At 72.9% G+C, this 55,037-nt stretch carries 54 protein-coding genes (1 of these 54 cut by a window edge); 29 read left to right on the top strand and 25 right to left on the bottom strand.

What is annotated here, in order from left to right; translation table 11 throughout:
* Positions 1-219: 219 nt before the first annotated feature.
* The gene (locus KUM39_RS00505; RefSeq protein WP_217783281.1) at positions 220-825 is read left to right on the top strand and encodes an Rv1733c family protein; all 606 of its coding nucleotides are present in this window, start codon (positions 220-222) and stop codon (positions 823-825) included.
* A 127-nt stretch (positions 826-952) separates the two neighbouring features.
* Here KUM39_RS00505 and KUM39_RS00510 read toward each other — a convergent pair whose 3' ends face one another.
* Positions 953-2,617: a DNA alkylation response protein gene (locus KUM39_RS00510; protein ID WP_217783282.1), complete on the bottom strand. Its 1,665-nt coding sequence runs from the start codon at positions 2,615-2,617 to the stop codon at positions 953-955.
* 71 nt (positions 2,618-2,688) lie between these two features.
* Here KUM39_RS00510 and KUM39_RS00515 point away from each other — a divergent pair, with 71 nt between their 5' ends.
* Positions 2,689-3,447, top strand: coding sequence for a PaaX family transcriptional regulator C-terminal domain-containing protein (locus KUM39_RS00515; protein ID WP_217783283.1), 759 nt, complete (start codon positions 2,689-2,691; stop codon positions 3,445-3,447).
* A gap of 49 nt (positions 3,448-3,496) precedes the next feature.
* On the opposite strand, the gene KUM39_RS00520 is transcribed toward KUM39_RS00515, so the two are convergent.
* From KUM39_RS00520 to KUM39_RS00540, 5 genes are all read right to left on the bottom strand, one after another.
* On the bottom strand, positions 3,497-4,180 hold the full coding sequence (locus KUM39_RS00520) for a TetR/AcrR family transcriptional regulator (RefSeq protein ID WP_217783284.1): 684 nt from the start codon (positions 4,178-4,180) through the stop codon (positions 3,497-3,499).
* A 183-nt stretch (positions 4,181-4,363) separates the two neighbouring features.
* On the bottom strand, positions 4,364-5,053 hold the full coding sequence (locus tag KUM39_RS00525) for an HAD family hydrolase (RefSeq protein WP_217783285.1): 690 nt from the start codon (positions 5,051-5,053) through the stop codon (positions 4,364-4,366).
* Positions 5,054-5,111: 58 nt separating this feature from the next.
* Positions 5,112-5,813, bottom strand: coding sequence for a phosphatase PAP2 family protein (locus KUM39_RS00530; protein WP_217783286.1), 702 nt, complete (start codon positions 5,811-5,813; stop codon positions 5,112-5,114).
* Positions 5,814-5,896: 83 nt separating this feature from the next.
* Positions 5,897-6,832, bottom strand: coding sequence for a M56 family metallopeptidase (locus tag KUM39_RS00535; RefSeq protein ID WP_217783287.1), 936 nt, complete (start codon positions 6,830-6,832; stop codon positions 5,897-5,899).
* Positions 6,833-7,020: 188 nt separating this feature from the next.
* Entirely contained in the window at positions 7,021-7,587 is a 567-nt protein-coding gene (locus KUM39_RS00540; RefSeq protein ID WP_217783288.1) for a DUF5134 domain-containing protein, read from the bottom strand.
* A gap of 265 nt (positions 7,588-7,852) precedes the next feature.
* Here KUM39_RS00540 and KUM39_RS00545 point away from each other — a divergent pair, with 265 nt between their 5' ends.
* Together KUM39_RS00545 and KUM39_RS28505 are read left to right on the top strand one after the other, a co-directional pair.
* Positions 7,853-8,425: a GNAT family N-acetyltransferase gene (locus KUM39_RS00545; protein ID WP_217783289.1), complete on the top strand. Its 573-nt coding sequence runs from the start codon at positions 7,853-7,855 to the stop codon at positions 8,423-8,425.
* Positions 8,426-8,484: 59 nt separating this feature from the next.
* Positions 8,485-8,610, top strand: a complete 126-nt coding sequence (locus KUM39_RS28505) for a hypothetical protein (RefSeq protein WP_281425597.1) — start codon at positions 8,485-8,487, stop codon at positions 8,608-8,610.
* Here the strand turns inward: KUM39_RS28505 and KUM39_RS00550 are convergent.
* The gene (locus tag KUM39_RS00550) at positions 8,600-9,283 is read right to left on the bottom strand and encodes a glycerophosphodiester phosphodiesterase (protein ID WP_217783290.1); all 684 of its coding nucleotides are present in this window, start codon (positions 9,281-9,283) and stop codon (positions 8,600-8,602) included. The two genes, KUM39_RS28505 and KUM39_RS00550, sit on opposite strands and share 11 nt — an antisense overlap.
* Before the next feature lie 430 nt (positions 9,284-9,713).
* Here KUM39_RS00550 and KUM39_RS00555 point away from each other — a divergent pair, with 430 nt between their 5' ends.
* From KUM39_RS00555 to KUM39_RS00565, 3 genes are read left to right on the top strand one after another with little or no spacing between them, the layout of a single operon-like run.
* Positions 9,714-11,111, top strand: a complete 1,398-nt coding sequence (locus KUM39_RS00555) for a DUF6421 family protein (RefSeq protein WP_217783291.1) — start codon at positions 9,714-9,716, stop codon at positions 11,109-11,111.
* A 38-nt stretch (positions 11,112-11,149) separates the two neighbouring features.
* The gene (locus tag KUM39_RS00560; protein WP_217783292.1) at positions 11,150-11,896 is read left to right on the top strand and encodes an SDR family NAD(P)-dependent oxidoreductase; all 747 of its coding nucleotides are present in this window, start codon (positions 11,150-11,152) and stop codon (positions 11,894-11,896) included.
* The gene (locus KUM39_RS00565) at positions 11,893-12,963 is read left to right on the top strand and encodes a threonine aldolase family protein (RefSeq protein WP_217783293.1); all 1,071 of its coding nucleotides are present in this window, start codon (positions 11,893-11,895) and stop codon (positions 12,961-12,963) included. Before KUM39_RS00560 ends, KUM39_RS00565 begins: the two co-directional genes overlap by 4 nt.
* Before the next feature lie 68 nt (positions 12,964-13,031).
* On the opposite strand, the gene KUM39_RS00570 is transcribed toward KUM39_RS00565, so the two are convergent.
* Complete coding sequence (locus tag KUM39_RS00570; RefSeq protein ID WP_217783294.1) at positions 13,032-13,751, bottom strand: lysophospholipid acyltransferase family protein; 720 nt, start codon at positions 13,749-13,751, stop codon at positions 13,032-13,034.
* A 319-nt stretch (positions 13,752-14,070) separates the two neighbouring features.
* Between KUM39_RS00570 and KUM39_RS00575 the strand changes: the two genes are divergently transcribed.
* The 5 genes from KUM39_RS00575 (at position 14,071) to KUM39_RS00595 (ending at position 18,789) form a co-directional block, all read left to right on the top strand.
* Positions 14,071-14,376 (top strand): TlpA family protein disulfide reductase, encoded by a 306-nt coding sequence (locus KUM39_RS00575; RefSeq protein WP_217783476.1) that lies wholly within the window; start codon positions 14,071-14,073, stop codon positions 14,374-14,376.
* Positions 14,377-14,655: 279 nt separating this feature from the next.
* A complete protein-coding gene (locus KUM39_RS00580; protein ID WP_217783295.1) occupies positions 14,656-15,165 on the top strand; it encodes a flavin reductase family protein in 510 nt (169 codons plus the stop codon).
* A 220-nt stretch (positions 15,166-15,385) separates the two neighbouring features.
* Positions 15,386-16,171: an electron transfer flavoprotein subunit beta/FixA family protein gene (locus KUM39_RS00585; protein ID WP_217783296.1), complete on the top strand. Its 786-nt coding sequence runs from the start codon at positions 15,386-15,388 to the stop codon at positions 16,169-16,171.
* A 99-nt stretch (positions 16,172-16,270) separates the two neighbouring features.
* Entirely contained in the window at positions 16,271-17,233 is a 963-nt protein-coding gene (locus KUM39_RS00590; RefSeq protein WP_217783297.1) for an electron transfer flavoprotein subunit alpha/FixB family protein, read from the top strand.
* A 257-nt stretch (positions 17,234-17,490) separates the two neighbouring features.
* Positions 17,491-18,789 carry a DUF6986 family protein gene (locus KUM39_RS00595; RefSeq protein ID WP_217783298.1) on the top strand — a complete coding sequence of 433 codons (1,299 nt, stop codon included), beginning with the start codon at positions 17,491-17,493 and terminating at the stop codon, positions 18,787-18,789.
* Positions 18,790-18,801: 12 nt separating this feature from the next.
* On the opposite strand, the gene KUM39_RS00600 is transcribed toward KUM39_RS00595, so the two are convergent.
* Both KUM39_RS00600 and KUM39_RS00605 read right to left on the bottom strand, forming a co-directional pair.
* Positions 18,802-19,596, bottom strand: a complete 795-nt coding sequence (locus tag KUM39_RS00600) for a hypothetical protein (RefSeq protein ID WP_217783299.1) — start codon at positions 19,594-19,596, stop codon at positions 18,802-18,804.
* Positions 19,597-19,600: 4 nt separating this feature from the next.
* On the bottom strand, positions 19,601-20,650 hold the full coding sequence (locus tag KUM39_RS00605) for a LacI family DNA-binding transcriptional regulator (RefSeq protein WP_217783300.1): 1,050 nt from the start codon (positions 20,648-20,650) through the stop codon (positions 19,601-19,603).
* Between the two features lie 223 nt (positions 20,651-20,873).
* Between KUM39_RS00605 and KUM39_RS00610 the strand changes: the two genes are divergently transcribed.
* Both KUM39_RS00610 and KUM39_RS00615 read left to right on the top strand, forming a co-directional pair.
* The gene (locus KUM39_RS00610; protein WP_217783301.1) at positions 20,874-21,833 is read left to right on the top strand and encodes an ROK family protein; all 960 of its coding nucleotides are present in this window, start codon (positions 20,874-20,876) and stop codon (positions 21,831-21,833) included.
* Positions 21,834-22,344: 511 nt separating this feature from the next.
* Entirely contained in the window at positions 22,345-23,031 is a 687-nt protein-coding gene (locus tag KUM39_RS00615) for a DUF4097 family beta strand repeat-containing protein (protein ID WP_217783302.1), read from the top strand.
* A gap of 43 nt (positions 23,032-23,074) precedes the next feature.
* Here KUM39_RS00615 and KUM39_RS00620 read toward each other — a convergent pair whose 3' ends face one another.
* Positions 23,075-23,440 (bottom strand): hypothetical protein, encoded by a 366-nt coding sequence (locus KUM39_RS00620; RefSeq protein ID WP_217783303.1) that lies wholly within the window; start codon positions 23,438-23,440, stop codon positions 23,075-23,077.
* A gap of 307 nt (positions 23,441-23,747) precedes the next feature.
* Here KUM39_RS00620 and KUM39_RS00625 point away from each other — a divergent pair, with 307 nt between their 5' ends.
* Positions 23,748-23,939, top strand: a complete 192-nt coding sequence (locus KUM39_RS00625; RefSeq protein WP_217783304.1) for a hypothetical protein — start codon at positions 23,748-23,750, stop codon at positions 23,937-23,939.
* A gap of 340 nt (positions 23,940-24,279) precedes the next feature.
* The gene (locus KUM39_RS00630) at positions 24,280-25,335 is read left to right on the top strand and encodes an NUDIX hydrolase (RefSeq protein WP_217783305.1); all 1,056 of its coding nucleotides are present in this window, start codon (positions 24,280-24,282) and stop codon (positions 25,333-25,335) included.
* Positions 25,336-25,658: 323 nt separating this feature from the next.
* Here KUM39_RS00630 and KUM39_RS00635 read toward each other — a convergent pair whose 3' ends face one another.
* Complete coding sequence (locus KUM39_RS00635) at positions 25,659-27,014, bottom strand: dipeptidase (protein WP_217783306.1); 1,356 nt, start codon at positions 27,012-27,014, stop codon at positions 25,659-25,661.
* Between the two features lie 168 nt (positions 27,015-27,182).
* Here KUM39_RS00635 and KUM39_RS00640 point away from each other — a divergent pair, with 168 nt between their 5' ends.
* Positions 27,183-28,535, top strand: a complete 1,353-nt coding sequence (locus KUM39_RS00640) for a geranylgeranyl reductase family protein (RefSeq protein WP_217783307.1) — start codon at positions 27,183-27,185, stop codon at positions 28,533-28,535.
* Between the two features lie 57 nt (positions 28,536-28,592).
* On the opposite strand, the gene KUM39_RS00645 is transcribed toward KUM39_RS00640, so the two are convergent.
* Positions 28,593-29,066, bottom strand: a complete 474-nt coding sequence (locus KUM39_RS00645; protein WP_217783308.1) for a nitroreductase family deazaflavin-dependent oxidoreductase — start codon at positions 29,064-29,066, stop codon at positions 28,593-28,595.
* Positions 29,067-29,303: 237 nt separating this feature from the next.
* Between KUM39_RS00645 and KUM39_RS00650 the strand changes: the two genes are divergently transcribed.
* From KUM39_RS00650 to KUM39_RS00660, 3 genes are all read left to right on the top strand, one after another.
* Complete coding sequence (locus KUM39_RS00650) at positions 29,304-30,035, top strand: TetR/AcrR family transcriptional regulator (protein WP_217783309.1); 732 nt, start codon at positions 29,304-29,306, stop codon at positions 30,033-30,035.
* A gap of 384 nt (positions 30,036-30,419) precedes the next feature.
* Entirely contained in the window at positions 30,420-31,565 is a 1,146-nt protein-coding gene (locus KUM39_RS00655) for a sensor histidine kinase (RefSeq protein ID WP_246619394.1), read from the top strand.
* Complete coding sequence (locus KUM39_RS00660) at positions 31,562-32,227, top strand: response regulator transcription factor (RefSeq protein WP_217783311.1); 666 nt, start codon at positions 31,562-31,564, stop codon at positions 32,225-32,227. Before KUM39_RS00655 ends, KUM39_RS00660 begins: the two co-directional genes overlap by 4 nt.
* On the opposite strand, the gene KUM39_RS00665 is transcribed toward KUM39_RS00660, so the two are convergent.
* Entirely contained in the window at positions 32,188-32,472 is a 285-nt protein-coding gene (locus tag KUM39_RS00665) for a DUF6332 family protein (RefSeq protein ID WP_217783312.1), read from the bottom strand. The genes KUM39_RS00660 and KUM39_RS00665 overlap by 40 nt on opposite strands.
* A gap of 112 nt (positions 32,473-32,584) precedes the next feature.
* On the opposite strand from KUM39_RS00665, the gene KUM39_RS00670 reads away from it, so the two are divergent.
* Positions 32,585-32,980, top strand: coding sequence for a MarR family winged helix-turn-helix transcriptional regulator (locus KUM39_RS00670; protein WP_217783313.1), 396 nt, complete (start codon positions 32,585-32,587; stop codon positions 32,978-32,980).
* Positions 32,981-33,196: 216 nt separating this feature from the next.
* Here the strand turns inward: KUM39_RS00670 and KUM39_RS00675 are convergent, their stop codons facing one another.
* Positions 33,197-34,018: a class I SAM-dependent methyltransferase gene (locus KUM39_RS00675; protein ID WP_217783314.1), complete on the bottom strand. Its 822-nt coding sequence runs from the start codon at positions 34,016-34,018 to the stop codon at positions 33,197-33,199.
* Positions 34,019-34,168: 150 nt separating this feature from the next.
* Positions 34,169-35,350 carry an MFS transporter gene (locus tag KUM39_RS00680; protein WP_217783315.1) on the bottom strand — a complete coding sequence of 394 codons (1,182 nt, stop codon included), beginning with the start codon at positions 35,348-35,350 and terminating at the stop codon, positions 34,169-34,171.
* Positions 35,351-35,681: 331 nt separating this feature from the next.
* Between KUM39_RS00680 and KUM39_RS00685 the strand changes: the two genes are divergently transcribed.
* Positions 35,682-36,077, top strand: coding sequence for a luciferase domain-containing protein (locus KUM39_RS00685; protein WP_217783316.1), 396 nt, complete (start codon positions 35,682-35,684; stop codon positions 36,075-36,077).
* Positions 36,078-36,175: 98 nt separating this feature from the next.
* Here the strand turns inward: KUM39_RS00685 and KUM39_RS00690 are convergent, their stop codons facing one another.
* Positions 36,176-37,309 carry a methyltransferase gene (locus KUM39_RS00690; protein ID WP_217783477.1) on the bottom strand — a complete coding sequence of 378 codons (1,134 nt, stop codon included), beginning with the start codon at positions 37,307-37,309 and terminating at the stop codon, positions 36,176-36,178.
* A gap of 353 nt (positions 37,310-37,662) precedes the next feature.
* On the opposite strand from KUM39_RS00690, the gene KUM39_RS00695 reads away from it, so the two are divergent.
* The 3 genes from KUM39_RS00695 (at position 37,663) to KUM39_RS00705 (ending at position 40,359) form a co-directional block, all read left to right on the top strand.
* Positions 37,663-38,406 (top strand): alpha-ketoglutarate-dependent dioxygenase AlkB family protein, encoded by a 744-nt coding sequence (locus KUM39_RS00695; protein ID WP_217783317.1) that lies wholly within the window; start codon positions 37,663-37,665, stop codon positions 38,404-38,406.
* 129 nt (positions 38,407-38,535) lie between these two features.
* The gene (locus tag KUM39_RS00700) at positions 38,536-39,783 is read left to right on the top strand and encodes an ROK family protein (RefSeq protein ID WP_217783318.1); all 1,248 of its coding nucleotides are present in this window, start codon (positions 38,536-38,538) and stop codon (positions 39,781-39,783) included.
* Between the two features lie 282 nt (positions 39,784-40,065).
* Entirely contained in the window at positions 40,066-40,359 is a 294-nt protein-coding gene (locus KUM39_RS00705; RefSeq protein WP_217783319.1) for an SHOCT domain-containing protein, read from the top strand.
* A 117-nt stretch (positions 40,360-40,476) separates the two neighbouring features.
* Here the strand turns inward: KUM39_RS00705 and KUM39_RS00710 are convergent, their stop codons facing one another.
* On the bottom strand, positions 40,477-41,151 hold the full coding sequence (locus tag KUM39_RS00710; RefSeq protein ID WP_217783320.1) for an ATP-binding protein: 675 nt from the start codon (positions 41,149-41,151) through the stop codon (positions 40,477-40,479).
* A 402-nt stretch (positions 41,152-41,553) separates the two neighbouring features.
* Positions 41,554-41,877, bottom strand: coding sequence for a hypothetical protein (locus KUM39_RS00715; protein ID WP_217783321.1), 324 nt, complete (start codon positions 41,875-41,877; stop codon positions 41,554-41,556).
* Positions 41,878-42,257: 380 nt separating this feature from the next.
* Here KUM39_RS00715 and KUM39_RS00720 point away from each other — a divergent pair, with 380 nt between their 5' ends.
* Positions 42,258-43,382: a PLP-dependent cysteine synthase family protein gene (locus tag KUM39_RS00720; RefSeq protein ID WP_217783322.1), complete on the top strand. Its 1,125-nt coding sequence runs from the start codon at positions 42,258-42,260 to the stop codon at positions 43,380-43,382.
* Positions 43,383-43,415: 33 nt separating this feature from the next.
* Here KUM39_RS00720 and KUM39_RS00725 read toward each other — a convergent pair whose 3' ends face one another.
* Positions 43,416-44,243, bottom strand: a complete 828-nt coding sequence (locus KUM39_RS00725) for a DeoR/GlpR family DNA-binding transcription regulator (RefSeq protein ID WP_217783323.1) — start codon at positions 44,241-44,243, stop codon at positions 43,416-43,418.
* A 372-nt stretch (positions 44,244-44,615) separates the two neighbouring features.
* Between KUM39_RS00725 and KUM39_RS00730 the strand changes: the two genes are divergently transcribed.
* Positions 44,616-47,003 (top strand): hypothetical protein, encoded by a 2,388-nt coding sequence (locus KUM39_RS00730; RefSeq protein ID WP_217783324.1) that lies wholly within the window; start codon positions 44,616-44,618, stop codon positions 47,001-47,003.
* Between the two features lie 44 nt (positions 47,004-47,047).
* Here the strand turns inward: KUM39_RS00730 and KUM39_RS00735 are convergent, their stop codons facing one another.
* The 4 genes from KUM39_RS00735 to KUM39_RS00750 all read right to left on the bottom strand — a co-directional run bounded on the left by KUM39_RS00735 (position 47,048) and on the right by KUM39_RS00750 (position 51,722).
* On the bottom strand, positions 47,048-49,483 hold the full coding sequence (locus KUM39_RS00735; RefSeq protein WP_217783325.1) for a right-handed parallel beta-helix repeat-containing protein: 2,436 nt from the start codon (positions 49,481-49,483) through the stop codon (positions 47,048-47,050).
* A gap of 113 nt (positions 49,484-49,596) precedes the next feature.
* On the bottom strand, positions 49,597-50,202 hold the full coding sequence (locus tag KUM39_RS00740; RefSeq protein WP_217783326.1) for an Rv1733c family protein: 606 nt from the start codon (positions 50,200-50,202) through the stop codon (positions 49,597-49,599).
* 192 nt (positions 50,203-50,394) lie between these two features.
* A complete protein-coding gene (locus tag KUM39_RS00745) occupies positions 50,395-51,240 on the bottom strand; it encodes an MOSC domain-containing protein (protein WP_217783327.1) in 846 nt (281 codons plus the stop codon).
* Between the two features lie 41 nt (positions 51,241-51,281).
* Positions 51,282-51,722 (bottom strand): DUF6643 family protein, encoded by a 441-nt coding sequence (locus KUM39_RS00750; RefSeq protein ID WP_217783328.1) that lies wholly within the window; start codon positions 51,720-51,722, stop codon positions 51,282-51,284.
* 352 nt (positions 51,723-52,074) lie between these two features.
* On the opposite strand from KUM39_RS00750, the gene KUM39_RS00755 reads away from it, so the two are divergent.
* Positions 52,075-53,403, top strand: a complete 1,329-nt coding sequence (locus KUM39_RS00755; protein WP_217783329.1) for a TerD family protein — start codon at positions 52,075-52,077, stop codon at positions 53,401-53,403.
* Between the two features lie 72 nt (positions 53,404-53,475).
* Here KUM39_RS00755 and KUM39_RS00760 read toward each other — a convergent pair whose 3' ends face one another.
* Entirely contained in the window at positions 53,476-54,663 is a 1,188-nt protein-coding gene (locus KUM39_RS00760; protein ID WP_217783330.1) for a glycosyltransferase, read from the bottom strand.
* Between the two features lie 57 nt (positions 54,664-54,720).
* Between KUM39_RS00760 and KUM39_RS00765 the strand changes: the two genes are divergently transcribed.
* Positions 54,721-55,037: the 5' end (the start) of a glutamate racemase gene (locus KUM39_RS00765; RefSeq protein WP_217783331.1), read on the top strand. 478 nt of this gene lie beyond the right edge of the window; 317 of the gene's 795 nt are visible here — the first part of the coding sequence; its start codon is at positions 54,721-54,723; its stop codon lies off the right edge, out of view.

Raw genomic sequence — 55,037 nt, forward strand, 5'->3', positions numbered from 1 at the left:
CACCCCACCACTGACAGCCGCCCCCGCGTGCCGTGTCGCCCCAGGTCACCGGGGGTGTCGTCGGCCGGGTGACGAGATAGGCGCGGTGCGTTGCGGAATGTGCCTGCGCGGAGGGCGCGTCCCGTGCGACCGTCGGAGACGACGGCTCGTCGTGAGCAACGGGCCGGTTCCCCACGTAAGGGAGACCGGTCCGGCCTGTCGGTGCGCTCGGTGAGGAGGATGCCTTTGAAGGCGTTCCGTGGTCCCAAGGTGTGGCTGTGGCGTTGGCGGCGCAACCCGCTCAGACGCCGGGCGGACCTGCTGGAGGGCTGGGTGGTGGTCGCCGTCTGGCTGCTGACCGCGCTGACCGGCGTACTCGCCGGGCTCGGTTCGGCCGGGTCCGTCGAGCGGGGTCTCGCCCGTGAACGCGCCGACTGGCAGCCCGCCGCCGCCCAACTCCTCGCCCGCGCGCCGGGCCGCTCCGCCGACACCGGCGACGACGGGAACGGCGACGCCGACGGCGGCCGGGTCTGGGCGCGGGTCCGCTGGACCGTGCCCGACGGCTCCGCGCACACCGGCCGCACCCGCGTGGAGCCCGGCAGCGCGGCCGGTACGACGGTCACCGTCTGGACCGACTCGTGGGGACACCTCGTGTCCCGGCCGACCACACCCGCCGAAGCCACCTTCCGCGCCACCCTCGTGGGCGGCCTGGTCGGCCTCAGCGCCGCCGCCGTCCCGCTCGTCGCCGGTGAGGTCCTGCGCGGGCGGATGGAACGCCGCCGCCTGGACCGCTGGCAGTCGGAATGGGCACGCCTGGGACCGCAGTGGCGGCGGATGCCGTGGTGAGACCGGGGACGCGGATGGAGGTGCGGGTGCGGGTGCGGCCGGGTGCGGTGGCCGGTGCCCGTCGGGCTGTGGCCCCGGCACCCCGGCCGGAACGCGTTCCCTCCGCCCGGCAGCGCGGCGCCCCGCCTCACATCCCCGGCAGCGCCCGCTCCAGGATGGCGTCCAGGCCGCTGCCCGCCGGAAGCGTGCCGAACGCGTGCCCCCAGTCGCCGTCCAGCCGGGACGCGCAGAACGCGTCCGCGACGGCGTGCGGGGCGTGCCGGACCAGCAGGGACGCCTGGAGGACCAGCGCCATCCGCTCGACCAGGCGGCGCGCGCTCACCTGATCCGCCTCCGCCAACCGCGTGCGCAGCCCGGCCACGGCGGCGTCCAGGCGGGCGTCCGCGCCGTGCGCGAGGCCCAGTTCACCGAACAGCGCCTCCGCCGTCTCCGGGTCCCGGCCCAGCGCGCGGAGCACGTCGAGGGCGTTGACGTTGCCCGAGCCCTCCCAGATGGAGAGCAGCGGGGCCTCACGGTAGTGGCGCGGCATCCCGGAGTCCTCGACGTACCCGTTGCCGCCCAGGCACTCCAGTGCCTCGGCGGTGAACGCCGGACCGCGCTTGGTGACCCAGTACTTGCCGACGGCGGTGGCGATCCGCCGGAACGCACGCTCGCCCTCGTCACCGCGCACCGCCCGGTCTGCCGCGCCCGCGAGCCGCAGCGTCAGCGTCGTCGCCGCCTCCGACTCCAGCGCCAGATCGGCCAGGACGTTGCGCATCAGCGGCTGGTCGATCAGCCGCGCCCCGAACGCGCTGCGGTGCCGGGCGTGATGGCCCGCCTCCACGAGCGACTTGCGCATCAGGGTCGCGGACGACATCACACAGTCCAGCCGGGTGTAGTTGACCATCTCGATGATCGTCTTCACCCCCCGCCCCTCCGGCCCCACCAGCCACGCCACGGTGCGGTCGAACTCCGGCTCCGACGACGCGTTGGACCGGTTGCCGAGCTTGTCCTTCAGCCGCTGGATACGGAAGGTGTTGCGGGTGCCGTCCGGCAGCACACGCGGCACCAGGAAGCAGGACAGCCCGCCCGGCGCCTGCGCCAGCACCAGGAACACGTCGCACATCGGCGCCGACGTGAACCATTTGTGCCCACGCAGCGTGTAAACCCCCTCCTCGGCAGTGGGCGTCGCCACCGTGGTGTTGGTGCGCACGTCGGAGCCGCCCTGCTTCTCCGTCATGCCCATCCCGGCGAGCAGGCCGGGCTTCTGGGACGGAACGCGCAGCTCCGGGTCGTACACCCGGCTGGTCAGCAGCGGCTCGTACACCTTGGCCAGCTCCGGCTGGGCGCGCAGCGCGGGGACGGCGGCGTACGTCATCGACGCGGGGCAGCCGTGCCCGGCGTCCGTGTGGTGCCACACCAGCCCGCCCGCCGTACGGGCCACATGCGCGCCGGGGCGGTCGTCGGCCCAGGGGGCGCCCGCCAGCCCCTCGGCGACGGCGGTGCGCATCAGGTGGTGCCAGCTCGGGTGGAACTCCACCTCGTCGATCCGATTTCCGTATCGGTCGTGGGTGCGCAGCTCCGGCTCGTGCCGGTTCGCCAGCTCACCCCACTCCTGCGCCTCCGCGCCGCCCGCCGCCCGGCCGACGCGCCGCACGTCCTCCTCGGCCCACCCCGCGCCCTCCCGGCGCAGCCCCTCCAGCAGTGCCGCGTCCGTCGAGGCGTCGTACGGCGCGAGGGGCGGGGGCTGGTTGACGACGTCGTGGGTGGCTGCGGACGGGGACGGCGACTGCGGCGCGGAGTGCGGGTCCATGACGCCATGTTGCACTCTTCCTGCGACTGTAGCAATGCTGCAACATCGGGGCGGACGTACAGTACGTGTCCATGCGTGCGAACGAGCAGGTGGAGGCCGGTACCGCCGGGCTCCGGCCGCTGTCGGCCCGGTCGGTCGTGCTGAGTCTGCTGCTCGGCACGCACCCGCCCGAGCTGCCGGTGAGGGATCTCGTCGGCCTGGTGGAGTCCTTCGGGGTCGGCGGCTCCACGCTCCGTGCCGCCCTCAGCCGCATGGTGGCCGCCGGTGACCTGCGCCGCTCCGACGCCGTCTACCGGCTCAGCGACCGTCTGCTCGACCGGCAGCGCCGCCAGGACGAGGCCCTGCGTCCCCGCACCCGCGCGTGGCATGGCGACTGGGAGATGCTCGCCGTCACCGCGACCGGCCGGGGCCCCGCCGAACGCGCCGACCTCCGCGCCCGCCTCGCCGCCCTCCGCCTGGCCGAACTCCGCGAGGGCGTCTGGCTGCGCCCCGCCAACCTGGCCCGCCCGCTCCCCGCCGACCTCGCCGGTTCCGCCCTCACCGCCAGCGCCCGCCCCGACGGCTCCCCGCACGAACTGGCCGCCCGCCTCTGGCCCCTCGGTCCCTGGGCCACGACCGCCCGCACCCTCCTGGCCCGCGCCGCCCACGCCCACACCCCGCCCGCCCGCCTCACCGCCTACGCCGCGGCCCTCCGCCACCTGCTCACCGACCCGGTACTGCCCCCGGAACTCCTCCCGCCGGACTGGCCGGGCGAGGAACTCCGCACGGCGTACGCGACCTACCAGCGGGACCTGTCCGCAGCACTGGAGCGGGGCTCGGGCGGGGCCTGAGGGCGCGGGTCCAGGAGACGGGTTCGAGGCGCGGGTCCGGGGTGCCGTGTCAGGACGCGGTGTCGGACTCCGGTCGGTCGTCCCGGTTCTCCGTGGCGAAGAAGCGGGAGAGGTCCCGGCCGCCGGGGGACTCGGGGGTGCTGCCCGGAGGGACGCCGAGGTCCCAGTCGAGGGCGTAGCGGCCGAAGAGTTCGCGGCGGAGTGCGGGGACGGGCATGGGCACCCCGGGGACGAGGGCGGCGAAGACGGCGCCCATCAGGGCCGCGCGGAGCATGGGGTAGTCGGCGGTGACGTTCTGGGAGCCGTAGCGGGCGACCGTGTCGCCGAGGAGTTCGGAGAGGCGGCGCTGTTCCGGGCACTGGACGAATCCCTCGGCCTGGAGGAGCCCGGCCATGTGCTGGCGCATCAGGGCCGGGTGGTCTTGGGTGAGGCCGAGGATCGCGTCGATGGCGCGGGCCAGCCGCTCCCGGCCGTCCTCCGTGCGCGGCTCGCGCTCCAGCGCCTCCTCCAGCGTGCGGTGCATCAGCCGGTGCACGGCCGACTGCACGAGCTGGCGCTTGCCGGGGAAGTAGTACGAGACCAGACCGCGCGCCGAACCCGCCCGGTCCGCGATTCCGGCCAGCGTCGTGGCCTCGAAACCGCGTTCATCGACCAGTTCCACCGCCGCCTGCAACAGCCGCTCGCGCGAACGGCGGCGCAACTCTTCATTGACCGACGCGCTGCGCGGGGACATCCTGTAACTCCTGCGTTGACTGGCTGGCAGCCAACTATACTCAGGGCGCGGGCTCCCCTCGGGCGGAGTCGGCATCATGCTGCCGTTCGTTCCGGGGCGACGCGGGGGATCGCCTCGGAACGAACGGCTTTCGCATGCCGGTTGGAACGTCGTCTCGGCAAGTCGGTTTCGCGCGAAGGGCGTTCAGCGCGCCTGGTCCAGCGCCGGAAGCAGTCCGTCGGGGCGCTCGTCCACCGGCAGGTGCTCCACGAAGTGCACCCGGCAGCCGAGTTCGGCGGCGCCGCCGTCGGCCTCCTTGCTGTCGCCCACCATCAGCGTCTCCTCCGGCGCGACCCCCAGCCGCTCGCACGCCGCCGCGAACAGCCGTACGTCCGGCTTCTGCACGCCGTACTCGTACGACAGGACGTACGCGTCCACGTACGCGTCGAGGCCGTGCGCGCGGAAGACCGGGCGCAGGTCCCAGCCGATGTTGCTCACCACCGCGATCCCCGCGCCCCGCTCGCGCAGGGTGCGCAGCACCGGCGCCGCGTCCGGGTACGGCGCCCACGCCTCCGGCTCCATGTGCCGTGCGTACAGGGCGTCATGAAGACCCGGCACGGTCATCGGGACCTGCCGGGACAGCCCGGTGAAGGCGGCGCGGTGGGCCTCGGCGCTCTCGTCGCGCACCGCCCACATCTCCGCGAGATCCTCCGGCACCTCCACCGGTGAGAGCCCGCCGGGCTGTGCGCCGACAGCCTCCAACTCGGCCGCCATCCGGACGACTTCGGCGTCGGGAAGGGTGTGACCGGTCGCCGTCAGCGCGGCGCGCAGCCACGAGACGGCGGGCTCGATACGGAACAGGGTCCCGGAGAAGTCGAAGAGGACGGCAGCCATGCGCGCACTCTAGTGCCGCGACCGGAAAGGTTGGCCGGTGAACCTTCCGGTCGCGGCACTAGCGGCGCGGTGAGCGCGCGCCCGTGCGGGTCCGTCCTTCGAGAACCGCCACGGCGACGGCCACCAGGAGCGCCCCCAGCAACCAGCCGCCGACCACGTCGGACAGCCAGTGCACCCCCAGCCACACCCGGGTCAGCCCCACACCCAGCACCGACACCACGGCCACGGCGAGCGCCGTACGCCGTACCGGGCGCGCGGCGCCGTACCGGTGCAGCAGCCACAGCAGCAGCCCGCAGACCACGGTCGCCGTCATCGCGTGCCCGGAGGGGAACGCGGCGTACCGCGCGACCGCGACCGGGTCGGACCAGTGCGGACGCGGGCGCCCCACGGCCGCCTTCAGCGCCTGCTGGACCACGGCCGAAACCGCCACAGTGGTCGCCAGCCACATGGCGGTCCACCACATGGATCTCCGCCACACCAGCCAGACCACGGCCACCACGCACAGCAGTCGCATGGTCAGCGGGTCCCACACCCAGTCCGACAGGACACGGAGCGCGTGGGTCAGCGCGTGGTCGCGGACCGCCGGGCCGTGCGCGCCGCGCGCCACCGCGCCGTCCAGATCCATGAGGGGCCGCCAGCGCGCCGCGACGAGCGCCAGCAGCAGCGCGGAGCAGACGGCGAGCACCACGGCGCCGACGATCGCCCGGTCGCGCGGTTCCCTCCGGTGGGACGGACGGTCGTGCGTCGGCTGGTCGGACATGCGGCGATCTTCGTCCACTCGACGGCCAGTCGCCACCACCCGGCGGCGCCGAGTCGGCCGCCCGTAGGCCCCGCGCCCGGTGGTCAGCCCAGGGCGTGCAACCCCGGTACGAGGGCGACGAGGCACGGGACCACCGGCACCAGCGCTCCGGCCGCCGTCAGACGCAGCCGGTGCACGGCGGGCAGCCGGTCCGCCGGCGTCAGCAGCCGGTCCACCCGCTCACGCAGTTGCGCGCCGGGGGCGGGGGAGGGGCCGAACACGCCTCGGTCCTCGTTGAGTTCGACCAGCGCGAGCGCCGTGGTCCGGCGGCCGAAACGCCGGGACGCCATGTCGTCCGCCGCCAACTCCACCAGCCGGTGCATCTCGTCACGGAACGCGGCGAACACCGGTACCTGCGGGAACCCGCCCGCCAGCGCGGCCGAGCAGTGCAGCAGCCAGTGGTGCCGGGCCCGGTCGTGACCCTGCTCATGCGCCAGCAGCGCGTCCAGCTGACGGCCCTTCAACCGGCGCAACGCGGCCGTGGTGACGACCAGTCGAGGGGCGGGACCGGACAGCCACCAGGCATCCGGCCGCTCACCCTCCAGGACGACCAGACGATCGGCCTCCGACTCCTCGCCGGGCAACAGCGGTGCGCGAACCAGGAGTTCGGTGCGCCTGCGCCGCCTGCGCGTGCGCGCCCGCAGGACCTCGCGCACCAGCATGGCCAGCGTCCACACCCCGCCCAGGGCCAGCGCGATCGCCGTGGCGGCGGCCCACGGCCCGGCGGTGCCGAGCGCGTAGGCGTCCACCACCGCGCGCGGCGCCGACGCGAACAGATACGCGCGCACCGCGTCCCAGGCCGCCGCCGCGCTCAGCGTCATCGACAGCGCGCAGCACAGCAGCACCGCCACCACCACGCACTGCCACACCCACAGGGCCACGACCGGCTCCCGGTCCCGCCAGTCGGCACGCGCCAGTGAGCGCGGAGCGACGACGGCGGTCAGCGCGCCGAGCAGCAACAGTGCCACGGGGACCATCATGCGCAGCACCTTATGAGCGCCGAGGTGCTCATGGGGGGAGTAGCGACGGGAAGTGACGCAGGCAACGTGAGGCGCCGAACGTCCGTGTGTGCCCCGCGCCCATGTGCTCCGCCCCCATGCCCCGGGCCCATGTGCCCCGGGTCCATGTGGCGTCCGCCCATGTGTTCCGCACCCGCGTGTCGTGGGCCTCAGACCGTCAACAGCATCGCCACCATCCCGATCCCCATCGACAACCGGCACGCGCGCACCAGCTCCGGCCGGTCCCCCCAGCGGGCGCGCGGTGCGGCAGGGGCCTGTGCGTCACCGTGCGTCGGAACCAGACGCGCGCCGGAGAGCAGGACGTACCCGCCGAAGTAGAGGAGGAGCCCGCCGGTCACCAGGGGTATGCCGGTGGCCGTGTGGTCGTGGTGGTGGGAGCCGGTGACGGCGGGCGCCGCCGCCATCACCAGGGACATGTAGATCATCGCCGCCGTGCCCACCACGTGGTGCAGATGGTGCGGGTCGCGCCGGGCCACCCACAGCGCCCGCAGCGCGGCGGCGCCGAACACCGCCGCGTATAGCGGCCAGGCCCACTCCGGAGGCCGGAACACCGTGGCGGGCACGGCCATCGCGGCCATGCCGAAGCCCATCAGCGCCTCCCCGCCCGCCGCGCGACGCTGGTTCTCGACGCCGCTGCGCATGCGCAGCAGGCAGTAGGCCCCGGTCGCCGCGCACAGCGCGACCAGCAGCCAGGCGGCCGACACCGGTCCGTGCACCTGCTCCTCCACCCGTTCGACACCCGGTCGAGGGATGCGATGCCCACACCGGGCGGAGCGCACGCGAGCGCAAGGGTGTACACGGGGAGCATTCGACGGAGCACACCTGGTGGGAAAGGGGTGACACCTCCGCGTATCCCCGGACCGTGGCGCCGCTCCCAGTACCGGGGCGGCCCCGGTACCTGTGTCGTCCCCGGGTCGGCTCCGTACCCGCCGGGGTTACCCTCGTCCCCGGTACCCCCTGCCGCAGATCGGAGCCGCACGCATGGAGACCGCCGCTTCAGGGGTGACCTTCCGGGACGCCACCGACGCCGATGTGGACGAGCTCGTCGCGCTGGTCGAGTCGGCCTACCGGGGGGACTCCAGCCGGGCGGGGTGGACGACCGAGGCGGACATCCTGGAGGGGCAGCGCACCGACCCCGAGGGTGTGCTCCAGGTGATCAAGTCGCCGGACAGCCATGTGATGACCGTCGAGCGGGACGGCCGCATCGTCGCCTGCTGCCAGCTCGAACACCGCGGGGACCACGCCTACTTCGGCATGTTCGCGGTCACCCCGGCTCTCCAGGGCGCCGGACTCGGCAAGGTGATCCTCGCCGAGGCCGAGCGCCGCGCCCGCGAGACCTGGGGCGCCGCCGAGATGCACATGACCGTGATCTCCGTACGCGAAGACCTCATCGCCTGGTACGAGCGGCGCGGGTACCGCCGTACGGGCCGGACGACCCCGTTCCCGTACGGCGACGAGCGCTTCGGCATCCCTCAGCGGGACGACCTCCGCTTCGAGTTGCTGATCAAGCGGCTCGAAGAGCGGGCGGGGCGACTCGGGGACCGGACGCCGTAAGGGGTACGGCAACGCGCCATGTGGGCGGGAGCCATGTGCCCCCGCACCATGCTTTCCCCATGCGCCAGGTGCGCGCCATCCACCTGTCACCCCACATGGGCGCCCGGTCCACCGCAGGGCCCCGGCGCCCCGAACTCCCGGCACCCGTACCCGCTCCCGCACCCCGCTTCACGCTCAAGCCGTGAAGCGCCCCGTCCGCTTGATGTCCGGATAGTCGGTCGTCGCGCCGTCGAGCCCCAGCGCGCGTACCAGCCGCAGCTGGTCCTGGGTGTTGACGGTCCAGCCGATCACGCGGAGGTCGGCCGCCCGTGCGCGTTCGACGACCTCCAGGGTGATCCGGCGGATATTGAGGACGAGGGTCGAGGCGCCCGCGTCCAGGGCGCGCCGGACCACCTCGGGACCGTAGCGGCCCGCGATGAGCGCCGTGCGCACCCCCGGCACCAGGCGCCCGATCTCGGCGACCGCCTCGTCGTGGAACGACGAGACCTCCACCCGCCCGGCCAGCTCCCGCCGGATCATGACCTCGGCCAGCGCGTGGGCCGCCGCCACGTCCTTGATCTCCGCCTGGAGCGGCGCGTCCACCGCGTCCAGCACCTCCTCGAAGACCGGGACCCGCTCACCCCGGCCCGCGTCCAGCGCTCGCAGCTCCGCGAGGGTCTTCTCCGCGATGGGCCCGCTGCCGTCGGTCGTACGGTCCACGTCCGCGTCGTGCATGACGACCAGCGCGCCGTCCTTGCTCAGATGGAGATCGAGTTCGATGAGGTCGAGGCCGGCCTGCTGCGCGGCGACGAAGGAACGGAGGGTGTTCTCGGGCTCGACGCCCATGACCCCGCGATGACCGATGGTAAGGAAGTTCAAGGTTCGACTCGCTTCCGTCAGCGGCGGTTCGGGCACCCGCGTATCCGACGGGACTCCGTCGTCCGCGCGGCAGGCTACGCAGCCTAACGGCGCCCTTCCCGGTTCGACCCGCGCGTACGCGCCCGGACGGGAGTGCGAAGCGCGCTCCGCCTGGCGTGTTTCCGCCCCCGCGCTCACCCGGAGACGGCCGCGACCGCCGCCCCACCGCTGTCCGGACGCACGCGTGTCCCCCGGCTGGATTCCGCCCCTCGTACCCCACCCGTCCACCCCGTACGCCCAACGTCGAAGTGACCGCCATCACGGTTTCGCGCAGGAAAATCAGCGGTGACCATGCGGTCGCGCAGAATAATTTCCCGCAATGCCTCTTGATGCGGGAAACCGGGTACGCATACGGTGTCCATACGCGAGGTTCTCCCGTGGAGGATGGGACATGACGGAAATTCTTGAGCAGGCCGCTACCGAAGGACGCGCTCCTTCGCAGACCAGGGTGGTCGAGCACCCCGCATGGACCCAGCTCAAGGAGGCCGTGGAGCAGATCCGGCCATCGCAGTCCAAGGACGGATCGATCGACTTCGACGCGGAGGGCGCCCCCGACCGCGCCCTTGTCGAGGCCGCCGTCCGCCGGATCACCGGTGCCGTCGAGCAGCTCTCCCCGCTCCTCCCGCACGACGCGGCCTACCACGAGGCACTGGTCGGCGACCTGCGCCGCTGGGCCGAGGGCGGCTTCGCGGTGCCGGACTTCCTCGACTCCCTGCTGGCCTTCCAGCCCGCCGCCCAGCGCGCCGACGGGCTCCAGCACCTCGTCGTCTTCCCGATGTACACCCAGAACGGCAACCCCGACCGCAACCTCGAAGCGGTCGTGCTGCGCATGGTCTGGCCCGAGTGGCTGGCCGAGCTGGAGCGCACCCGGTACGACAACCCGCTCTTCTGCGGCATCACCTTCGAGGACTTCACGGCCGGTTACGACACCAACTCGGCCGTCCTCTTCCCGGAGACCATCGCCGTCCGCGAAGCGCCGGAACGTTTCTCCTGGGGTGGCATCTTCTGCGACCGCGAGGCGGCCCGCTTCCGCCGGGTCACCGACGCCGCCGTCGGCCTGCTCGGTCTGGAACTGCCCGAGGACATCGCCGCGATGGTCCACGACCAGCGCCGCTGCGAGGACGCGTTCGTGCTGTGGGACATGGTCCACGACCGCACCCACAGCCACGGCGACCTGCCGTTCGACCCGTTCATGATCAAGCAGCGCCAGCCGTTCTGGATGTACGGCCTGGAGGAGCTGCGCTGCGACCTGACCGCCTTCAAGGAGGCCGTCGCGCTCCAGGCCGACGGCGTCCCGCAGGCCCGTGACGTGCAGTACGCCGTCCTGTTCGACCGGATGTTCCGCTTCCCCGTCACCGGCGACCGGGTGCGCAACTACGACGGTCTCGGCGGCCAGCTCCTCTTCGCCTACCTGCACAAGCACGACGTGGTCCGCTGGACGGACAACAAGCTCACCATCGACTGGGAGCGCGCCCCGCAGGTCACCAACCAGCTGTGCGCCGACATCGAGCAGCTGTACCGCGACGGCATCGACCGCCCGAAGATCGTCCACTGGTTCGCCGGGTACGAGCTGGTCGCCACCTACCTCGCCCCGCACCCCGGCTCCAAGTGGGCCAAGGGCCCCGACGCCCTCGACCTCACCCAGCCCCCGCGCAAACTGGTGGACGACGTGCTTCCGGACGAGTTTCCGCTCAGCATGTTCTACGAGGCCCTGTCCAAGAAGCTGAAGAACGTGATCGCCTCCACCAAGGGCATCACGGCGGACAGTGCCGAGCGGCTCGCCGCGTGAGCGACCGCGTCCAGCAGGCAGCACCAGAGGGGAAGAACATGGGGAACGGGTCTCTCACCGGAGCGGTGATCGCGGTGGCCGGTGCGGGCGGTCCCGCCGGACAGGCGACGCTGGTCAGGCTGGCCGAGGCGGGCGCGGTCGTGGTCGGCGCCGACAACAGCGCCGAGCGGCTGGCCGAGGCGGTGGACGCGGCGCGCTACGCCCGCGGCGGCGCCACCGTCACCGGTGAGACGGTCGATCTGCTCGACCTGGACTCCGCCCGGCAGTGGGCGGCGCGCATCGAGAAGGAGCACGGCCGGATCGACGGCCTGGTCCACCTCGTCGGCGGCTGGCGCGGCAGCTCCGGCTTCGCCGAGACCGACCTCGCCGACTGGGACCTGCTGGAGAAGCTGCTGATCCGCACGGTGCAGCACACCTCGCTGGCCTTCTTCGACGCCCTCCAGCGCAGTGACCGGGGCCGTTACGTCCTCACCAGCGCCGCCGGTGCCCAGAAGCCGACGGCCGGGAACGCCGCGTACTCCGCCGCCAAGGCCGCCGCCGAGTCCTGGACGCTGGCGATGGCCGACGGCTTCCGCAAGGCGGGGGGCGAGGACGGACCGCGCTCGGCGGCTGCGATCCTGGTGGTGAAGGCACTGGTGCACGACGCGATGCGCGCCGAACGCCCCAACGCGAAGTTCGCGGGCTTCACCGACGTCAAGGACCTGGCCGAGGCCATCGAGGGCGTCTGGCAGCGGCCCGCCGCCGAAGTGAACGGAAACCGTCTGTGGCTGACCGAGAAGCCGTGAACCCACCCAGGACCGACGCGCGTCGCCACCACGACCCGGACGTCCGCGGTTTCGCCAGCGACAACTACGCCGGGGCCCACCCCGAGGTGCTGGCCGCCCTGGCCCTCGCCAACGGCGGCCACCAGGTGGCGTACGGGGAGGACGACTACACCGCGAACCTCCAGCGGATCGTGCGCGGTCACTTCGGTGCATCCGCCGAGGCGTTCCCCGTCTTCAACGGCACCGGTGCCAACGTCGTCGCCCTCCAGGCGGTCACCGACCGCTGGGGAGCGGTGATCACGGCGGAGAGCGCCCACATCAACGTGGACGAGGGCGGCGCCCCGGAACGCATGGGCGGCCTCAAGCTGCTCACCGTGCCCACCCCGGACGGCAAGCTCACCCCCGAGCTGATCGACCGGCAGGCGTACGGCTGGGACGACGAGCACCGCGCCATGCCGCAGGTCGTCTCGATCACCCAGAGCACCGAACTCGGCACCCTCTACACGCCGGACGAGATCCGCGCGATCTGCGACCACGCCCACGCGCACGGCATGAAGGTGCACCTGGACGGGTCCCGGATAGCCAACGCCGCGGCCTCCCTGGACGTGCCGATGCGCACGTTCACCAACGCCGTCGGCGTGGACATCCTGTCGCTGGGCGGCACGAAGAACGGCGCGGTGTTCGGTGAGGCCGTGGTCGTGCTGAACCCGGACGCGGTCAGCCACATGAGGCATCTGCGCAAGCTGTCCATGCAGCTCGCCTCCAAGATGCGCTTCGTCTCGGTGCAGTTGGAGGCGCTGCTCGCCAAGGACCTGTGGCTGCGCAACGCCCGGCACGCCAACGAGATGGCCCAGCGGCTCGCGGAGGGCGTCCGCGCGGTGCACGGGGTGGAGATCCTCTACCCCGTGCAGGCCAACGGTGTGTTCGCCCGGCTCCCGCACGAGGTGAGCGTGCGGCTGCAGAAGCGGTTCCGCTTCTACTTCTGGGACGAGAACGCCGGTGTCGTGCGCTGGATGTGCGCCTTCGACACCACCGAGGAGGACGTGGACCTCTTTGTCGCCGCGCTCAAGGAGGAGATGGCCCGCTGACGGCACGGCGACGAGCGGCCACCCGGGGAACTCCCCCGGGTGGCCGCTCACTTGTGTACGGGGGGCGCCTACTCCGCCAGGGGTGCCGTACCGCCGAGGTGGGCCGGGAGCCACCAGGAGTCCTCGGGGTTCCTCGGCCGCGCCGGATAGGCCCGCTGGGCCGCCTCCAGCAGCTCCTGCACGCGCTCGCGCAGCCGCCGGGTGAGGGCGCCCGTGAGGTCGCCGTCCGCCGGGTCGCCGTCGGCCGCCCGCACCGGCTCGCCCACCCGCAGGGTGATCGGGGTGTGGCTGCGGCGGAAGTTGCGCGGATGGCCCTTCGTCCACAGCCGCTGCGTGCCCCACAGCGCCATCGGCACCAGCGGCACACCCGCCTCCTGCGCGAGCCTGGCCGCACCGGACTTGAAGGTCTTCAACGTGAACGAGGGCGAGATCGTGGCCTCGGGGAACACCCCGACGACCTCCCCGGAGCGCAGCGAGTCCAGCGCGTGCGCGTACGCCTCGTCACCCTGCCCGCGGTCCACCGGGATGTGCTTCATCGCGCGCATCAGCGGCCCGGACACCTTGTGCCGGAAGACCGACTCCTTGGCCATGAACCGCACCAGACGCTTCTGCGGCAGGGCCGCCAGCCCGTTGAAGATGAAGTCCAGATAGCTGATGTGATTGCTCACCAGCACGGCGCCGCCCGTCCGCGGGATGTTCTCCGCGCCCTGGCAGTCGATCTTCAGGTCCCAGACCTTGAACATCGTCTTGGCGAATCCGATGACGGGGCGGTAGACCAACTCGGCCATGTTCGGGGAGGGGCCCTTTCTGCTCTGCTCGGGAAAGGGGCTCCCGGCGGGTGGAGGCGGGTAACTTACGCGGCCGTAGGTTACGGCGTCCCGCAGATCGTGCCCCAAGAACGGACGGGGGACCACCTCCGGTGCCCGGCCACGGGGAGATCCTCGTCACGTGACGCGGACGCGGCGCGGGAATCTTCCCGGCCCGGCGGACGCTGTCCGGGGGTGACGACCCGAGGGCGGCCGCCGCGGGTCCGACCCCGTGCGCGTCGTCCGGACACCGCGCGAGCGGAGAAGCGGAGGGTGCCCGGTGCACGGGCAGGACCAGGAAATGCGGCTGCGCGCGGCCGAGTTGGGCACCGCACTGGGGGAGCGGGCCACCCTCGTCCAGTTCTCCACCGCGTTCTGCGCGCCCTGCCGGGCCACCCGGCGCGTCCTCGCGGACGTGGCCGCGCTGGTCCCCGGCGTGGCCCACGTCGAGATCGACGCCGAGGCGCACCTGGACCTCGTACGGCGGACGGAGGTGGCCCGTACCCCCACCGTGCTGGTGCTCGACGCGGAGGGACGCGTGGTGCGGCGGGCGGCGGGGCAGCCGCGCCGGGCGGACGTGATCGCGGCGCTCGGGGAGGCGATGTGAGAGGCGATCCGAGGAGCGGGCCGCGGGTCCGCGCGGGCGGTGTGCGCCCGGCGGACGGCCGGGGCGGCACGCGCCGGGCGCGCCCGGCGGGACATCTCCCGCATGACGGAACGCCCTTGACCGCGCGTACCCCCCTTCGTCAGCCTGGCGGGGTGCCGATCCCACTCCTTCTCGCCGCGAGGGTCCCCGTGGACCTCGCCCGGATCGCCGACGCGCGCTGTCCGGGCCGCTGAGCACCCACGGACCCGTACGCCTGCCACCGCGGAAGAAGGACACCCCATGACGGCCACACCCGACCTCGGCGCTCTCCGGACCGCCACGCCCGACCTGCTGCGTTCCACCTTCCGGCGGCACGCCGCCGGTGTCGCGGTCGTCACCGCGTCCGGCGCCGCCGGACCGGCCGGTTTCACCGCCACCTCCCTCACCTCGGTCTCCGCCGAACCCCCGCTGGTCTCCTTCGGCATCGGCACCGGCGCGTCGAGCTGGCCCGCGGTGTCCGGGGCGGAACACGTCGGCGTGCACATACTCGGCGAGCACCAGAGCGACCTGGCCGCCACCTTCGCGCGCAGCGGGGCCGACCGGTTCGGGCGGCCGACGGCGTGGCGCGAGGGGCCGCACGGCGTCCCCGTGCTGGACGGCGTGCTGGCCTGGCTGGTGTGCCGGGTGGTGGCCCGCGTGCCCGCCGGTGATCACCGGATCGTGCTCGCGGAGGTCGTCGTCGGGGACGCGAACGGGGCCGGACAGCCCCTCCTCTACCACCAGGGACGCTTCAACGGCCTGCGGGACTGATCACCCCGCCCGCTTCGGCGGCGGAGACGAGTTCCGGTTACGCTGCGTTGCGAAGGTCACAGTTCAAAGCGCTTGCTCAGCGGGCATGAACTGAGTGTACTGACGAGTAATATTTCGGCCGGAGCGCCCCGACGCCCCGGACCGGGATCGGCCGCTTCAGGCGCCTATGCTGCCTGGCAAGAGGCAGCCCGGAAAAAGACGATGCAGTAGGAGAGCCGGCGTGAGCTTGAGGATCGTTGTCACTGTGAAGTACGTGCCCGACGCCACCGGCGACCGGCACTTCGCCGATGACCTGACCGTCGATCGCGACGACGTGGACGGTCTGCTCTCCGAACTGGACGAGTACGCCGTCGAGCAGGCCCTCCAGATCTCGGAGAACGCGGACGACGCCGAGGTCACCGTTCTCACCATCGGCCCCGAGGACGCCAAGGACGCGCTGCGCAAGGCGCTGTCGATGGGCGCCGACAAGGCCATCCACGTCGAGGACGACGACCTGCACGGCACCGACGCCATCGGCACCTCCCTGGTGCTCGCCAAGGCGATCGAGAAGGCCGGTTACGACCTCGTGATCTCCGGCATGGCCTCCACCGACGGCACGATGGGCGTCGTGCCCGCGCTGGTCGCCGAGCGCCTCGGTGTCCCGCAGGTCACCCTGCTCTCCGAGGTCTCCGTCGAGGACGGCACGGTCACGGGCCGCCGTGACGGCGACACCGCCTCCGAGCAGCTCCAGGCGCAGCTCCCGGCGGTCGTGTCGGTCACCGACCAGTCCGGAGAGGCCCGCTACCCGTCCTTCAAGGGCATCATGGCGGCCAAGAAGAAGCCGGTGGAGTCCTGGGACCTGTCCGACCTGGACATCGAGGCCGAGGAGGTCGGCCTGGACGGTGCCTGGACCAAGGTCGAGGACGCCACCCAGCGCCCCGCCCGCACGGCAGGCACCATCGTCAAGGACGAGGGCGAGGGCGGCAAGCAGCTCGCCGAGTTCCTCGCGGGCCAGAAGTTCATCTAGGGCGCGTTTCGAAAGTCCCGTCTGCCCGGCGCCACTTTCGAAACACCCCCTGGCCCCCGCCGCCCGCCCCTCAACTTCGTTTAGCAGGAGAGCATTCGCATGGCTGAAGTCCTCGTCTACGTCGATCACCTCGACGGTGCCGTCCGCAAGCCCACCCTGGAGCTCCTGACCCTGGCCCGCCGCATCGGCGAGCCCGTCGCCGTGGCGCTCGGCAACGGCGCCGCCGACACCGCCGCCACCCTCGCCGAGCACGGCGCGGTGAAGGTCCTCACCCACGACGCCGCCGAGTACGCCGACTACCTCGTCGTACCCAAGGTGGACGCCCTCCAGGCCGCCCACGAAGCCGTCTCCCCGGCCGCCGTACTCGTCCCGTCCTCCGCCGAGGGCAAGGAGATCGCCGCCCGCCTGGCGCTCCGCATCGGTTCCGGCATCATCACCGACGCCGTGGACCTGGAGGCCGGTGCCGAGGGCCCGGTGGCCACCCAGTCGGTGTTCGCCGCGTCCTTCACCACCAAGTCCCGCGTCGCCAAGGGCACCCCGGTCATCACGGTCAAGCCGAACTCGGCCGCCGTGGAGGCCGCCCCCGCCGCCGGTGCGGTCGAGGCCCTCTCCGTGACCTTCTCCGCGCAGGCCACCGGCACCAAGGTCACCAGCCGCACCCCGCGCGAGTCCACCGGCCGCCCGGAGCTGACCGAGGCCGCGATCGTGGTCTCCGGCGGCCGTGGCGTCAACGGCTCCGAGAACTTCTCGGTCATCGAGGCCCTCGCCGACCAGCTCGGCGCGGCCGTCGGCGCCTCCCGCGCCGCCGTGGACGCCGGGTGGTACCCGCACACCAACCAGGTCGGCCAGACCGGCAAGTCCGTCTCGCCGCAGCTCTACATCGCCAACGGCATCTCCGGCGCCATCCAGCACCGGGCCGGTATGCAGACCTCGAAGACCATCGTGGCCGTCAACAAGGACGCCGAGGCCCCGATCTTCGACCTGGTCGATTACGGCGTGGTCGGTGACCTCTTCGAGGTCGTCCCGCAGCTCACCGAGGAGATCAAGACCCGCAAGGGCTGACCTCCGCCGGGACCCGGACCCGCGAGGGCCGGTCCCCCCACCGCCGGGCGCGTCCCGGCGGCCGATCCGGGCCGAGGCCCCCGCGACCGCGCAGGTCACGGGGGCCTCGGTGCATCCTGGAGAGCGCGTAGGCCCCGGCCGGGCTCGGCGTGGCACCCCGCCTCCGGAGGAGAGGTGTTGACCTCCCGGAAGCGGGCCGGATAGCGTCATTCAACGGATTGTTGATTCCGTACGGCGGGACATCTGGAGGGCGCGGGATGGGCCAGCAGGAGAAGGCCGCGACGAGTCTCGCGGGTTCCGTGAGCGAGGAGATCGGCGCCCTGCTCGCACCGGTGGACGCCGAACTGGAGCGCCGCTATCCCGGCGACCCCGGCACCCGGCAGCCCGTGCACACCGTTTACGTCCCCGCCGACACCTTCACCGCCGACACCGCCCGCGCCTGGGGCGACCGCGCTCTCGCCGCCCTCGACGAACACGCCCCGGACGCCGCCTCGTTCGCCGCCGTCCTCGGCCTCCCCGACGCCCTCGCCGGGCCGGTCCACGACCGCGTCCGCGCCAAGCTGGAACGCGAGCCCGTGGAGGACCTGCGCATCGACTTCGAGGACGGCTACGGCGTCCGCCCCGACGCCGAGGAGGACGAACACGCCGTCCGCGCCGCCCACTTGATCGCCCGCGCACACACCGACGGGACCGCCACCCCGTACGCCGGAATCCGCGTGAAGTGCATGGAGGCCGCCGTCCGCGACCGGGCCATCCGCACCCTGGACATCTTCCTCACCGGCCTCATGGCGGCGGGCGGTCTGCCCGGCGGACTCCTCCTCACCCTGCCCAAGGTCACCTACGCCGAACAGGTCACCGCCTTCGCCCGGCTGCTCGACGCCTTTGAGAGGGCCCACGCGCTCCCCGCCGGACGCCTCGGCTTCGAGATCCAGATCGAGACCAGCCAGGCGGTGCTGGCCGCCGACGGCACCGCCACCGTCGCCCGCATGATCCAGGCCGCCGAGGGCCGTGCCACCGGTCTGCACTACGGCACCTTCGACTACAGCGCCTGCCTCGGTGTCTCCGCCGCCCACCAGGCGAGCGACCACCCCGTCGCCGACCACGCCAAGGCCGTCATGCAGGTCGCCGCGGCGGGCACCGGCGTCCGGGTCTGCGACGGCTCCACCAACGTCCTGCCCGTCGGCCCCACGCCCCGGGTCCACGACGCGTGGCGGCTGCACCACCGCCTCACCCGGCGCGCCCTCGCCCGCGCCTACTACCAGGGCTGGGACATGCACCCCGGCCACCTCCCGACCCGCTACGCCGCCGTCTTCGCCTTCTACCGCGAGGGCTTCGAGCAGGCCGCCGGACGGCTCGCCCGCTACGCCCACCGCACCGAAGGCGACGTGATGGACGAGCCCGCCACCGCCAGGGCCCTCAGCGGCTACCTCCTGCGCGGCCTCGACTGCGGCGCCCTCGACACCGCCGAGGTCGCCCGGCTCAGCGGCATGACCCGGTCCGACCTGGAGAGCCACGCGGCACCCCGGCCCGGAGATCTCACCGCGTCGGCGCGGTGACCTGATCGGCGACTAGCCTTCAGTTGGCGGGAGTTCGGCGCCCGGACCGGTGCCCCCGGGGTGGCCGGGCGCGTACTCCTCCAGACCGGACGACGTCACCCACCCCAGTTCCGCGAACAGCCGCGTACCCCGCGCGCACCGGGTGACGTCGGCACGGGCGCGGGCGCTGAACTCCTCCGGGGTGTCCCCGAACAGCTCACGCAGCCCGGCCGACCTCCGCAACAGCTCGGTGAGCAGCGGAAGCTGACCGGGATGCCGACGCGGCGCGCCGTCGCCGTCACGCAGTACGCCGTGCCGGTTGACGTACACATACGCACCCGGCAGCAGCGTGCCGTCCGCCAGTTCCAGACATACGCCGGGCGAAGGCACCCAGACACGGCGGAAGTTGCCCTCGGGCAGCCTCGCGCCCTCACTGGCGTCGATGACCTCCAGTTGCCGGGGGTCCAGCCAGATCAGGAACAACTCCCGTGCCGATCCGGCGGACTTCACCGGAGCGGCCGAGACGTACCCCATACGGCTCACATGCGCGGAGACGCCCACGTCCACCCCGGTCACCCGGACACGCACCATCGGCACCGGAGTCGTCAGTCCGAACTCCGCGAACTTGTGCCGCAGTTGGCCCGGTGAGGCGTTGGAGCCGACCGCCAGCACGGGGGAGCGGTCGGGGTACGTCAGGCGGTCCAGCGGGAGCATCCGGTCGCCGTGCAGCAGACCGGACCCGGCGGGCCAGACGCCCGGATAGCTCAGCGGGCGGTCACGGGGCGCCTCCGCGAGCCCCAGTTCCACCAGTGAACGGCCGGTCGTCATCGGCTCACCGCGCGGGCGGCAGCTCGCCCGAGCCCCGCGTCACGAGCCGGGTCGGCAGCTCGATCCGCTCCGGCGCGAGCAGCGTGCCGTCGAGTTGACGGAACAGCCGCTCGGCCGCCGTGCGCCCCAGCGCCGCCGCGTCCTGCGCCACCACCGTGACACCGGGCCGCAGCAGATCGGCCAGCTCGATGTCGTCGAAGCCGACCAGCGCCACCGGACGCTCCAACTCGGCCAGCACCCGCACCACGGTCACCGTCACCCGGTTGTTGCCGGTGAAGATCGCCGTCACCGCGTCCGGCCCGGACAGCATGTCCTCGGCGGCCCGGCGCACCCGGTCCGGATCGGTGGCGCCGAGCGACATCCACGGCTCCTCGACCTCTATCCCCGCCTCGTCCATCGCCGCCCGGTAGCCGCGCAGCCGCTCCGCCGCCGTATGGATGCGGGGCATGTCACCGATGAACCCGATCCGCCGGTGCCCGTGCGCGATCAGATGGGCCACACCGTCCCGCGCCCCGCCGAAGTTGTCGGACAGCACCACGTCCGCGTCGATCCGCCCGGCCGGACGGTCCACGAACACCGTGGCCACCCCCGCCCGCACCTCCGGCTCCAGATACCGGTGGTCGTCACCGGCCGGGATGATGACCAGACCGTCCACGCGCCGCGCGCACAGCGCCAGCGCCAACTCCTGCTCCCGGTCCGGGTCCTCGGCGCTGGAACCGTTGATCAGCAGGGCGCCGTGCGCACGGGCCACCTCCTCGACCGCGCGGCTCAGCGGACCGTAGAAGGGATCGGCCAGATCCTCCAGGATCAGTCCGATGCTTGCCGTACGGCCCTTGCGCAGCACCCGCGCGCTGTCGTTGCGGCGGAAACCGAGCGCGTCGATGGCCTCCTGCACCCGCCGCTCGGTGTCCGGGGTGACACCGGGCTCGCCGTTGACCACCCTGGAGACCGTCTTCAGCCCCACCCCGGCCCTCGCGGCCACGTCCTTCATCGTGGGACGATTGCCGTAACGGGGCCCGGAGTTGCGGTCTGCGCGGCGGGTGGTGTCGGGCACGATGCGGCGTCCTGTTCCTGTCGTACGTACGGTCCGGCGGCGTCCGGTACGGTTCCGGCGGACCGTCTGAGGATGTGGCGTCGAGCATAGAGCCTGGACAACGTTGTCAGATGCGCGAGAGACTGAGTAACGCTGTCTCCGGCCTGCGCCTCCACCGCACGACCGGCCTGCCGCTTTTCTGAAGTTCTGACTTTTCAAGGTTCGACGGGGAGATCTGACTCTGATGCACACCGACCTCGTGGCGGCCCTGGACATCGGCGGTACCAAGATCGCCGGCGCGCTGGTGGACGGCCACGGCCGCATCCAGGTGCGTGCGCAGCGCGCGACGCCCGCCAAGCAGGACGGCGAAACGGTCATGCGGGCCGTCGAGGACGTACTGGCCGATCTCGCCGCCGCGCCCCTCTGGGAGCGCGCGGTGTCGGTGGGCATCGGCAGCGCGGGCCCGGTGGACGCCTCGGCGGGCACGGTCAGCCCGGTGAACGTGCCGGGCTGGCGCGGCTTCCCTCTCGTCGAGCGCGTCCGCTCGGCCACCGGTGGCCTCCCGGTCGAGCTGATCGGCGACGGTGTCGCCATCACCGCCGCCGAACACTGGCAGGGCGCCGCACGCGGCCACGACAACGCGCTGTGCATGGTCGTCTCCACCGGCGTGGGCGGCGGCCTGGTCCTGGGCGGCCGACTGCACTCCGGCCCCACCGGCAACGCTGGGCACATCGGGCACATCAGCGTGGACCTGGACGGCGACCTCTGCCCGTGCGGGGCGCGCGGCTGCGTCGAGCGCATCGCCAGCGGTCCCAACATCGCGCGGCGCGCACTGGACCAGGGCTGGCAGCCCGGCCCGGACGGCGACACCACCGCCGCCGCCGTGGCCGCCGCCGCGCGTGCCGGTGACCCGGTCGCCGTGGCCTCCTTCGAGCGCGCCGCCCAGGCCCTCGCCGCCGGGATCGCGGCCACCGCAACGCTCGTGGAGATCGACATCGCCGTCGTCGGCGGCGGCGTCGGCAAGGCGGGGGACGTCCTCTTCACCCCGCTCCGCAGGGCCCTGGCCGACTACGCCACGCTCTCCTTCGTCCAGCGGCTCACGGTCGTGCCCGCGCAGATGGGGACGGACGCGGGGCTGGTGGGCGCGGCGGCTGCGGCGCTCAACCGCCGGGCCGGGGTGGAGACCGCGGCGGCGGGGGTGTGAGGGGGCTTCAAGGGAGCCTGGGGCTGTAGGCGGGCCTTGGGTGTGGGGGCGGAACGTGTGAGGGGTCCGCTTGTGTGAGGTCGGCAGGGGTGTCGGTCTCTGTGGGCTTGGCACATGTGGCGTCGGCGCGTGGGGGTGGGGGTTCGGCACATGTGGAGCCCGCACATGTGGAGCCCTTGGGTGGGCCGCGCGCCGGGCCCCGGCGGTGACCAGGTGCAGCCCTCACGTGTGGGGCTGATGCGCGGCGCGCATTTCGGCTGACGCGCTTACGAACGCCTTCACCGAGGTCCGCTCGCTCTCACTCCGCTCCGCACCGGCACCTGGGGTGTTCCCCCTCTCGTATTGGGGGGTTTTCCCCAGTGAGGACGGGGGCTGTGACTCCGTAGCATCGTGATCACCGGTTGACGGTCGTGCTCACACCACACGGGGGACTCCCATGCGACGCCTACGCCCACGCCTACGTCTACGCTCACGCACCCGCGTTCTGTCAGCGGTGGTGCTGGCCGCGCTGATGACGACCGGGCTGTCCGCGTGCTCCGGTCTCACGCAGCACACCTTCGAGGACGACGCCAAGGTGTCCAAGGAAGTCACCTCGGTCCGCATCGACAACACGAACGGCAGTGTCAAGGTGGACGCCACGGCCGACTCCTCCGTGATCTCCGTGAACCGCAAGGTGAGTTACCGGGGTGACGAACCGTCCGGCACGTCCTTCCGTGTTGCCGACGGAGTCCTGACGCTCGGCGGCTGCGGCAGGAACTGCGGTGTCTCCTACGTGGTGAAGGCGCCCGCCGGTCTGCCGGTGACCGGTGGCACCTCCAACGGCGGCATCGCCCTCACCGGAGTCGGCCCGGCCGATGTGCACACCAGCAACGGGAACATCGAGGTGACCCGCGCGAAGGGGCCCGTGAAGCTGCGTACGACCAACGCGGAAGTCACGGTGACGGACGTCGAGCACGGCGGCATCGACGCCCGCACGACGAACGGTGAGATGACGATCCGTACCGCCAACGCTCAGGACATCAAGGCCCGCACGACCAACGCCGGTCTCACGGTCACGGCGCCGCCCGCGAGGTACCGGATATCCGCGCGCGGTACCGGCGGCGAGAAGCGCCTGGCGTTCCGGGACGACCCGTCGGGCGGGTACCGCCTGGACCTGTCCACGACGAACGGTGACCTGACGCTGGATTCCGCGCGCTGAACAGCGGTGGGGGCCGGGGCGTGGTGACGTCGCCCGCCCGTGGTCAGACCTCCGTCGTCCGGAAGATGTGGACGAGCTCGATCCGGCCCACGATGTGCGCGTTGAACTCGTCCAGTTCCTCCGCCGGAACCCACAGCTCCAGGATGGTCTCGCCGCCCGCCTGCTGGACGGGGTAGCGGCGCAGGAACTCGGAGTCCACCTCGAAGCGCGTCACGAAGCCCGCGCCGTCGTGCTTGACGTTCCAGTCACGGGCGATCCGGATCGCGTAGTCCTCGTTGCAGACCGGGTAGAAGATCGGCTGTTCGGGCAGGCGCGGCGGCCAGGCCCGCCAGCCCAGCTCCGTGACGAGGTCCAGCTCTCGGGGGCTCGTGGGACGCCAGAGGGTCGTCGTCGTGGGGGTTCCGGGCATGGCTGATCCTTGGCGGTCTTCGGTGGGTGGGTGGACCCGTCCGCAGGGCGCGGTTCCGTCACGCACGATTCCGGTCGGGCAGGTCGGGCAGGTCGGGCAGGTCGGGCAGGTCGCGCCGGTCGGGAGGGCGGTCGGTCGCGGCCCGACGATACTGGGCCGCGAGCACGGCGGATCAGGCAGTTTCTCTCTGGGGGCGGCGACGGTCTCCGACGCCCTCACCGAGTTCTCGCCCGTTTTCGCGTGGCCCGGCGCAGGGCAATCGCGGGAATCCGCGTGACCCCCGGCCGCTTCGGTAGTTGACCCAGGCATGAAGAAGCGCAGCATGCTCGCCCTCGCCACTCTGGCCACCGGATTCGTCGTGGCGGCCGTCACCCCCTCCCACGCGGCGGACCACGCGCCGCTCAATGACCTCAACGTCGCGGGCACCGTGGACAACGTCGATCATCTGGTCAGCCAGGACAGCCTCGCGGTGGACGAGAACGCGCTCGGCCAGAAGTAGGCACGGGGGAGCGGCACCGGAGTAGTCAGGGGCAGCAGGGTCAGCTCCAGTTGCTCCGGTATACGCACCCCGTGCTCCACGCCCCTCGCCGTGTCCGGCACTTCCCGAGTCCTCCTGCCCGTAGGGGACTTTCAGTGCTGCAAGCGCCGGACAGCCTCCGACCTCCGTGCTTCCGGCCCCGCCCGCCGGAGCCCCATCCCTCCCGGCTCCAGCCGGTCCGTGTGCCGGTGCCCCTGTCGCGGGGGCACCGGCACCGCCGTGCGCACCCTCAACGCGAACTGGTTTCCGTGGCAGGGTGGAGCGGGCAAGCCACAGGGGGCCAACAGCAGAGGGGGAGTCCGTGACCGTCGTCTGGATCAACGGCGCCTTCGGTGCGGGGAAGACCACCGCCGCACGCGAACTGATCGACCTGATCCCGAACAGCACGCTCTTCGACCCCGAGGTCGTCGGCGGGACGCTCGCACATCTGCTGCCGCCCAAGCGGCTGGACGACGTGGGCGATGTGCAGGACCTGCCGATCTGGCGCAGGCTCGTGATCGACACCGTGGCCGCGACGCTCACCGAGTTGGGCGGTACCCTCGTCGTTCCGATGACCCTGCTGCGGCAGGAGTACCGCGACGAGATATTCGGGGGCCTCGCCGCCCGCCGTATCGCCGTACGCCATCTGCTCCTCGCCCCGGCCGAAACGATACTGCGGGCGCGTATCGCCGCGCGGGAGACCGTACCGGCCGCGCCGGACGGCGAACCCCGGCGGGACCAGGAGACGTACGACCGCATCGAGCCCTACCGGAACGCCCTCGCCTCCTGGCTGAGCGCCGACGCGTATCTCCTGGACACCAGCGGTCTCACCCCGTACGAGACGGCGGTCAGGGTCGCGGAGGCGGTGGGCAGTGGCGAGGCCGCTCCGTGCGAGATCGTGCAGACCCCCGAACCGGCCGGTGAGACGGTCGCCGCCGGGGTGCTCCTCTTCGACGAGTACGACCGGGTGCTGCTGGTGGACCCGACCTACAAGCCCGGCTGGGAGTTCCCCGGCGGTGTGGTCGAACCCGGTGAGGCGCCCGCGCGGGCCGGGGTGCGCGAGGTCGCGGAGGAGACCGGTATACGGCTCCGGGAACTGCCCCGGCTGCTGCTGGTGGACTGGGAGCGCCCGGAGCCCCCCGGCTTCGGCGGGCTCCGCCTGCTGTTCGACGGCGGCACCCTGGACGCCGCCGAGGCGTCCGGGGTGCTGCTCCCCGGCCCCGAACTGCGCGGCTGGCGGTTCGCCACCGAACAGGAAGCCGCCGACCTGCTGCCACCGGTCCGCTACGAACGCCTCCGCTGGGCACTGCGGGCCCGTGAGCGCGGCAGCGCCCTCTACCTGGAGGCAGGGGTTCCGGTCGCCGGACAGGCGGCCTGAGGGCCGCGTAGGGGCGTACGTCGCGGTCGGGCGGCGCCCCGCTGTGCTGCTGCGGCACCGGCATTCCGCGTGCGAGCCGCCCGCCCCGCTCCTGGCAGATCCGTATCCGGACTGTCGTCCGGGAGGTGCGGAGACCGCCGACCGGCGACCGTGAGGAGCCCGGCGACGGTCATCGGGCCGCCGCCGGGTGGCCCCGCTCGGCCTGCCGCCCTCGCAGGCGAGCCGGGCCCCACGGCACGCGCCCGCGGCGCGTCACCGGCCCCGACACAGGCAGGCCGCCCACCCCCGGAAGGCAGGCGGCCACTCCGCTGAGCGTGTCCCGCTCAGCCCGCCGCGTAGTTCGTCAGGAACAGCGCCTCCGCCACGGACAGGCGCTCCAACTCCTCAGGAGACACGCTCTCGTTGACCGCGTGGATCTGGGCCTCCGGCTCGCTGAGGCCGATGAGGAGGATCTCGGCGTCCGGGTAGAGCGTGGCGAGGGTGTTGCAGAGGGGGATGGAGCCGCCCTGGCCCGCGTACTGCATGGTCTCGCCGGGGTAGGCGACGGCCATCGCGTCGGCCATCGCGCGGTAGGCCGGGCTGGAGGGGTCGGCGCTGAACGGCTGGCCCTGACCGATCTGTTCGGCGCTGACCCGGGCGCCCCACGGGGTGTGCGCCTCGATGTGGGCCTGGAGCAGCTTCGCCGCCTCGCCCGCGTCCACGCCCGGCGGCACCCGGAGGCTGACCAGGGCCCGCGCGCTCGCCTGCACCGACGGGGTGGCGCCGACGACCGGCGGGCAGTCGATGCCGAGCACGGTGACGGCCGGACGCGCCCAGATGCGGTCGGCCACCGAGCCGCCGCCGATCAGAGCGACGCCGTCCAGCACCTTGGCGTCCGTGCGGAACTGCTCCTCGGTGTAGTCGAGTCCGTCCCAGCCCGCGCCCTGCTCCAGGCCGTCCACGGTGGTCGAACCGTCCTCGGCGCGCAGCGAGTCCAGCACGCGGATCAGCGCGCCGAGCGCGTCCGGGGCGGCGCCGCCGAACTGACCGGAGTGCAGGTTGCCGGCCAGGGTGTCCACCTGGACCCGCACCATCGCCATGCCCCGCAGCGTGGTCGTCACGGTCGGCAGGCCCACCCGGAAGTTGCCGGAGTCACCGATGACGATGGCGTCGGCGGTGAGGAGTTCGGGGTGCTGCTCGGCGTAGCGCTCCAGGCCGCCGGTGCCCTGCTCCTCGGAACCCTCGGCGATGACCTTGACGTTGACCGGGACGCCGCCGTTCGCCTTGAGGGCGCGCAGCGCGAGCAGGTGCATGATCACACCGCCCTTGCAGTCGGCGGCGCCGCGCCCGTACCAGCGGCCGTCGCGCTCGGTCAGCTCGAAGGGCGGAGTGGTCCAGCCGGTCTCGTCCAGCGGGGGCTGCACGTCGTAGTGGGCATACAGCAGAACCGTTTTGGCGCCCTCGGGGCCCGGCAGGAAGCCGTACACCGACTGGGTGCCGTCCGGGGTGTCCAGCAGGGCCACGTCCGTGAAGCCCTCGGCGCGCAGCGCGTCGGCCACCCAATTCGCGGCGCCCTCGCTCTCGCTCCTGGGGAACTGCGCGAAATCGGCCACCGATTTGAAGGCGACGAGTTCGGCCAGTTCCGCCTTGGCGCGGGGCAGCAGCGAGGCGACGGTCTCGGCGACCGGATGCGACGACATGGGCACGCTCCTCGTGGGTGCGACGTTGTAGAGCTGGGAGGACCGATCCTCCCACAGCAAGCTGCGGCGATCGTCGCCGTAGGATGCGGGGGGAATGGGGTTCCCCGGGCCCGGCTGAGCCGACGGCGCGGGGGCGCGGCAGCGGCTTGATCGGAGCAGTAGACCATCGTGAGTGGCGAGAACCCTTCGGCGGACGACGTGCAGTCGGCGGACGACGTGCAGCAGGTGTGGGACGTCGTCGTGGTGGGCGCGGGACCCGCGGGCGCCTCGGCCGCCTACGCGGCGGCGGTCGCGGGACGGCGCGTACTACTGCTGGAGAAGGCCGAACTGCCCCGTTACAAGACGTGCGGCGGCGGCATCATCGGCCCCTCGCGCGACGCGCTTCCGCCCGGCTTCGAACTCCCCTTCAAGGACCGGGTGTTCGCGGTCACCTTCTCCAACAACGGCCGGTTCAGCCGGACCCGCCGCTCGCGGCGAATGATGTTCGGGCTGATCAACCGCCCCGAGTTCGACCAGCAGTTGGTGGAGCACGCCCAGAAGGCGGGCGCCGAACTGCGGACGGGCGTGACGGTGCAGCGGGTCGAGCAGCACGGCTCGGCGGTGCCGGACCGGCGCACGGTCGCCGTGGTCCTGCAGGGCGGTGAGACGGTGCTCGCCCGCGCGGTCGTCGGCGCGGATGGCAGCGCCAGCCGCATAGGAGCGCACGTCGGGGTGAAGCTCGACCAGGTGGACCTCGGTCTGGAGGCGGAGATCCCCGTCCCGGACACGGTCGCGGAGGACTGGAAGGGCCGGGTCCTCATCGACTGGGGCCCGATGCCCGGCAGTTACGGCTGGGTCTTCCCCAAGGGAGATACGCTGACGGTCGGTGTGATCTCGGCGCGCGGTGAGGGTGCCGCCACCAAGCGGTATCTGGAGGACTTCGTCGCCCGCCTGGGGCTGGCCGGTTTCGAGCCGTCCGTCTCCTCCGGGCACCTCACCCGTTGCCGGGCCGACGACTCGCCGCTGTCGCGGGGCCGGGTCATCGTCTGCGGCGACGCGGCGGGCCTGCTGGAGCCGTGGACCCGTGAGGGCATCTCGTTCGCGCTGCGTTCCGGGCGGCTGGCGGGGGAGTGGGCGGTCCGGATCGCCGAGGCGCACGACGCGGTGGACGCCCGCCGCCAGGCCCTCAACTACGCCTTCGCCATCAAGGCGGGCCTGGGCGTCGAGATGAGCATCGGCAAGCGGATGCTGGCCGCGTTCGAGCGCCGTCCGGGACTGTTCCACGCGGTGCTGACCGGTTTCCGCCCGGCGTGGAACGCGTTCCGCGACATCACCCGCGGGTCCACGTCGCTGGGCGAACTGGTCCGTACGCACCCGTTCGCGCAGCGCGCGCTGACCCTGCTGGACCGGGGACAGGCGACTCCGGTCACGTCCGACGCGCCGGGTGCCGTGGACGACTCCGAGGAGACGGAGGGCGCGGAGGCGTCGGCGGCTCCGGGCGCCTCGGGGGCGCAGGGCGCTCCGGGCGCGCCGAAGGACTGACCCGCGGGTTTCTGACGGGGTCCGGGCCGGTGCCGGCCCGGTTGCGCGCCCGGCAGCTCAGCCCGTGATCGTGACCCGGAAGACCGGGTGGTCGGGCGCGATGCGGCGCAGCTCCGCGTCCGGGGAGTCGGGCCCGACCCCGTCGAAGAAGATCCCGACCTCCGCCTTCCAGCGCTTGAGGTAGGCCCGCAGCAGCGGCACCTTCTCGTCGTCGGGCACCTCGGCGGCGGTGAACACCTCGGCCTTCCCGCCGAGACGCAGTTCACCGCCGCCCGCCGCCCGCATGTTGTGCGTCCACTGGACGTGCCCGCGCGGGGCGAGGAGGTACTGCCGCCCGTCCACCGTCATCAGATTCACCGGTGTGGTGCGCCACTCGCCGCTCTTGCGACCGCGCACCGCGAGGACGCGCGAGCCCCAGACGCTGAGGCCCCGCCGGGTGAGCCACGCGACGGCCCGGTTCATGACGTGCACGGTGAACCAGCCGGGCTTCCTGACATGGATGTGCGGGGACGGGACGGCGGGCGTGGACATGGCGACCTCCGGGCGGATGGGAAAGCACTCGCCGCGAGAGCGGTGCTCTCACTTGCTCCCAGTGTGGAGTGACTGCCGCTCCATCGCAAGAGCGGTGCTCTCAAATTTGCCCGCCGCTCTCTTTCGTGTGCGCTGCTCCGTACGGTAGGCGCTGTTCCCGTTGAGGTGCACCGCTCCGCATGGTGTGCACCGCTCTGAATGGTGTGCACCGCTCCGCCCCCGTGGCACACTGCCCGGATGACCACCCACCAGGGCGCCCGCGCGCGGGCCCGGGCCGAGATCACCGCCGCCATCAAGGACACCGCCCGCAGGCAGCTCGCGGACGAGGGCGCCGCCAAGCTCTCGCTGCGTGCCGTCGCCCGCGAGCTGGGTATGGTCTCCTCCGCCCTGTACCGCTACTTCCCCAGCCGCGACGACCTGCTGACCGACCTGATCATCGACGCCTACGACGCGGTGGGCGAGGTGGCGGAACGGGCCTGGGCGGAAGCACGGGCCACCGCCACCGGGCCGGATGGCGCGGACCCCCTCGCCTGCTGGACGGCGGTCTGCTCGGCGGCACGCGCCTGGGGGCTCGCCCACCCGCACGAGTACGCGCTCATCTACGGCTCCCCGGTGCCGGGTTACTCCGCCCCCCAGAGCACCGTCCGTGCGGCGGCCCGCGTCAGCATGTCCCTCCTCGGCATCGTCCGGGACGCCCGCAGGAGCGGGGAGCTCACCGACGTGCCCCTGCCCGCCGCCCTGCACACCGAGGCCCAGCGCATGGTGGCCGACTTCGCCCCCGACCTGCCCGTCGGCACCGCCGCCGCCCTCGTCGCCGCCTGGGCCCAGCTCTTCGGCCTGATCGGCTTCGAGGTCTTCGGCCAGTTCCACCGTGTGGTGGAGGAGCGCGAGGCGTTCTTCGTCCACGCGGTGGAACGACTGGGGCGCGGCGTCGGCCTGGTCGGACGCGGACCGGCTGCCGACTCGTAGCACCGGAGGCGGCCGGCCTCCCCGTGCGTGGCTCCGGTCGCGTAGGGCGACGTACTCGCGTGACGCGTCGAGCATCACAGCGGTCACAGCGGTCACAGCGGTCACAGCGGTCACAGCGGCCACGGTGGTCCCGGGCCGGATCACCGGACCGTCCGGGCGCGTACTCCCCGGGGAGTACGCCTGGTCACCCCACCCGGGCGACGCCTGCGCGCCCCGCCTGCGTCTAGCGTGGCGGACATGGAACAGCGGTGTGACGGCGAGGGGCGCTCGCGCTCGCGGGACGGACGCGCGGGGATGCGGGCACGGCGCCGGAACCCTCAGCGGGACCGGGACACAGGGGCGGACCCGCACCCGCACCCGGACTCGGAGGCTTTCGGCGAGCGCATGCCCTGGCGGTCCACCGCGCTGCTCACCGTGTTCGTCCTGGCCGGTTCCACCTTCGCGGCGCACGCCCAGCCCGGCCGCGTACCCCTGGACCTCGCCGCGCGCCTCCTGCTGGTGGCCGCCTCCGTCGCGCTGCTCTGGCGCCGGAGGCATCCGGTCCCGGTCGTCTTCGGCACGGCTCTGGCCACCCTCGGATATCTCGCCGCCGGGTATCCGTACGGGCCGGTGTTCGTGACGGTCGCCGTGGCCTGCTTCGCCGCTGTCGTCACCGGGCACCGGCGGGCCGCCTGGTCGGCGCTCGCGCTGCTGTGGGCGGGGCATGTGCTGATCTCGCTGTGGCTCTACCGGTACCTTCCGCCGCGCGGCGACCGGGCGGCCACGCCGGCCCAGGAGATCGTGGTCGCCACCTGGGTGATCGCCGTCGCCGCGCTGTGCGAACTGGTCCGGCTGCGCCGTGAGCAGTGGGCGCGCGACCGGGCCGACCGGGCCCGGGCCGCGCGACGGCGGGCGGACGAGGAACGGCTGCGTATCGCCCAGGAGTTGCACGACGTGCTCGCGCACAGCATCTCCGTGATCAACGTCCAGGCCGGAATGGGCCTCGCGCTACTCGACCAGAACCCTGACCAGGCCCGCGCCGCCCTCACCACCATCAAGGCCGCCAGCAAGGAGGCGCTCGGCGAGGTCCGCCAGGTCCTCGACACCCTCCGCGCGCCGGGGGCCGCACCCCGCGCGCCCGCTCCCGGCCTCGACCGGCTCCCCGAACTGGCCGAACAGGCGGCCACGGCCGGACTCACCGTGGAGATCACGGGCGACCCGCCGCCCCTCCCGCCCGGCACCGACCTCGCGGCCTTCCGCATCGTCCAGGAGGCGCTGACCAACGTGGTGCGGCACTCGCGGTCGCGGCGGGCCCGGGTCGCGCTGCGCGCCGGGCCCGGGGAGCTGCGGCTCACCATCGACGACGACGGTCCCGCGAGCGGCGCCGACGCGGGCGGCAGCGGGAACGGGCTGGCCGGGATGCGGGAGAGGGCCGCGGCCCTCGGCGGCACCATCGAGGCGGGCCCGCGCGAGGACGGCGGCTTCCGGGTGCGCGCCGTCCTGCCCGCCCGCACCTCCGTACCGCCCGCACACACCGAGGAGGCCCCGTGATCCGCGTACTGCTCGCCGACGACCAGTCGCTCGTACGGGCGGGATTCCGGGCCCTGCTCGACGCCCAGCCCGGCATCGAGGTGGCCGGTGAGGCGGCGGACGGCGAGGCGGCGCTACGCGGGGTGCGCGAACTCCGGCCGGACGTCGTCCTGATGGACATCCGGATGCCCGTACTCGACGGCCTCGCCGCCACGCGGCGCCTCACCGAGGACTCGGACTCGGCCGACGTGAAGGTGGTCATGCTGACCACGTTCGAACTCGACGAGTACGTCTTCGAGGCGATCCGCTCCGGCGCCTCCGGGTTCCTGGTCAAGGACACCGAACCCGACGAACTGGTGCGCGCCGTAAGGGCGGTGGTCGAGGGCGACGCGCTGCTGTCGCCCGGCGTCACCCGCAGGCTCATCGCGGAGTTCGCGGCCCGCTCGAAGGAACCGGCCGCCGCCGACGCGCTCTCCCGGCTCACCGAACGGGAGCGCGAGGTCATGGCGTTGGTCGGCATCGGCCTGTCCAACGAGGAGATCGCCCGGCGCCTGGTCGTCAGCCCGCTCACCGCCAAGACCCATGTGAGTCGCACGATGGTCAAACTGGGCGCCCGCGACCGTGCCCAACTCGTCGTCCTCGCCTATGAGTCCGGGTTGGTACGCCCTGGCTGGCTCGGCTGACCGGCAGCGCTGAAACGCAGCAGAACACTCGCCACACGCACCGCGAACACCACTAGGGCGAGTGCGACTCCCGTATATATCAGCACAGTTGAGATCGGCCGCGACAGACCGAAGACAAGCACCGGACCGGTCACCGCCCCGAACACCACGGCTGCCGCGAAGGCCGCGCTGAACAGCGCGTATCCGATCTCCACCGTCATGGCGTCGCGTTGTGCCTGGCTGCGCCGTCCCGCGTCACCGTTCACACCCGCCAGTCTGGCAGCCGGGCGACATCCCGGCAATCACGTTCGCACGCAAGGGAGATGGGGGGCGAACGGTTGTGTGAGACCGAATTCACGCCTCTGCTACGGTGCGTTCATGGCGGCGAACCGCGGTGAACAGACGCTGGTCGATCAGTGGCGGGGCATCCTCGCCCTGCATGCCCGCACCCAGTGCGAACTCGACCGGACCCTGCACGGCCACGGGCTGTGCGCCAGCGACTTCGAGGTGCTGGACCTGCTCGCGACGGGCACCACACGCGCCCACCCCTCCTACCGCGTCCAGGAGATCTCCGAACGCGTCCACCTCAGTCAGAGTGCCCTCTCCCGCCTCATCGGCCGTCTGGAACGCGACGGCCTCGTCGCCCGGGGTATGTGCCAGGAGGATCGCCGCGGCGTCCGCGTAGCCCTCACCGAAAAGGGCCGCACCCTGCACGGCGAGGTGCTCCCGGCCCAGCGGGCGGTACTGGCGAAGATGCTGGCGGACGCGGTCTGAGCAGTCTTCGCGGAGGCGCGGGCGCGAGCGGTACCGGTGATCCCCGCCGACGCGTCGGCAGCCCGTCGATGCCGTCCCGGAGGGCGAGCAGGACGCCTGCGGACGTCGCCCGGTCGCTGTGTCCGATTCTGCGGGACGCGGGCAGGGCGGTCACGGGTACGGGCGGAGGACCCTCGTCCCGGTGCTGGGAGCCGTGGACGACACGCCCGCGACCTCTCATCCCCTATGTGCTGTCACCACATGGATGTTGAACCCACACGGCACGTGGCCGTCCGGTCGCGCCAGCTTCGCGGCCTCCCCGCGGAAGGCGTCGGCCAGGCGGTCCACGGTGGGTGGGTCGAGTGGGCCCAGGTCGTAGACGCCCGAGACGGTTGACCAGAGGTTCTCCAGGGGACCGCCGATGTCCACGGGCACCGTCTCCCAGCGGACGTTCACGAAACCGGCGCCGCTGAGGATCGCGCCCAGCCCCTCTCGGGTGCGGGACCTGCGGTCGCCCAGGGAGGGGATGCGCTGCGCGGCGGGCGCCCGGTCGATCGCGGTGCGCAGGAGCCGTAGGAACGCGTCGTAACCCTCACCGGCGACGGCACCTCCGCCCACGACGCACGCCAGGGCCCCGCCGGGACTCAGGACGCGGGCCAGTTCGCCCGCGACCTGCTCGATCTCGCTCATCAGCATCAGAGCCATGTGGCTGACACACGCGTCGAACTCGCCCTCCCCGAACGGCAGACGCTGTGCCCGGGCCGCCTCCAGCCGCGCCCCGGCCAGGGCAGGTCGCCGCCGGGCAACGGCCAGGGAGTGCGGCGAGAGGTCCACCCCGGCGAGCCGCCGACCCTCCTCGCGGGCCAACAGCTCCAGCAGCAGCTCGTCCCCGCACCCGAGATCGAGCACCCGCGCGCTGCCCCGTACCGCGTCGCGCAGCATCTCATAGCTGGAGCGGCCGTCCGGGGTACGCCCGTGGGCGAACACATCGGACGTCACGGTCGGATGCTCGGCGTGATATGCCAGCAGGAACGCTTCCTGGGATGCGGTCGTCGTCACCGGCCCAGCCTAGGAGGCACGCTCATCCTGCCCTGCCCTGCCCTGCCCTGCCCTGCCCTGCCCTGCCCTGCCCTGCCCTGCCCTGCTCCGTCGAGGGCGTAGTCCGGCCGACGGGACCAAGTCCCCCTTCGCATAACGCCGTTGCCTTGCCTACGCCGCGCTCATCACCCGCCGCGTTGTCACCCCGATCATCGCCGCCACCCCCGCCAGCATCGCGACGCTGGTCAGCGCGGCGGGCAGGGACAGCCAGTCCGCCATGAAGCCGATTGCCGGGGGACCGAGGAGCATCCCGCCGTAGCCCAGCGTGGAGGCGACGGCGACGCCGGAGGGTCCGGCCAGGGCGCCCGCTCGCTCGATGGCGACCGGGAAGAGGTTGGCGAGCCCCAGTCCGGTCACCGCGAAGCCGAGCAGTGCCGCCCACACCGAAGGGGCGAGCGCGCCGACCAGCATGCCGAGCGCGGCGACGGCCCCGCCGGTCACCACGGTCCGGGTCCGGCCGAGGCGCTCCAGCAGGGTCGTGCCGGTGAGGCGTCCCACGGTCATGGCGAGCGCGAAGCAGGAGTACCCGACCGCCGCCGTCCCCGCCGAGGCGGCCAGATCCTGCTGGAGATGCAGGGCGCCCCAGTCCGCCATCGCGCCCTCCCCGTACGCCGTGCAGAGCGCGACCAGACCGAACACCACCACCAGCCCGCGCCTACGACCCGAAGCGCCCCGTTCCGCCGGGTCCGCCGAGGCCCCCTGCTCCGCTCTCGGAGGGGCGGACGGCTCCGGAGACGCGTGGCGCAGCAGGGCGCGCCCGGCGACGGCGGTGACCAGGAGGCCGATCACGGTGAGGGCGAACAGGTGCCGGGTCGGTGTCAGCGCCCCGGCGACCAGCCCGCCGAGCCCCGCTCCGACCATCCCGCCCATGCTGAACGCGGCATGGAAACTCGGCATGATCGGGCGGCCCAGCACGGCCACCAGACGGACGGCGGCACTGTTGAAGGCGACGTTCACCGATCCGTACGCGGCGCCGAACAGCAGCAGCACCAGGCCCAACGCCGTCACGGAGTGGGTCAGTGGAGGCAGGGCCACGCTGAGTGCGAGGACCGTCATGCACACAATGGTCACCCGGTGACTGCCGTACCGGCGGCACAGGCTCCCGGTCAGCGTCATGGTCAGCACGGCGCCCGCCGAGACACCCAGCAGCGCGAGACCCAGCGTGCTCGCGGAGGCGTGCGTCTGTTCCTTGATGTCGGGGATGCGCACCACCCACCCCGCGAAGATGAAACCGTCCAGGGCGAAGAAGGCGGTGATGGCGACGCGCAGACGGAGCAGGCCGTTGCCCGGCACGACACTGTGCGTTCGGGTTTTGTTTATTTGCGGCACAAAATCAGGCTAGGTGGGAGGAGGAGGGAGCGCAAGGAGGTCCGTGCGGAGGGGCGGGAGTTCCGCTCTGGTCCGACTGTCAAGGCGACCCGCTGCCGGTGAGTCGCTGCTTCGAAATCCTCACCATCGAGGCCGACTTCGCTCGCCGTACGTGCCGGGACGGCTCAACGTGACGCCTCGTGGGGGCTGTTCGTCCGCTCTGTGGCGAATTGCGGCCAAGGTGCCGGTGGATACAGCTTGGTGAATGCTCCCGCACACGCTGGTTGCCGGGGGATGAGCAAGCCATGATGGCCCTATGACGTTAGCTTCGCGCGCGTTCGCGCAACTGGCGAGCTGGCCGGACCTCAGACCGGCCACCCCGAGCTGCGGCACCGGCCAGGCCGTGTCCTGCGCCCACGGTGAGATCGCCCACTTCCACTCGGAGCGGGACGTCGATCTGCGCCTCACCAACCGCGCGATCCGGCACTTCGCCAAGAACCTCAAGAGCTCCGGCGTCGTCCGTATCGTCCCGGGCTCGCAGTGGGTCACCCTCCGCCTCGACGCCGCCAGCGACGTGGACCTCCTGCTGACCTTGGTCAGCGTCGCGCTCCAGGCCCAGCAGAACTGGCCCGACCCCGTGGGCCGCACCCTCTACGGCTGCAATGACCAGCGCGGGGCGGGTTTTGTGAGTGCTGATCTGAGTGGTTACTGATTCGGGGCTCTGTATCTGTCGCACCGGCCCCGGTTGGTGGGATGGGTGCCGTACGCGGCGACCCCGGTTGGGGGGCCGGTGCGGGACGCGGCCACTGTCTAGGCCTGCTTCCTCGCCTTCAGCACCACGAACTTCGGGTCGCTGGCCACCAGTTCGCAGGACCCGAACAGCCGCTTCAGTTGCGTGTGATATCCGAGGTGCCGGTTGCCGATGACCCACAACTCACCGCCGGGGCGCAGGGCGCGCCGGGCGCCGGTGAACATGCGGCGAGCCGTCGCGTCGGTCGTGGCCTGGTGGGAGTGGAAGGGCGGGTTGTTCAGCACGAGGTCCGCGCTGCCCGCCGCGACGCCGGTCAGCGCGTCCCCGACGCGGAACTCGGCATGGCCCGGTACCCCGTTGGCCCGGTAGGTCGCCTCCGCCGAGGCCACCGCCTGGTACGACTCGTCCACGAACAGGACTTCGGCGGCGGGGTCGGCCAGCGCCACCGCCGTACCGACCACCCCGTTGCCGCAGCCGAGGTCCACCACGCGCCCCGCGCCCGGTGCGGGCAGATGCCGGAGGAAGAAGCGGGTGCCGATGTCCAGGCGGTCCGCGCAGAACACCCCCGCGTGGTTCACGACCGTCCGGCCGGAGACCGCGCCGATCCCGTCCGGGAGGGAGTAGCGGTACGGCCACGGGTTCGCCGGCCGCCGCAGTGCCGGGTCCGGCGTGCAGAAGATCAGCCGCGCCTTCTGCTCGGCCAGCGATGTCCTGGTCGGCCCCAGAATCCGCTCGAACAGCCGCAGCGTGGAGGTGTGGATCTCCTTCACCATGCCGGTGCCGACGACAACGGTGCCCGCGTGGACGGCCGGTGCCAGCCGCAGCAACTGGTCCTCCAGCAGCGCCAGACTCTTGGGCACCCGCACCAGCAGTACGTCCACCCGCTCGGGCGGCTCGTCCTGTGTGGTCAGCAGCCGTACGACACCGGGGGCCACCCCGGCGCGCTCCAGGTTGGCACGCGTCGCCTCCTGGCTGAGGAAGGAATCGGTGATCTGCGTCGGCCCGAACTGCTCCAGCGCCGTCGCCAACGCGCCCCAGCGGTCGCCCAGCACGACGACCTCGCCGGTCAGCGGGATCTCCTGCCCGGCCAGATACCGCAGCAGATAGACGTCCGAAGCGTCCCATGCGCGCAACTGGTCGCGCGGGTCCTCGGGGAAACGGGACAGCTCGCGCTCGCCCCACGGAGTCGTCATACGGTCGTTCATCGCGCCCCAGGCTAGCGGAGCCCCAGCTCAGACCCGGTCCATCGTTCGGGCGAACCCGGTGGCCGAGCGGTCGGCGGGAATGCGATCCCGCCGGGGCGATCCCGAGCAGGCCCAGGTTGTCTCTTTCGGATCATCTGATCGTTGGGTGATGCGTCTGGCCGGGGAGCGGACGTGGCCCGGTCATTTGCTACGACACGACCGCTACCGCTGCCCTACCGACCGGTGAGGGGCCGGGAGAGTGTGGTGGCGCCACATGTGTGCTCGCACCACAAACCTCCCTCGCATCCAGTGGTCCGGAATCCGTCCGACACCCACCGGCCGACCGGGGCACTATGGACGACATGGACGGGGAACTCTTCGAACGGCAACCGGCCGAGATCGCGCCGGGTGCCGTACACGTCCCGTACTGGCTCGGCCCCGAGCGGCAGCGTGCCCTGCTCGACGCGTGCCGTGACTGGGCGCGGCCCCCGGCCGGGCTGCGTACCGTGCGCACACCGAGCGGGGGCACCATGAGCGCCCGCCAGGTCTGTCTCGGCCTGCACTGGGGAGTCGTACCGAGGTGCCCGACCTGCGGGCGGGGTGTCCGGCACAACCCCGACTGCCCCGGCCCGCACCACTACCCGTACGCCTACACGCCCACCGCCGTGGACGGCGACGGCAGCCCGGTGAAGCCCTTCCCCGCGTGGCTGGAGCGGCTCGCCCGGGACGCGGTGGCCGACGCGCTCGGAAGGGACGCCGTCCCCGTGGAGCCGTACGACATAGCACTGGTCAACTTCTATGGTGCCGACGCACATATGGGCATGCACCGTGACGCCGATGAGCGGTCGGATGCCCCCGTGGTGTCGCTGAGCCTCGGTGACACCTGTGTCTTCCGCTTCGGCAACACCGAGACCCGTACCAAGCCGTACACCGACGTGGAACTGCGCAGCGGCGACCTGTTCGTCTTCGGCGGCCCCGCGCGGCTCGCCCACCACGGCGTCCCCCGTGTCCGCCCCGGCACGGCACCACCCCAACTGGGCCTGACCGGGCGGCTGAACATCACCCTGCGGGTGAGCGGCCTCCCCGCGATCCGCACCGGGACCTGAGCGGGCAGCGCATCGCGCGGCCGCTGCGGGCCCCGGCGCACCGCCGGTGACGCGGTCCCTCGGGCGGTCCGCGCGGCCTCCGCCGCCGTACGACTCACCTCTCAACCGGATCATGGGAGACTCGCCGTCATGAGCGGCATGGCTGACCCCCGGAAGGCGGGGGAAGGGAGCAACGCGAGGGCGCGGCTCGACCGGGGGCGCGGAGCCCTGGGACCCGCCCTGGAACTGGTGCACACCGGACGGGCGCCCACTCGGGCCGTGCTCACCGCGGAACTCGGGGTCACCCGCGCGACGGCCGGAGCGGTCGCCGCCGAACTGGAGGCGCTCGGCCTCATCAGGGTGGATGCCAGCCCCGGTGCGGGAGCCGGTTCGCAGGGGCGTCCCTCGCACCGTCTCGAAGTGGCCGAGGACGGCCCCGTGGCGCTCGCCGCTCAGGTGCACGCCGACGGTTTCCGGGCCGCGCTGGTCGGTCTCGGCGGCCGGATCGTGGCCACCGCGCCCGGCTGCGAGACCGTGGACGCCGACCCGGCGAAGGTGCTCGGCTCCGTGGTGGAGGCCGGTGCCGAACTGCTGCGGACCACCGGCCGCCGCTGTGTCGGGGCAGGGCTCGCCGTACCGTCCGCCGTGGCCGAGCCCGAAGGACTCGCCCTCAACCCTCTCCACCTCGCCTGGCCCATCGGCGCGCCCGTCCGCCGCATCTTCGCGGAGTGTGTGCGGGCCGCCGGTATCTCCGGGCCGGCCCTCGCCGCGAACGACGTCAACCTGGCGGCGCTCGCCGAGCACCGGCACGGCGCCGGGCGCGGCGCGCGTGACCTGCTGTGCGTGGCCACCGGGCACCGGGGTGTGGGCGGTGCCCTCGTCCTCGACGGCCGCCTGCACACGGGGAGTTCGGGACTCGCCCTGGAGGTCGGCCACCTCACCGTCAACCCGGAGGGTCGCCCCTGCCACTGCGGCAGCCGGGGCTGTCTGGACGTCGAGGCCGATCCGCTCGCGCTGCTCATCGAGGCCGGGCGCGACCCCGGCCCCGAGGTGTCCCTGCTCCAGCAGGCGGACGACCTCCTGCGCACCCAGTACACCGATCCGGCCGTCCGCCGTGCCGCCGAGACCCTGATCGACCGCCTGGGCCTGGGCCTGGCCGGACTGGTCAACATCCTCAACCCGGACCGCATCATCCTCGGCGGCCTCCACCGCACCCTCCTGGCCACCGACCCCGAGCGCCTGCACGCGGTCGTCGCGGACCGCAGCCTCTGGGGCCAGAGCGGCGGCGTCCCCGTGCTCCCCTGCGGCCTCGACCACAACAGCCTCGTCGGCGCGGCCGAGTTGGCCTGGCAGCCCGTACTGGACGACCCGCTGAGCACCCTGACCACCGACACCTGAGCCCGCCGACACCGGGGGCTCTCTTCCGGATCTTGACGGGGACAGCGGGGCCCCGACACGCGCACCCCAGAGGGGGCACCTCGGCCGCGTTGCCATCGGTTGTCGCATCCCCGACTCGGCTGCGTTCGCGCGGGGCCCTCAGCGCGTGGGCGCCCCCTCCCGCGTACTCCCCACGACGTACCCGCACAGCAGCCACCGGCACGACGACCCGGCCCCCTCCGGCGGAGCACTCTCGACGCAGACACCGAGATGTCGCCGACAGGGCAAGGGAGAGGAGCCGGGATGGGGACGTTGGCCGAATGGCATGGGGGACCGGGGCCGTGGGTGATGGTCGTTCCCATCATCTGGGCGGTCGTGGTGATCGGGGTGGTCACGTTTCTGCGGCGTACGGCGCCGTGGCGGGGGCGGGGAGGGCGGTGGCGGGGAATGACCGGCGGGCGTCCGGCGGGGGACTCGCCGCTCTCCGTCCTCGGGCGGCGGTTCGCCTCCGGGGAGATCGACGAGGAGGAGTACTGGCGCCGCCTGTCCGTACTGGAGGAGCACTTCGGGGCCGTCCGTAAGGCAGGGTCCGCCTGAATCCGCACCCGCCTCGGCCCCCGGCCACCCCTCTTGGCGCCTTCTTCACCAGAGTGCCCGGTGCCGCCTCGCCCGGAAACTGGAAAGCGGTGCGGCACCGGGCACTGGCTCTCCGGGTCAGCCGGAGGCCGCCGAGACGCCGGCCGAGACCGGGGTGTGCGACACCACGGCCGCCGGAGCCACACCGCCGGGCGTCGGGCCGACCGTGACGGCCGCCGGTGCGACGGTGACCGGGGTCGGCTTCGGCGGGACGGTCGTGACCACGGGCTGCACTTCGGTGCGCCGGGGCGTCACGGACCGCTCCGTCGCCCGCCGCGAGGTACGGGAGGCGGGCTGCCGGTTCGTCACCGGCGTCGCGGGCAGCGTGAACCAGACGATCTTGCCGTCGTCGCCGTCCGGCCTGGCGCCCCAGCTCTCGCTGACGGCGGCGACCATCGCCAGGCCCCGTCCGCAGGTGGACAGCGGGGCCGCGTCGTCGTCCGCCGCCGCGTGCGGCTCGGGGACGGCGTCGGCCGCACCCTCGACCAGCACGGGAAGGCGCGGGTCGTGGTCGCGGACCGACACCGTGAGCCGGTCGGCCAGCAGCCTGAGTTCGACCGTGCACGACTTGTCGGGCCGGGCGTGCCGGTGGACGTTGCTGAGCAGCTCGGTCACGCCGAGTACCGCGTGGTCCGTCAAGGCGTCCAAGTGCCAGTAGCGCAACTGCGCAGATACGATTCTGCGGACCTGGCCGATCCGCGACGGCAGGGCCTGGAGCTCCACCGTGCAGTGCCTGCTCGGGTGACTGATCACGGCTGCGACTCCCAGGTGTGAGGTCCGGAGGACCGGAGGAACACGGAGTACAACGGCATCAGCAGGGTGCGTGCGTCCGAACGTCCGCCTGCTGTTGTGTCCGGCGGGCTGGTTCGCAGCGTTATCGCCGGTAAACCCAGAGTGACGTGAGACCAGAGTGACGTAGGACACGTGCCGACGCAACTCGCCCGGACGCGGAGTGACCGAAACCGGTAGCCCCGGCCGGAGTCTCGTGGGCCGGGGGAGACCTCCGAGGGGTCCGTGTCGCGCGCGGGCCGGACGGCGGCGGCAGCCGGGACGACCTGCGTGGAAGGGAAGTTGGCCCGTCTCGCGGAGGAAGCGGCTCGGTCGCCCCGTGCTCGTACGCCCGGAAATCGACGGGTGCGCGTTCCCGCGCGCCCCTCACGCACCGCGTCCGGCCGCCCGCCGTACCGCCTCGATGAAGCGCCGCGCCGACGGCGGGCCGGGCTTGCCGGGAGGCGGGTCCTGGTCACCGAGCGTGAGGGAGTAGCGGCGGCCGTTGAGGTCGGCCAGGGCCTTGCCGTCCGCCGCGAACCACGGCTTCCCCGTGCGCACCGCCTGCACCGGCGCGCTGTCGATCTCGCTGCCGAGGCTGTTCAGCAGTTCCAGCCGCCCGCCCCTGATCCGGACCTGTCCGGCGCGGGTCAGCGACCGCAGCCGCTTGCCGATCCGCACGCCCCTGGCCGTGAACTCGGGCTCCGCCATCCTCCGCCGCCCCCTTGCCTGTCGCTCACCGGCACCGGCCCGACGGGCTCCGATGCGGGCCCCGGACGGCCGTGCCGACCGGGACACGCCGGACCCCCGGTGCTTTCCGGTGTCCTTTCCCGGAACGGGACGTTCGTCCCGCCGGGTGGCAGTCTGCCCGCGTGCCGCGCGGAACACCAGTGCACCCGGGGCCCGTGGCACGGCCTCCCGGAGCACTTGCGCCAATGCGCCCCCCGAATGCCTCGCACAGCCGTGCCCCAGGACGGCTTGGGGGCGCCCAAAGATGCGTTTATGCAGGTGAGGAGCAGTGTGAGCGGTGCCTATGATCGGGGTGCCGACCGCGTGAGACGTCATCGGCGCCCAGCGTAAGGAGCCCCGCCGTGAGCACCACCCCACAGATCCGCACCGGCGCCACCCTCGACGTGGACCGCAGCGACCCGGAGTACCGCGCCTGGCTGAAGGAAGCGGTCCGCAAGGTCCAGGCCGACGCCAACCGCTCCGCCGACACCCACCTGCTGCGTTTCCCGCTCCCCGAGCGGTGGGGCATCGACCTGTACCTCAAGGACGAGTCCACCCACCCCACCGGGAGCCTCAAGCACCGCCTCGCCCGCTCGCTGTTCCTGTACGGCCTGTGCAATGGCTGGATCAGGCCCGGCCGCCCGGTGATCGAGGCGTCCAGCGGATCGACGGCCGTCTCCGAGGCCTACTTCGCCGCGCTCGTCGGTGTCCCGTTCATCGCGGTCATGCCCCGCACGACGAGCGCCGAGAAGTGCCGCCTCATCGAGTTCCACGGCGGCCGGTGCCACTTCGTGGACGACTCCCGCACGATGTACGAGGAGTCGGCCCGTCTCGCGCTGGAGACCGGCGGGCACTACATGGACCAGTTCACCTACGCCGAGCGCGCCACCGACTGGCGGGGCAACAACAACATCGCGGAGTCCATCTTCCGCCAGCTCGAACGGGAGCGGTTCCCCGAGCCCGCCTGGATCGTCGCCACGGCCGGAACCGGCGGCACCTCCGCGACCCTCGCGCGGTACGTCCACTACATGCAGTACGACACCCGCGTCTGCGTCGCGGACCCCGAGAACTCCTGTTTCTTCGAGGGCTGGACGACCGGTGACCCGGACCTCACCTGCGACTGCGGCTCACGCATCGAGGGCATCGGACGGCCCCGGATGGAACCGAGCTTCGTACCGGGCGCCATCGACCGCATGATGAAGGTCCCGGACGCGGCCACCGTGGCCGCCGTACGCGCCCTGGAGCGGGCCATCGGCCGCAAGGCGGGCGGCTCCACGGGGACCGGGCTGTGGAGCGCGCTGAAGATCGTCTCCGAGATGGTGGCCGAGGGCCGCACCGGCAGCGTGGTCACACTGATCTGCGACCCCGGCGACCGCTACCTCGACAAGTACTACTCCGACAGCTGGCTGGAGGAACAGGGCCTCGACATCGCCCCGTACACAGCGGCCATCGACACCCTGCTGGCCACGGGCGTCTGGCCGGACTGACGCGTCGTCGGGCCGCTGTGCCGAGCGGCCCGGTCAGACCGCCTCGTCGTCCTCGTCCTCGCCCGCCACCGTCAGCCGCAGCCGGTCGCGCACCTCCTCGCGCGCGTCGGCGGGCAGACCCGCGTCCGTGACCAGGGTGTCCACCTGATCCAGTGAGGCGAACGAACTGAGGCCCACCGTGCCCCACTTGGTGTGGTCGGCCACCACCACGACCCGCCGCGCCGACTGCACCAGCCACCGGTTGGTCTCCGCCTCCGCCAGGTTCGGCGTGGACAGACCGGCCTCCAGCGATATGCCGTGCACCCCGAGGAACAGCAGGTCGAAGTGGAGCGCGGCGATCGCCCGGTCCGCGACCGGGCCCACCAGCGAGTCGGACGGCGTCCGCACCCCGCCGGTCAGCACCACCGTGGCCGCGCCCGGCCGCTGACCGGAGATCCGCTGAGCCGCGTGGAAGACGTCGGCCACCCGCACCGAGTTCGTCACCACCGTCAGATCCGGCACCTCCAGCAGATGCTGGGCCAGCGCGTACGTCGTCGTACCGCCCGACAGCGCTATCGCCGTACCCGGCGCGACCAGCCGGGCGGCGGCCCGCGCGATGTCCTCCTTGGCGGTCGGCTCCAGACCCGACTTGGCCTCGAAACCCGGCTCGTGCGTGCTCGCCTCGACCACTGGTACCGCGCCGCCGTGCACCTTCTCCAGCATGCCCTGGCGGGAGAGGGCGTCGAGATCGCGGCGCACGGTCATGTCCGACACGCCGAGCCTGCGGGTCAGTTCGTTGACACGGACCCCGCCCCGGCGCCGTACCTCGTCCAGGATCAGGGCGCGGCGCTGCTCCGCGAGGAGGTTCTGATTCTCGCTCACGTACGCTCCGGTCCTCTCGCCGCGTTCCGCCGACCGCCCGCCGTGGCCGCCCCGGGCCCGGACGACCCGGCCGCCCCGGCGCACGGCGCCCCCATCCTTTCACGGGCGCACGCCCACCGCGCCACCGCCGTGCACGTCAGCGGGGGTCCCGCACACCGGCCGTCCCCGCCGGTCGGCTCCCGGACGCGGGTGAACCGTACGCCGGTTCGCGCTGGGGCACGCCGGTGCGTACCCGGCGCGCTTCCGCGCCGCCGCGCCTCCGTGTCAGCCGGAACGGCACGATTCCGTTCCGTGATGTGTAGAGCGCGCCGGAAACGGCGATCCTGCGCGCACGGACACCTGACCTGCGGCGCGGAACGGGGGTGCGACGCGATGGAGCGAGCACCGGAGAGAGCCATCGGCCACGAGCCCGGACGGCCCGCCGACGGACCCCAACTGGAGCTGCTGGTCCACGGAGTCGGCGGCGCCACCCCCGAGGGGATGCTCGGCGACCTGCGGACCGTCCGGGTCACCGGCGACGACACCGCCGCCGTGTTCCGCCGCGCCGACGAGATGCCCGGAACCGGCACCGGCACCGGCAGCGGCAGCGGCAGCGGCAGCGGCAGCGGTCGCGGTCGCGGGCGGGCCGGGGACGGCCAGGCCGACCGCGACCGCTCCGGCGAGCCGGTCCGCGAGGCGTACGTCTGGTGCAACCTCACCTCCGGTGACGGCAGCCGCGCCCTGTGGCTGCTCCTGCTGCCGTTCATGGTGGTCAACCTGGCGCACTGGATGCGCCCCGCGGGCCACGACCGCGGCCGCGCCGTCCGGCTGTACGGACTGCTGGTGCGGCTGGCCGCCCTCGCACTGACCGTGCTGCTGGTCGCCGCCGCCTGCGAGGTCGCGCTCGACCTCGTCGCCTGGCAGTGCGCGGGCACCGCCGCGTGTGCCCGGCGCCACTCCTGGCTGGGCGTTCTCTCGCCCGCCGTGTCCGGCGGCTGGTGGAGCGAGCCCGGCCGCAGACTCGCCGTCGCCGCGACCGCCCCCGCCGCCCTCACCGCACTCCTGTGGTACCTCTCGCACCGCACCTGGACCGCCTACGAGTCCCACCTGCCGCTCGCCGCCGCCCCGGCGCCCCGAACCGGGGCGAGCGCGCTGGCCGGACCCGGATTCTGGTACGGCCGCCGCCTGGTCGCCCGGCTGCGCGCCGCCCACACCGCCGCCGGACTGCTCACCGTCGCCGCCGCCGTCACCGTCCCGGCCCTCCGCTTCGACCGGCGCGCCGACGAGACCACGGCACTCGCCGTGCTCGGCACCCTCCTCGCCGCCGCGCTGCTCGGCTGCGCCGTCGCCGTGGTGGCCGTCGTCTGCCGCCGGGGGCGCAGCGAGAACCGTCTCGACCAGCGCCTCGACCGCCACCTCGTACGCCGACTCCCGCTCGCCGCACTCGCCCTGCTGCTGCTCGCCGTGGTCCACGCCGGATGGGCACGCCCCGGCTGGCGGTCGTCCGGACGGCTGCCGGGCGACCCCGCCTTCGGCGCCCTCATGCTGGTGCAGGGCCTCCTCGTACTCGCCCTGGCCGTCGTCGCCCACGTGCTGCACCGGCGGGCGCCCCAGCCGCGCGCCGCGATGCGCGGCCTCGGCGGACCCGCGGTCGCGCTGCTCGCCTGCGCCCTCGGCGGGGCCATGTCCGGCGGGCTCGCCCAGCGGGTCGCGGACTGGCTGGACGGCACGCGCGCCCTGCTCCCCGGCCCGCCGGTGCTGCTGACCTGGCAGGCGTCCACGATCCCGCCCCTGCTGGTCGTGCTGCTGGCCGCCGTCGCCCACCTGGCCCGGCGCACCGCGCTGCGCGCCCGCGCCGAACGCGGGCGCGTCCGCGACGAGCACCCCGGCGAACCCGAGGACCCCACCCGCACCCGGCAGATCGCCCGCGCCCGCGCGCTGGCCGCGCTCACCGACCGGGCCCCGCTGCTCATCGCCGTACTGTCCGCCGCCACCCTGGTGCTCGGCGCCGCCGCGCTCCTCGGTGCCCTGGCCTCCGGACTGCCCCCCGAGGGCGCCGCCCGGTCCACTCCGGCCGCCGTGCACGCCCTAGCCAAGACCGCGCAGGTGCTCGGCTCCTGGCTGGTCGGCGTCGGCTTCCTGCTGTTCGTCACCTGGGGTCGGCGCGCCTACAAGGACGCCTCCGCGCGGCGCACCGTCGGCATCCTGTGGGACGTCGGCACCTTCTGGCCGCGCGCCGCCCACCCGTTCGCCCCGCCCTGCTACGCCGAGCGCGCCGTACCGGACCTGACCTGGCGGATGGCCACTTGGACCCGGAGCACCGGCGGCCGACTCGTGCTCTCCGGCCACTCCCAGGGCAGCGTGCTGGCCGCCGCCGCGGCCTGGCAGCTCCCCGCGCCGGTCCGCGCGCGCATCGCCCTGCTCACCTACGGCTCCCCGCTGGAACGCCTCTACGGCCGCTGGTTCCCCGCCCACTTCGGGCCGGACGCGCTCGCCGGGCTGCACCGGGACGTGGCCTGCTGGCGCAACCTCCACCGCCGCACCGACCCCATCGGCGGACCCGCCGGACTGCCCGACACCATCGGCCCGGAGGTGGACCGCCCACCCCTGCGCGACCCGCTCGCCTACGGCCGCACCGCCCGCCACCCGCTCCCGGCGCCCGTCCTCGGCCACTCCGACTACCAGGCCGACCCCGCCTTCGCCCGTGAACGCGCCCACCTGCTGGCCCGCCTGAACCCCGGACTGCCGGGCCAGCGGCCGGAACCGGAAGCACCCGTATGACGGTGTCGCCGGGCAGACGGGACTTTCGAAGCACGCCCTGAGCGCTAAGGCAGTTCGGGGAGATCCTCCGCGTACAGCAGCGTCAGCTCGTCCGTGCTGGGGTCCGCGACCTGGGCGACCCGGCTCGCGTGCCGTTCCACCATCGCCTCGAACGTCTGGCGCGCGGTACGGCCGTTGCCGAACGCGGGCCCCTTCGGCAGCACCGTGAAGTGCTTCAGCAGGGCCTCGGTCGCACCCGGCGCCAGCCGGTACTCGTGCTCGTCGGCCTGCTGCTCCACGATCCGCAGCAGCTCACCGGGGCCGTAGTCGCCGAAGGTGATGGTCCGTGAGAAACGGGACGCCACACCGGGGTTGACGGACAGGAACCGCTCCATCTCCGCCGTGTACCCGGCGACGATCACCACGACCGCGTCCCGGTGGTCCTCCATCAGCTTCACCAGCGTGTCGATGGCCTCCTTGCCGAAGTCGCGCCCGGCGTCCTCCGGGGACAGCGCGTACGCCTCGTCGATGAACAGCACGCCGCCGCGCGCCCGTTCGAAGGACTCCTGGGTACGGATCGCGGTCGAGCCGATGTGCTCACCGACCAGGTCCACGCGGGAGACCTCGACCAGATGGCCCTTCTCCAGCACCCCGAGGGCGGCGAGGATCTCGCCGTACAGCCGGGCGACCGTCGTCTTGCCGGTGCCGGGGGAGCCGGTGAAGACCAGATGCCGTTTCACCGAGGCGGCCTTGAGCCCGGCGCGCTGCCGTCGGCGGCCCACCTCGATCATGTCCGTCAGTGCCCTGACCTCGCGTTTGACGCTGTCCAGGCCGACCAGGGCGTCGAGTGCGCCGAGCACGTCCTCCGAGGAGCGGGCCGGTTGGCCGGGTTCGGGTGCGGCGGCCGGTTCCGGGACGACCGGGCGCGGTGCGGGGATCGGGGCCAGCAGTCCGGCCGAGACCGGGGCGGTGAGCACGGCCGTCTCCCGCGCGGCGGACGCGCGTACGCCGCCGCTCTGGTCGCTCGTGCAGTCCTCCACCACCGGACCGGCGGCGCCGCCATTGTCCGGACCGGCGTCCGCGAACTCGTAACCCCCGCGCGCGCACCGCTCCGTACGGCATTTGCGCAGGGTGGTGCGGCAGCCGTCTATGACGTGGAAGCCGTAGCCGCCGCTGTTGCTGACCCGGCAGTCGAGGAAGCTGCCCCGGCCGCCCGCCGACACGTAGAAACCGGCCTCGGAGGGGGAGTCCACCGTGCACCGCTCGATAGTCGGGTCGGCGCCCTTGGTGACGATCACGCCGGTCTGGGTGCCGTCCACCGTGCAGTTGCTGAGCGTGCCGCCGCTGCCGTGGTCGCGGAACCAGGCACCGGTCGCCGCGTCCCGGATGCGGCAGTCGTCGAGCTGGGCGGTCGCACCGTCGCTCACCGACACCGCTGTGTTGCGCACCTGGGACAGGTCGCTGTCCACGACGTCGGCGCGGGAGCCCCGGTCCAGCACGAACAGCGCGTCGGGCACGTCGTGCACCCGGCAGGAGTCCAGGACGGCGGTCGCGCCGTCGCTCACCCACACCGCCGGATAGTCACCGGTGCTGTCGAAGATCTCGCACTGGTGCGCGTCCACCCGGGTGCCGGGGTCCCACACCGACAGGCCGTTGCGCCCGAACGTGCGGACACTGGTCCGGGTCAGCGTGAGCACCGAGCGGGAGCGCAGGTCCACCGCGTTCTCCGGGATCTCGTGGATCCGGCAGTCCGCGAGGGTGAGCACCGCGTCCGTGTCGAGCGTGACCCCGTCCGCGGTCGTCCGGTGCACATCGCAGTCCGTGAGGTGCGCGGTGGCCCGGCCGGTGACCTGCACGCCCGAGCCGCGCACCTCGTACACCTCGCAACCGACCGCTTCCAGCGCCGAGTTCTCACCCGTGACGGTCACTCCGGTGCCCGAGGCGTGGTGCACCCGGCAGCGGGTGAGACGCGGGTGACCGCCGTCGCGGACCGCGACCCCGGCCTGCCCGGCGGCGACGACCTCGCACTCCTCGAACACCCCGCCGCCCCCGTCGAGGACCGCGATGCCGATACCGGCCGGGTTGTCCACCGTGCAGCGGCGCACGGTCGGCCGGGCACCGCCGCGCACCTCGACTCCCGCCGAGGAGCGCGTGACGATCCGCAGGTCGGACAGTTCCGGGGTGCCCTCCTCGATCAACAGGGCGGGCGCCGCCGCGTCCTGGCCCTCCACATGCAGGTCCTGCACGACCGCGGAGGCCCGCACCGTCAGCGGCACTCCGTCCACCGGCGCGATCCGCACCGAACCGGAGGAGCCCTCGGGACCGCGCAGCGTCACCGGCCGGTTCACCACCAGGTTCTCCCGGTAGGTGCCCGGCGCGATGGTGAGGACGTCACCGTCGGCGGCGGCCTCCAGGGCCGCGGCGAGCGAAGCGTACTCACCCGTGCGGCGCCGCCACCGCGAGGTGCCGGTGTGCGTCACCTGGACCGTGCCCTGTGTCATGGCGTTGCCGTGCCCCCACCTCGTGGTACGCGGGTGTCGATGCCGAAACCGAGTCGGCCGGACCACCGTAGCGTGCGCGCGGACGGTGGGTTGACCAGAGCCGTAAAGGCCCGTCAGGAGCCCGTGCCCGCCTTGCCCCAGTCCGGGCCCGCGCGGTCCCAGGCCCGCTCCCACAAGGTGTAGCGGTGGCGCACCATGTGCCAGACGACCAGTCGCCGGGCGCTCTCGACCACCCCGGCGGCCAGCAGGGCGGCCCCGAGCCCGGCGAGCACCGCGTGCGTCGTCGCCGTGGGCGCGTCCAGCGGACGGTTGGTTATTCGCCCGTGCGGGTCGGTCCAGAGGGCGAAACGGTCGCCGTGCCGGGGCGACCTCAGGCCGACGTGGGCCGCGCCCCGGTGGTGGCTGCCGTCCGGTGCCGTCCAGGCGGCCAGGACCCGGCTGCGGCTGTCGCGGGCGGTGATGGTGTCGGAGTCGGTGTCCACCGGGCCGCCGCCGAGCCGCCGTACCACCGTGGCGACGACGAGATGGCGGGCGTGCCGCTGCTCGCGGACGGTGCGCTGCAACGCCTGGTGGGTACTGGTGCCGACCGCGAAGCCGACCAGGGGCGAGGCGACGGCGAGCAGCACCACCGCCACCAGCGTCACCCACGCCTCGGCGAGATCGGTCGCACGGCGCAGCGGATTGCTCCGCCACCGCCACAGCCCGCTGACCGCCCGCATGCCTCCACCCCCTCTCCGCTCGGGTCCGCCCCGCGCGGCACGCCGCCCCGGCGCGGCCGGTGCGTGTCCGTCAGGAGCGGTTCCAGGTCTCTCACGCAATTCTCATGTCGTCTCAACGACCGGAGCCCGCCCGACGGTTCCCCGCACACGGACCCGAATACGTAGATGACCTTTCACCCGGAGAGGTTCGTTCTACGGCGCGTTTTCCTGCCGCCGTTCCAGCACGCGGACCGGGTCGCCGGTCCGTACGGTGCCGGGTGCCAGGGGCACCAGGTTCTGGCCGAAGACCAGGCGCCCGTTCCGCCTGCGGTGCCGGGCCAGGGTGTGCAGCGGTTCCCGGCCGCGCGCGGCGGTGTCCTGGTCGGTGGTGGTGACGACGCACCGGCCGCACGGTTTGGCGACCCGGAAGGCGACCTCGCCCACCGCGATCCGCGACCAGCCGTCCTCCTCCCACGGCGCGGTGCCCGCGACGACCAGACTGGGCCGGAAACGGTCCATCGTCAGCGGTCCGTCTTCCGCGTGATCCCCTTGCGCGATCAGGGAGTTGAGGGCGTCGAGGGAAGCGCTCGTGGTGACGAGCAGCGGATAGCCGTCCGCGAAGCTCACCGTCTCGCCCGGCCGCGCGTAGGCCGGATCGACGGGCCTGCGCGTCGCCGGATCGTCCATGTGGACCAGGCGCACGGCGCGGCCCAGATACTCCGCACACCATGCGTGCGCCGCGTCGGAGGCGGGCACCGCGTCCACCTTGGTGCCGAACACGTCCGCCGTGACCGTCGCGGGCGGCAGTGGGACCGGCACCGTCAGCGGTCGCTGTCCGGGCCCCGACAACACGATGCCGCCGCCGGGCAGGAGCCCGGCGGCGGCCAGTGCGAGACGCGGATACTCGCGTTGCGTGACGACCTTTCCCCCGTCGTCGATCAGTGCCCAGCGCCGGTCACCGGCCAGCCCCCAGGGCTCCACGGATGCCGTGCGGAGCGCGACGGCCCGGAACGCCTTGACCGGATGGACGTGGATCGACTGCAGGTGCGCGTGTCCCATGCCGCCATCGTGCCAGCCGACACCGGCGGCGGGGCCGCGGGTCAGTAACCGCCGCGGTACTGCTGCTGGTTGTTGTACGGGTCCTGGTACTGCTGCTGCGGCCGGGGCGCGGCCGGACGCATCGCCTCGTAGCCGTTGCCGCCCATCATCGGGCGCTGCTGCTGCGGAGCCTGCGGGCCGGGGTAGCCGCGCGGGGCGCTCGCCTGCTGGGGGATGTAGGCCGCGGGCGCCTGCTGGAGCGGGGCGGGCTGCTGGGCCTGGGGGTAGCCGTAGGACGGGGCCTGCGGCGAGGGGCCCGCGGGGAGAGCGGGCAGAGCCGACGGGAGGGCGGGGAGGTTGCTGCCCGTGTCGTAGGCGGCGGGAACCCGGATCGGGGCGATCTGCGGCGTACCGCGCTCGGCGACGAGCGAGTCGTAGATCGGGGTGTCCGGGAAGGAGGCGGAGTAGTAGCCGCCACCATACGTGGAGCGGGGGGAGGTCATGGCACATAAGTTAAGCCCACGATGTGCTGGTTGGGGAGACCGATAAGAGGGTTGTTTTCCGTGTCGGCGGTGCCTCGGTATCCCCAATCCGAGCGAACTCGGCAAAAATGGACGCCGATCGGCATTTGAATCGTGTAAAGGCTGAGTTCCCCACCGGTAACGGGCCGTTGACCGGCGATCTTCGCCGTGCCGGTCGGATTGCCCTCCTGCGCGCCGGGTGGATCTTTCCGGTCGAGCGGGCGCGGTTAACGGCCACCGGGAAAACGGGTACGACGGTGAAGCCGGAGAAGGAAGATCGAGTACCGCCCGGACCGGGTCCGGGGCGAGCGGATGCGATGCGATGGGGGCGGACATGACCATGTCGAAGGGTTCCAACACTCCGGTGCCGACCACGGCCCTGCGGGTCCAACTGGGGTGGCGCGGCGGACCCGGTGTACCCGACGCCGACGCGTCGGCCCTGCTGCTCGCGGCCGGAAAGGTCCGCTCCGACGCGGACTTCGTCTTCTACAACCAGCCCGCGCACACCTCGGGCGCCGTACGCCACGAGGGCAAACAGCGCACGGCGGACGGCATCACGGACACGCTCTCGGTCGATCTCGCGCGCGTCGAGAGCGGCATCGACCGGATCGTCCTGGCCGCCTCCGCCGACGGCGGTCCGTTCGGCCGGGTCCCCGGCCTGTACATCCAGGTGACCGACGGCTCCGGCACGGTCGTCGCCCGCTTCGACAGCACCGGCGCGACCGTGGAGACGGCGTTCGTGCTCGGCGAGTTCTACCGCCGCCAGGGTGCCTGGAAGTTCCGCGCCGTCGGCCAGGGCTACGACAGCGGACTCGAAGGTCTTGCGACGGACTTCGGCATCACCGTGGACGAACCCCGGCACGGCGCGGTCCCGCGCCCGCCCCAGACACCCCCGGCCGCGCCCCCCACCACCCCGCCCCCGGCACCGCTGTGGCCCCAGCCCGCCCCCGACGTGCCGACGCCGCCCGCGACACTCCCCGCCTTCCCCGCCGCACCGTCCTCCCCGCCGCCCCCGGCCGCGCCGCCCGTCCCGGTCCGCCTCTCCAAGGTCACGCTCACCAAGGCAGCTCCCGCCGTCTCCCTCGCCAAACAGGGCGGCACCTCCGGCGCCCTCCGCGTCAACCTCAACTGGGAGGTGCGCAAACAGCTCCAGGGCTGGGGCGGCCGATGGGGCGGCGGCCAGGGCGACGTGGACCTCGACCTGTGCGCCCTCTACGAACTCACCGACGGCCGCAAGGGCGTCGTCCAGGCACTCGGCAACGCCTTCGGCTCCGTGGACCGGGCCCCGTACATCCACCTCGACGGCGACGACCGCACCGGCGCCGTGTCGAACGGCGAGAACCTCACCGTCAACCTCGACCGCACACACGAGTTCCGGCGCATCCTCGTCTTCGTCACCGTCTACGCGGGCGCCACGTCCTTCGCCGACCTGCACGCCACCGTCACCCTGCGCCCGGAGCACGGCGCGCCCATCGAGTTCTCCCTCGACGAATGCACGGTGCCCTCCACCGTGTGCGCCCTCGCCCTCATCACCAACACCGGCGGCGACCTCCTCGTCCAGCGCGAGGCGCGGTATCTGGTGCCCGAGCGCGGTGTCAGCCCGCAGCGCACCGTGGACCGCGCCTACGGCTGGGGCATGAACTGGACACCGGGGCGCAAATGACCGCAGTGGAGCGGTGGACGACCGCAGGGGGCGCGGACGGGCGTAGTGGCGGGCGGGTTCGGTGACTGCCGTTCAGAGGCCGGTCCGGCTCTCGTCCGCCACGGCACCCGGACGGGCGTAGGTACGGCCCTTCCAGGCCGCGCCACGCCCCCGGTAGTGCTGCACCGCGGAGTCCACCGTCATCAGCAGATAGAGGAACGCCGTGAACGGCAGCAGCGGGGCGAGCCACAACGGCAGACCGTAGTAACGGAGCATCGGCAGATACGTCCCCGCCATCACCGCCCACGCCACCGCGCCGAACACCACCGCCGCCGTACTCCCGAGGACTCCGCCCGCCACCACCGCGCCCGGCGGCACCAGATAGACCACGCACAGCCCCGCGACCGTACCGAGCAACAGCAGCGGGCTGTGCCGCAGCTGCGCGTACGCACTGCGGGACACCATCCGCCACAGGTCGTGCAGCCGCGGATACGGCCGCACACTGTCCACGCCCTCCGCCAGCCCCAGCCAGATCCGCCCGCCACCGCCCCGCACCGCCCGCGCGAGCGCCACGTCGTCGATCACCGCGTGCCGGATCGCGTCCGGGACCCGCGCCCGCGCGGCGGCGTCCGCCCGCAGCAGCACACAGCCGCCCGCTGCGGCGGCGGTCCGCGCACCAGGGCGGCCGATCCGGCGGAACGGGTACAACTGCGCGAAGAAATAGACGAACGCCGGAACCACCAGCCGTTCCCACGGGCTCGCCACCCGCAGCCGCGCCATCAGCGACACCATGTCGAACCCACCGGACCGCGCGGCCGACACCAGCTCGCGCAGACTGTCCGGCGCGTGCGCGATGTCCGCGTCCGTCAGCAGCAGATACTCCGGGTCCCGCGCGCGGGCCAGCCCGATCCCGTGCCGCACCGCCCACAGCTTGCCCGTCCACCCGGCCGGGGGCTCACCGGGGGAGTCCACCGTCAGCGGCAGCCCGCCGACCCGCGCGGACAGTTCCCGCGCCAGCTCCCCGGTGCCGTCCGCGCTGCCGTCGTCGATCAGGAAGACCTCCGCCTGGCCCGGATAGTCCTGCGCGAGCAGCGACGGCAGGCTGTCCGGCAGTACGGCGGCCTCGTCGCGCGCCGGTACGACCACGCACACCGACGGCCAGTCGTGCGGCTCCCGGCGCGGCGGCAGCCGTACGTCGGTGCGCCAGAAGAAGCCCTGGCACAGCAGCAGCCAGCACCAGGCGGCGAGGGATACGACGGCCAACCACACGATCGCGCTCACAGCCGCAGTCTGCCCCACCGCAGGGGCCGCACGGAGGCCATCGTCTATCGTGGCCGGGTGAAGATCGCGCTCATGGACTCCGGAATCGGCCTGCTGGCGGCCACCGCAGTGGTACGGCGTCTCAGGCCCGACGCGGATCTGGTGCTCTCCCTCGACCCCGACGGCATGCCCTGGGGTCCGCGCACCCCCGACGATCTCACCCGCCGCGCCCTGGCCGTCGCCGAGGCCGCCGCCGCCCGCCGCCCCGACGCCCTGATCGTCGGCTGCAACACGGCCACCGTGCACGCCCTGCCCGCCCTGCGCGCCCGCCTGGAACCCGGCGTCCCGGTCATCGGCACCGTCCCCGCGATCAAGCCCGCCGCGGCCGGGGGCGG

The organism is Streptomyces corallincola (assembly GCF_019104725.1).
GTDB lineage: Bacteria > Actinomycetota > Actinomycetes > Streptomycetales > Streptomycetaceae > Streptomyces > Streptomyces corallincola.

What these genes read in the sequence shown, in the direction of transcription:
- KUM39_RS00505 (WP_217783281.1), top strand. Translation starts at nt 220, where the DNA reads ATGCCTTTGAAGGCGTTCCGTGGTCCCAAGGTGTGGCTGTGGCGTTGG.
- KUM39_RS00510 (WP_217783282.1), bottom strand. Translation starts at nt 2,617, where the DNA reads ATGGACCCGCACTCCGCGCCGCAGTCGCCGTCCCCGTCCGCAGCCACC.
- KUM39_RS00515 (WP_217783283.1), top strand. Translation starts at nt 2,689, where the DNA reads ATGCGTGCGAACGAGCAGGTGGAGGCCGGTACCGCCGGGCTCCGGCCG.
- KUM39_RS00520 (WP_217783284.1), bottom strand. Translation starts at nt 4,180, where the DNA reads ATGTCCCCGCGCAGCGCGTCGGTCAATGAAGAGTTGCGCCGCCGTTCG.
- KUM39_RS00525 (WP_217783285.1), bottom strand. Translation starts at nt 5,053, where the DNA reads ATGGCTGCCGTCCTCTTCGACTTCTCCGGGACCCTGTTCCGTATCGAG.
- KUM39_RS00530 (WP_217783286.1), bottom strand. Translation starts at nt 5,813, where the DNA reads ATGTCCGACCAGCCGACGCACGACCGTCCGTCCCACCGGAGGGAACCG.
- KUM39_RS00535 (WP_217783287.1), bottom strand. Translation starts at nt 6,832, where the DNA reads ATGATGGTCCCCGTGGCACTGTTGCTGCTCGGCGCGCTGACCGCCGTC.
- KUM39_RS00545 (WP_217783289.1), top strand. Translation starts at nt 7,853, where the DNA reads ATGGAGACCGCCGCTTCAGGGGTGACCTTCCGGGACGCCACCGACGCC.
- KUM39_RS28505 (WP_281425597.1), top strand. Translation starts at nt 8,485, where the DNA reads ATGCGCCAGGTGCGCGCCATCCACCTGTCACCCCACATGGGCGCCCGG.
- KUM39_RS00555 (WP_217783291.1), top strand. Translation starts at nt 9,714, where the DNA reads ATGACGGAAATTCTTGAGCAGGCCGCTACCGAAGGACGCGCTCCTTCG.
- KUM39_RS00560 (WP_217783292.1), top strand. Translation starts at nt 11,150, where the DNA reads ATGGGGAACGGGTCTCTCACCGGAGCGGTGATCGCGGTGGCCGGTGCG.
- KUM39_RS00570 (WP_217783294.1), bottom strand. Translation starts at nt 13,751, where the DNA reads ATGGCCGAGTTGGTCTACCGCCCCGTCATCGGATTCGCCAAGACGATG.
- KUM39_RS00575 (WP_217783476.1), top strand. Translation starts at nt 14,071, where the DNA reads ATGCGGCTGCGCGCGGCCGAGTTGGGCACCGCACTGGGGGAGCGGGCC.
- KUM39_RS00580 (WP_217783295.1), top strand. Translation starts at nt 14,656, where the DNA reads ATGACGGCCACACCCGACCTCGGCGCTCTCCGGACCGCCACGCCCGAC.
- KUM39_RS00590 (WP_217783297.1), top strand. Translation starts at nt 16,271, where the DNA reads ATGGCTGAAGTCCTCGTCTACGTCGATCACCTCGACGGTGCCGTCCGC.
- KUM39_RS00595 (WP_217783298.1), top strand. Translation starts at nt 17,491, where the DNA reads ATGGGCCAGCAGGAGAAGGCCGCGACGAGTCTCGCGGGTTCCGTGAGC.
- KUM39_RS00600 (WP_217783299.1), bottom strand. Translation starts at nt 19,596, where the DNA reads ATGACGACCGGCCGTTCACTGGTGGAACTGGGGCTCGCGGAGGCGCCC.
- KUM39_RS00610 (WP_217783301.1), top strand. Translation starts at nt 20,874, where the DNA reads ATGCACACCGACCTCGTGGCGGCCCTGGACATCGGCGGTACCAAGATC.
- KUM39_RS00615 (WP_217783302.1), top strand. Translation starts at nt 22,345, where the DNA reads ATGACGACCGGGCTGTCCGCGTGCTCCGGTCTCACGCAGCACACCTTC.
- KUM39_RS00620 (WP_217783303.1), bottom strand. Translation starts at nt 23,440, where the DNA reads ATGCCCGGAACCCCCACGACGACGACCCTCTGGCGTCCCACGAGCCCC.
- KUM39_RS00625 (WP_217783304.1), top strand. Translation starts at nt 23,748, where the DNA reads ATGAAGAAGCGCAGCATGCTCGCCCTCGCCACTCTGGCCACCGGATTC.
- KUM39_RS00635 (WP_217783306.1), bottom strand. Translation starts at nt 27,014, where the DNA reads ATGTCGTCGCATCCGGTCGCCGAGACCGTCGCCTCGCTGCTGCCCCGC.
- KUM39_RS00645 (WP_217783308.1), bottom strand. Translation starts at nt 29,066, where the DNA reads ATGTCCACGCCCGCCGTCCCGTCCCCGCACATCCATGTCAGGAAGCCC.
- KUM39_RS00650 (WP_217783309.1), top strand. Translation starts at nt 29,304, where the DNA reads ATGACCACCCACCAGGGCGCCCGCGCGCGGGCCCGGGCCGAGATCACC.
- KUM39_RS00655 (WP_246619394.1), top strand. Translation starts at nt 30,420, where the DNA reads ATGCCCTGGCGGTCCACCGCGCTGCTCACCGTGTTCGTCCTGGCCGGT.
- KUM39_RS00670 (WP_217783313.1), top strand. Translation starts at nt 32,585, where the DNA reads ATGGCGGCGAACCGCGGTGAACAGACGCTGGTCGATCAGTGGCGGGGC.
- KUM39_RS00685 (WP_217783316.1), top strand. Translation starts at nt 35,682, where the DNA reads ATGACGTTAGCTTCGCGCGCGTTCGCGCAACTGGCGAGCTGGCCGGAC.
- KUM39_RS00690 (WP_217783477.1), bottom strand. Translation starts at nt 37,309, where the DNA reads ATGACGACTCCGTGGGGCGAGCGCGAGCTGTCCCGTTTCCCCGAGGAC.
- KUM39_RS00695 (WP_217783317.1), top strand. Translation starts at nt 37,663, where the DNA reads ATGGACGGGGAACTCTTCGAACGGCAACCGGCCGAGATCGCGCCGGGT.
- KUM39_RS00700 (WP_217783318.1), top strand. Translation starts at nt 38,536, where the DNA reads ATGAGCGGCATGGCTGACCCCCGGAAGGCGGGGGAAGGGAGCAACGCG.
- KUM39_RS00705 (WP_217783319.1), top strand. Translation starts at nt 40,066, where the DNA reads ATGGGGACGTTGGCCGAATGGCATGGGGGACCGGGGCCGTGGGTGATG.
- KUM39_RS00715 (WP_217783321.1), bottom strand. Translation starts at nt 41,877, where the DNA reads ATGGCGGAGCCCGAGTTCACGGCCAGGGGCGTGCGGATCGGCAAGCGG.
- KUM39_RS00730 (WP_217783324.1), top strand. Translation starts at nt 44,616, where the DNA reads ATGGAGCGAGCACCGGAGAGAGCCATCGGCCACGAGCCCGGACGGCCC.
- KUM39_RS00735 (WP_217783325.1), bottom strand. Translation starts at nt 49,483, where the DNA reads ATGACACAGGGCACGGTCCAGGTGACGCACACCGGCACCTCGCGGTGG.
- KUM39_RS00740 (WP_217783326.1), bottom strand. Translation starts at nt 50,202, where the DNA reads ATGCGGGCGGTCAGCGGGCTGTGGCGGTGGCGGAGCAATCCGCTGCGC.
- KUM39_RS00745 (WP_217783327.1), bottom strand. Translation starts at nt 51,240, where the DNA reads ATGGGACACGCGCACCTGCAGTCGATCCACGTCCATCCGGTCAAGGCG.
- KUM39_RS00750 (WP_217783328.1), bottom strand. Translation starts at nt 51,722, where the DNA reads ATGACCTCCCCCCGCTCCACGTATGGTGGCGGCTACTACTCCGCCTCC.
- KUM39_RS00755 (WP_217783329.1), top strand. Translation starts at nt 52,075, where the DNA reads ATGACCATGTCGAAGGGTTCCAACACTCCGGTGCCGACCACGGCCCTG.